Below are 57,671 nucleotides of genomic sequence, written 5' to 3' on the forward strand. Positions count from 1 at the left end.
CATCGGCTTTTTAATCAAACCCTTTGAAGGTGCTAACCTTGAAAAAGCCGCCTTAGATTTTACTGGCATTGATCCTTTTGAACCTGGCCGAGAAGACATTAGTGAGAACGAAGCCATTACTCAAATGTTCGCTAAGGTTCGCAAAGAACTGAAATCCGTTGGCTGTAAACGTGCGATTTTAGTGGGCCACAATGCAGCATTCGATCATGGTTTTTTAAATGCCGCAATCGAACGCGCGGACATAAAGCGCAACCCATTCCACCCCTTCTCTAGTTTTGACACCGCCAGCTTAGCCGGTTTAGTGTTTGGACAAACTGTGTTAGCAAAAGCCTGTGAAGTGGCGTCCATTCCCTTTAGCAATTCGGAAGCACACTCCGCCAAATACGATACGGAAAAAACCGCTGAGTTGTTTTGTGAAATGGTGAATCGTTGGAAACGTCTTGGTGGCTGGCCGTTAATTGCCAATGAAACCGAAGATGATATGTCGGCGATTTTCAATTCTGGTCAATAAGCACCATAATGAAACCCAATCGAAGCTTTTTACTGTCTTCGCTTCATTTTTAAGGGGGTTGCTATATGATGCCAGCAAAAAAATACCTTTTCCTGCTTCTTGGCTGGTTATCTTTGATAACAGGTATTATCGGCATCTACCTCCCTCTGCTTCCGACGACTCCTTTGGTGTTGCTCGCCGCCTGGTGTTTTTCTAAATCGTCTGAACGTTTCCATTCATGGCTGATGAACCACAAATTCTTCGGTCCCATTGTCCGTGATTGGCAATCAGAAGACGGTATTCCAAAACGCTCTCGCAACCGAGCCATTATCTTTATGTGGCTAGGAATGAGCATTTCCATGCTGATTGTTTATCGTTTCTGGGCCACTGTTGGCTTGATAAGCATCGGCGTTTGCGTGAGCATTTATTTACTCAGATTACCGCTCCGTGAAGATAAGCAAGACTAAAACCCTGCGTCGTTTGCAGATTGACAGAGATTTAATTTCCAAGACATCATAAGGTCATCCATGATAACCCGTCGCCAGTTTCGCCTATTCGTATTTTTCCCTGTTCTCGCTATCAGCTTAGTGATGATGTCCGTGTGGATGGCGTTGCCTTTTGTTGCCAAACACTACTTACAAGATTTTTTCCAACAGCATGGTCAACGTGCCACATTGGATGTGCCTAACATTGATTTCTTCCCACCCAGACTCGAGGTCAATAACCTCGTAGTCCAACAACAGAATGTTTCAACACTGGCAATAGAACATGCCGAGTTTGCCATTGAGTTTTGGCCTCTATTCAATCGTACGTTAGCGGTTTCCATCGCCGACCTTGAGGGTGTAAACCTTAACGTAAAACAACTGCCAAATAATTGGATTATCGCAGGACTGGATCTGGCCAAACTGACGGCAGACAGCACAGAAAAAAATGACGTGGCGGAATCAGACCATTCAAATGCAGAAGCTGATACCAGCGCAAGCGTATCCCCTTGGGGCATTTCTGTACCTCAGATCCATCTAAAAAACGTCTTTGTGGATCTTACCCGTGACACCAAACAGAACCAAGACGCGCAGACGGACCGACTCGGCTTGACCTCTTTAGAGATTCAAAACCTCATTGGACAAGGCTTAGATTGGCAAGCTGACATCGCTCTCGCAGCACAAGTAAACGATGGAACCTTGCGCCTTGATACTAACTTGATGTATCTGAATCAACAGGCCAAGGTTGTTATCAACACCTTGATTGCAAACCTTTCGGTTGACAGCGTTAGACACTTTTTACCGGCCGACTATCAAGCAGCAGAAGGCGAAGTAACGCTAAACGCGGCCTTGTCTTTAGAACACAATGCCACCAGCGGACAACTTCATCTCCATTCGACATCATTCAACCTAGACGCTCAAAATGTCTTCATGCCTGTCGACCAAGAGCAAAACATTCGTCTACAGCACGCCAACCTAGACTTAAAAGACACTCAACTGAACTATGCTGTTAGCACCGAAACGGCGAACAAGTCCCCCAGTTCGAATATCGGGTTAAATTCCGACACATCGACAATGACGGTATCTGGGCTGAAGCTCACCTCAGACAGCCTCATTCTAAAAGGTCAAACTCTTGACCTACAACTGGCCAATCTTGATTTCGCACTGGCCGACAACATCATTAAGGCTTCTCTCGACAGTCAATTTAACAGTCAGCAGATGGATATTAAACAAGCAGGCAACAGCCTGTCTTACCAATCACTGACTCTCACCAGCCAATTAGCCTTATCACAGGACGCACAACGCACCCATGCCGAAAGTCAACAACTGGTGGTTCAGCTTGATGGTTTCAAGGGTGATCTCATTAATGGGCAAAGCATCTCCTTACAAACCACAAAACTCATGGCCGGTCAGTTGGCTCTTAGCCAGAACAAAAAGCAACAGACAGAAACACAACAAGCACACCTTTCAGGTCAACAGATATCGCTAAACACTAAGGGCTTAGACAGCCATGTCAGCAAGGGTAAACGTCTTGCCGCATGGCAAAGCAGCCAACTCTCTGGGGCCAACTTTGAACAGCAAGGGGAGTTATTTTCGGTTCAAACTGAACATTTAGACATCAATCAAATCACCTTATCAGACGACCTTAACGCCCCAGACATGCCAGCGCTAGCTACATTAGGGCAAATTAACATCCGCCAACTGGAAGCGGATCAAGACGGCGCAAAAATAAACACCATCAATACCCAAGACGTGGTCATTAGTTTGCTGTTAGACGCCAAAAAAAATCTGGCTAACCTAGTCTCCATCAGCAACACGCCAGCGACCTTGCCGGAACCTAAACGGCAATCATCCACCCCAAGAGTGTCTGATATCCAGCAAACCAGCAAACCAGAAAACGCAGCAGAAGCGCAAACTGAAACTCCAAAGTCAGGCTTTAAAGCGCCTTATCAATTGGTGTTAAACCAATATGAAATGACGGGGAATGCCCAGATTTATGTCAAAGACCAGAGCATTTCACCGCCGTTACAACGCACTCTATACATAGACACATTGACACTTGCTAACCTGAATACCCAAGACGAAAAACAAGCAATGGATGTCACCCTAAAAGCACACAATGGTAAGTACACCAAGATCCAATCTGATGTAACCTTTTGGCCATTAGCTGACAGACTCACCTTGCAAAGTGAGTTCATCATAAAAGAAGCCGAATTGCCGCCTTACTCGGCCTATCTCGCCTCGTTATTAGGCTATCAAATTGATTCGGGGCAATTAGACCTTGACCTCAAATTGCATGCGAAACAAGGCCTATTGGATGGCAATGCGCATATTTTACTGAGAGAGCTTGACTTGGGCGGTCAACAAGAAAGTGACTCAGTTATGCAAGCCGGCGTTATCCCGCTTAACATTGCTGTGGGGATTTTAAAAGACAGTGACAATAATATTGACCTAGACATTCCATTATCTGGCGACATCGACAACCCAGAATTCGGCTGGCGTAACTTCCTCTTCCTACCAGTTCGAAAAGCCTTATACAGCGCATCCAGTAACTACTTGATGCAAACCTTTATCCCTTATGCGAACGTCATTAGCATTGCTCAATTGGCAGGCGATCAATTGTTAAAAATTCGCGTCGAACCGCTTATCTTTGCCCCAACAGCAACCCAAATCAGCGCAGATCAAAACGATTTTTTGGTGCAGCTGAGCCAACTTATGAAAGACAAAGAAGACAGTCAACTTAAAGCCTGTGGCGTCACCAGCTATGTGGATCTTGGCTTTGACGCCCCACCTGCAACATTGGATGAAGCTCAAAAGGCACAAGCGAGAGAATTAGCACAAACAAGAGCGGACCACTTAAAAGACTACCTAGTGGCATCAGGAATTCGCTCTTCCCGCATTCTGCTTTGCTCGCCAGAAATGGACTTGTCCAAAAACAGCCAACCACGAGTGGAATTAAACTTTTAATTCATCACGTTTTCAGCCTCACCTCTTTGAGATGTCTCTTTTGCCCGTTGAAACACAACGGGCAAGGGCTCTCGCAAAACCCGTCAAGTCGAAATACAAGTGTTTTACTTGCGAACGCCATCATTGAAAATACAAAATTATCGTCTAGGATTATTGCCATTCGTTAAGATAAGAAAGTTAAGGAAAGAAAAGCTGATAAGGGTCAAGAGTATTTTTCCTTACTAAGCTAATCTATCAATAAGCTTTTAAGGAAGGTACGAATCAATCTTCTGAACTTCAGTCTTACTGGAGAAACCGCCTATTTAAAGTAAGAGTGCGTAGGAATGTTAATACCTTGCAATTACTCTTAACAAAAAAACGCCATTTCTCTGGAAGACCTAAAGGACGTAGTCTAAGCTTTCTTTATTCTTTGTTAAGCTTCTTGCCAATATGTTCCATATTGGACAGTAAAACTTACCTCGGATAGAAGAGAGCAGTCTCATTCAGAAAAACACTCGCTGACCCCTAATGGATGTAGGAGGTTAGAGCAACGCAGGAGTAGTTGCCGAAGCCGTAACCCTAGCCAGTGTGGACTTGTTCGCTTCTTCCTAAATTTTGGTTAATGCAGATCGGAGGACACTATGCCAATTTCAGATCACAACTTAGTAAATGAATTTCCAGAATACAAAGACGATATCCATTGCTTAAAAATGGAAGATGCGCATTTCAAAAAGTTATTTGATGAATACAATCACCTGACCCATGAGATCGAAAAGATGGAACACGAATTGATCCCTTCCACGACGTATGCAGAAGAAACTCTTAAAAAACAACGCCTACAGCTCAAAGACACATTACAAGGTTATATCAGAGCCAGTAGAGCGGCAGCCGAAAAAGCCTTATCCTTACAAGCCTGCTAACATTGGAAAAGCGAGCCTCTCTGGCTCGCTGTTTTGTTCAGCGCTCTTTTATTTCCCCGCTTCTAACGCTAAGCCACTTATACTCTAGCGAATCGCAAAAGCCGACCCAATAACTCACAAACAAGACAACGCCCAATAGAATCCGCCAATAACGTGTCAGAATTCGCCTACAAAACTTATTGTAAATCATTCTCATAATCATTATCATGCCAAACTTTGTAACCCTGATCTAGAGACACCCTCACCATGTTTAAGAAAACCTTTTTGATGATGCAGGCATGTGGCGCTCTGACGTTCTCATGTATCGCATTTGCAGAAGCAACAACGGATGATGGCACAATTGAATTACAGGCATTAGAAGTGCAAGGCCGCGCTCTATCCTACTACAAAGAAGATGAAACCAATCTGGTCACTAAAACCGAGACCAGTATCGACAACACACCTCAATCGGTTCAGGTTGTCACGGAAACCTTAATGGAAGACCAAGCGGCTCGCCAGATTACCGACTTATATCGCTCGATTTCAGGTATGTCGCAAAACAATGTATCAACCGTAACTTTACGTGGCTTCTCGCAAGATGAGATCCTTTACGATGGTTTAAAAGGCGATCCATTTGGAAGCTTCTCCATCCCACAACTCTTCACCATAGAGCAAGTTCAAGTACTAAAAGGCCCTTCTGGTGCCGTGTATGGTGCTGGTGAGCCGGGTGGCGTGATCAACTATGTGACGAAAAAGCCAACCTATGAACAGCAAAATACCCTGCAAGTCACCGCCGGCAATAAAGACTTCCTAAGTGGCAGCATTGAGTCATCAGGCCCAGCTAACGAAGATGCGTCACAACGCTACCGTGTCGGCCTTTATTCCGATGGACAAGATTCTTACCGCAACAATGTGGAAGAAGAAAACCAAATCATTGATCTTGGGTACGCTTGGGACATTGATCAAGACAACAGCTTAACGGTGCAATACACAGACATTCACCAATACATTTCCGGTGCTCGTTTACGTGGCATTCCAACCGATGATGATGGCAACTTCTTAGCCGATACCTCATGGAACAACAACGAGAAATCCGATTACCAAGAGTTGGATGCCCAAGTCTTCCAAGCGCGTCTTGACCACAGCATCAATGACTGGTTAGAAAGCAATGTCGCTCTACGCTATTTTGAGAATACCGAAACCCAAAAATACCACGAAGTCGTCGGCTTATTAGACACGGACAGTGACGGTGTAATGGACACCACTCAGCGTCAATATCGTGACCAAGTGCGTACTCGTCAAGGCATCACATTAGCCGGTAATCTGATTGCCGAACTGGGCGATCACACAGTTCTGTTTGGCAGTGACTACCTCCATGAAGAAAATAGCTTTTTATACTACCGAGCCAGCAAAACAGCGGATGGTGTGTCCAATCTGAGTCTGACCGATCCTGTCTATGGTCAAGACGATGTCAGCGATTACACCATGCACCTTAAAACAGATGAGGCCACAACTTCAGATCGTCTTGGTGTATACGCCCAAGACCAGTGGCAGATAACCGATAAACTGAATTTACTCAGTGGCATCCGTATTGACCGCTTTGAAGAAAGCTACCAAGATCACACATCCAGTGATGGTGAAAAGCAATATAACGATACTGGTTACTCCACTCGCATTGGTGCCAGCTATCATGTCAATGAGACTTGGAAGCCCTACGCCTCCATTTCAACAGGCTTTGTACCACAAGACGCAGAGGATCAACAGGACAGTGTGGGTGGTCCATTCGACCCTGAAGAAAGCCGTCAGTTAGAAGTTGGGGTGCGCAGCTACTGGCTTAATAATAAGTTAAACATCAACTTGGCCGCTTACCGCATCATCCGTGAAAATATTTTACAGGAGGATCCCAACGACAGTGATCTGCTGGTCGCCATAGGAAAAGTCCGTAGTAAAGGCGTCGAATTGGACGTCATGGCAGACATTACACCACGTTGGGTAGCCAACGTCAGTTACGCCTATAACGATACCGTCGTTAAGGACGCAAACGACGGCATTCAATATGCCGATGGTGACCGTTTTGCCAACACACCTTATCATCAGTTAGGCGCCTGGACACGCTACGACTTCCCAGCTATTCAGTCTTCCATCGCCTTGGGCTCGGATTACGTGAGTGGTCAGATCAACCGTCAGGGTCAAAAAGTCAAACCTTATACGGTTTACGATTTGTCTTGGCAAACTCATTGGCAAGACTGGAAGTTCCAAGTCAATGTCAAAAACCTGTTTGACAAAGAATACGCGGTCAGTGGTTTTACCGAAAAAATTGGCTCCTTCGTGGGCGAGCGTCGCCGAGTTTATGTCAGTGCCGCTTATGACTTTTAAGGTGTAATCAAGCGACATAAGAGTGGGACAATAAAAACCAACATAAAGCGGGCTTATAAGCCCGCTTTTTTTGTTAGGTCACACCACATGCCGCAACAGACATTTGATCTAGGTCAAAATACTAACGAATAGTCTCATAAAGGTGGCGTAACGACTTGAGTTCGTCCTTAAGGAAGTTACACTCCGCGCGTTTTCTATTGCAGAGTTCCGTCACTATGTTTACACCAGAATTATTGTCGCCAGCCGGTTCGTTAAAAAATATGCGCTACGCTTTTGCTTACGGTGCCGATGCGGTATACGCGGGCCAACCAAGGTATTCCCTTCGAGTGCGCAATAATGAGTTTGATCTGGAAAAACTTGAAATCGGCATCAATGAAGCCCATGAGTTAGGGAAAAAACTCTATGTGGTGAGCAACATAGCGCCTCATAATGCCAAGCTGAAAACCTATATTGACGATTTAACCCCAGTTGTGAACCTCAAGCCCGACGCACTCATTATGTCGGATCCTGGCCTTATTATGATGGTTCGCGAGGCGTTTCCTGATCAAGCAATCCATCTGTCCGTTCAAGCCAATGCGGTGAACTGGGCCACTGTGAAATTCTGGCAACAACAAGGCATCTCACGTGTCATTTTGTCCCGGGAATTGTCCTTAGATGAAATCGAAGAGATCCGCATGAAAGTACCTGAAATGGAACTGGAAGTCTTCGTCCATGGGGCGTTATGTATGGCTTACTCGGGGCGTTGCTTACTGTCTGGCTATATGAACAAACGCGATCCAAACCAGGGTGCTTGTACCAACGCCTGTCGCTGGCAGTACAATGCTCACTCAGCCACACAAGACGACAGCGGACAAATCATCGCAACAGCCAACTCAGCAGTGCAAATTCAAGAGCCAACAGAGCAACTTTTCCTACTGCAAGAACAGGGTCGTCCAGACGAATACATGCCGGCTTTCGAAGACGAGCATGGCACCTACATCATGAATTCAAAAGATTTACGGGCGATTCAACACGTAGAGCGCCTAGTGAAAATGGGGGTTCATTCACTAAAAATCGAAGGCCGAACCAAGTCTTTCTATTACTGTGCCAGAACCGCACAAATCTACCGCCAAGCCATCGACGATGCAGTGGGCGGAAAAGGCTTTAACCCACAATTGATGGACAATTTAGAGAATCTTGCCAATCGCGGCTACACCGATGGCTTTTTGCAGCGCCATCGCCATGTGGATTTGCAAAACTACGAAACAGGCAATTCTGTCAGCCATCAACAGCAGTTCGTTGGCGAAGTCTTATCTTGCCAAAACAACAAACTGACACTGGAAGTCAAAAATCGCTTCTGTGTGGGCGATTCATTGGAATTAATGACACCGCAAGGCAACCTAACCTTCACCCTCACTCAGCTGTGGGATAAAAAAGACCAAGACATTGACGTCGCCAAAGGCAGCGGCCACATTGTCAGTCTCCCCTGCCCGGAAGGTATAGATGCTTCTATGGGCATACTGTTGCGCAATTTGCCAGACGGTCAAACCACCCGACAGCCTCACAAACAAGCCACAGCATAAAGGTAACAAGATGGCTTTGTTGATCAATGAACGCTGCATTAATTGCGACATGTGTGAACCAGAATGCCCTAATGACGCCATTAGCATGGGGCCAAAGATCTACCAAATTGCCCCTGAAAAATGCACAGAATGTGTGGGGCACTACGACCAGCCTACTTGTGTCGCGGTTTGCCCAATTGATTGCGTCAAGCCAGATCCGGCTAGACAAGAAACCGAAGCGCAGCTCTACGAAAAGTTCGTTGAACTGCACTTTGATGTCTAGAGGGTTATTTCTATCGGCCTAAGAGTCTGATGTAGGCCTAAGTATCAGGGAGCGTTACGTTGCGAAGGCTTAGTTTTAAAGACTTTCGCATGGGTAAAAGGGTCTTCCACGCCACGCTGTTGCTTGGTCGCTTCCGCCCACCAAACCAATTGATAAAAGCTGCGACCAAAATAGTCAAACCAAGCGCTTTCGTCTTCACCTGCTTGCAAGCTGCCGTCTTCGCATAAGACCTCTTGAGCTTTTGGAATATGAACCATAGCCGACACGGACAAACAGCCCAGTTCTGCCAAAAAGTTTCTCATGCCAAGCGCCGCTCGCATCCCTCCCCACTGACCAGCCGAATAAGTCACGATGGCGCTGGGTTTGTAGGAGAAAATCGAACTGCCAAAATGGTTCAACAAGTTTGCTAAGGCTGGACTCATCGAATGATTATATTCTGGGCTGACCATGATGTAGCCATCAGCAGCCGCGATTTTATCGGCCAATTCATCCAGTGCCGATGGCGCTTTGCCTTTTACATAAGCAAAATGTGGTTTGAATACTGGCTCCATTGGGTAATCCAATGCGTCGATGAGTTCTATTTCATGGTCTTCAAAACGACTCGCCAAACAGTCAAGGCAGGCTTTTGCAACACGCACTCCTAAACGAGCGGGTTTGGGTGGCGTACTGTTACGAACAGTGCCAAGAAATACAAGAAATTTCATCGGTTAAAGTCAGCCTCATATCGTCAAAAAAGAGAGCATTCAAACAACTTATTAATCATTATTTCAATGCTTGAGTATCATCACAGGTTTTCGCATAAACACGCAAGCCCGTTCTTTGACTTTATAATAATCAGGCAAGTTATAGTGGGCCTTTTGGCTAAGACATGTCAGGACACTCGTGGGTTTTCAAATAGGTTAAAACCAACGCTTTACTCGTGCAGAATAGGAACGAAATTCATCCGAAAACCTTTCCTCCATATGCCGCTCTTCTGGCTGAATCTGAAAACGTGTCATGTAAAGCCCAAAAGCGAGAACCCAAAACACCGCTAGCATATTCATTAAGTACCAAGCCGCGCCAATCAAGAGCAATACAAAACCAAGATAAATGGGGTTGCGACTCAGACCAAACACACCCCGAGTCACCAGCTGAGAAGATTGTTCTGGACAACGTGGGTCCAGCGTCGTTTTGGCTCGGCGAAATTCAACCGCTGCGAGAATGGGCAATAAGGCACCACAGCAGACAAACACCACTGCGAGCAAGTTCGACCAATGAAAAGGCAGGGTCAAAGCGGGACATAACACAGCAGTTACCCACATACCGATAAGACATATCAAGGCCAAAACAATGGGAGGAATACGCAATTCAAGGTTTGACATGTTAGACACCAATGGGCTTTTTCATCCCTTCTCTAATCCTAGGAAATAACAGGTTTCCATATTCATCATCCTTTAACGAATGAAGAAACATACTGTCATCGCAATTAAAGCCAATATAACACGCACAAAATCACCAGCGTGCACATGACCTTGGTTACTCCCCCTTACACCCCTCATTAAATCTTTTATGACCAAGTTTTCACTTTGGTTATTCGAGGCAAGTTTCGCCGTCCAATATAAGTATATTGGCAGCAAGCTTAACAAAGAATAAAGAGAGCCTAGCGCACGTCTTTCGGGCCTTTCAGAAGACTTCCCTAGGTTTATGTGCGATTAGGTCGGTGTCCAAGTAAATAAGCCGTCCAAGTTAAGATACTAATGAAGAAGCATGCAGTCATCGCAATTAAAGCCAATATGGCTCGCACAAAATCACTACCGTGCACATGACCTTGCTCGTTATCTTTTGCTAACGCACTTAAACAGTGTTTAGGACCATCCAATGGATAGAAGGTAAAATCGATTACTCGCTCCAAGAATGTCCAGTAATAATGGAACCTTTTATTGGTACTCCGGTTGGCAAAGTAGCCCACTCTCGCGGAGATGGTAATATCGGGATCCCCTCCCGCAATGGCATTGCCAAGCTGATCAATGGCTACCATGACATTCCACAACCATTTAGTGATAGCATCCATAACCTTCTCCCGACGTAATCGAGGCAGTTTGCTAGTAAACTAGGCGCTGACAATGAAGCCGATTTTAGTAATAGTCATCAGATGACATTATCGTATTTGCTTGTTCATCTTCGCCCTACACAAGCCTATTTGAACCATCATGCGACGAGACCATTCCTAACGTCTGTAAAAGATACCATTCTCATAAGAAGCTCAACAGGTACAATTAATGGCACAAGTATCGTTTTCAAACTTCAATTGAAGCTGATAATTGAACATGAGCCACAAGGTTTTCTTATAACAAACTGAACAGATTTATGTCCACCAATTGTTGCTGACGTTTCAGGTAGAGACGGTGAACGACAGCCACAAAGTCAAAATCCCCCCATTTCAATCAAGGATCAAATGACTGATCTTTAATCCGTGCTTTGATCATTCAATACCTCTTTTAAGGCCAAAGTACCATTGATCGCAGAAGGGAACCCCGAATAAACGCTCATCAATATCATGATTTCACGTATTTCGGCTTGGCTTAGGCCAATATTTAACCCCGCTTTTATATGGAATATGAGCTGTGAGGAAGCGGTGCCCAACGCTGTTAAAGCAGCAATGGTCGCCATTTCTCGATGCTTTGCATCTAATGCAGGCCTCGAAAACACATCGGCAAAACCGTATTCAATCACCAATCTGGCGAGGTCTGGTGAAATGTTTTGAAAGGTTTCCTCTAGAGCATTCACTTGATTGGGATTGAGTCTTGTTAGGTGCTTAGCGCCCCATTCATAACGAGTCAAACCTTGAGGAACAGAGGACGGTTGCGCCCAGCTGGCTTCGTTTTCTTTTCCTTCTGCGTTTATTCCTTCGACGTTTTTCCCTTCTAACCGTCGATCCGCCAACACCTCTTTCAACGCCAACATGGCATTAATGGCACTAGGAAAGCCGGAATACGCCGACATTTGTAAGATCACTTCTTGGATTTCTATCCAATTACAACCCACGTTCAATGCCCCATGAATATGGACTTTTAGCTGTGGTTCGGCATTCCCCAATGCCGTCAGAGCAGCCACTACCACTAACTCTTTCGACTTTAGAGCCAGTTCTGAACGGTTATAAACATCGCCAAAAGCATACTCAATAATGTAGTTTGCTAAATCTGGCGACACCTCTTGTAAACTGTCTAAGACTTTTTCACCGGCCTCTTGGTCGATTTCCTTTAAATGCTTCAATCCCGTTTCATAACGCTGATTCATCATGCTCTCATTCGCTTCTGCTTAATTAAGGAATAAGCAGCTTAATTCTTAGAGTAAACTCTAAGTCAAGCCTTCACTGCCTGATGAATGAGCTGATCGTAATAGAGAATCTTGTCTTTAATCTTTTCTAGATGCTCGGTTTCAAGGGCAATTTTCGCCTCTATAAGGGCAACATGTTCTTGTAAGAGTTGTTTGCGCAACTCAGCCGTCACATCTCCCTGCTCTCTTAAATCCGCGTAGTGTTTTATTTTATCCAGTGGCATTCCCATGTCTTTAAGGCGCTGGACAAAGGCCATCCAGTCGAGGTCCTTTGAAGTGAAAAAACGATGTCCACTGGCATTTCTTGCCACATGCCTAAGCACACCAATTTTTTCGTAATATCGAATGGTGTGGGCTGACACATTTAATAACCTAGAAAAGCGTTGAATATTGATACAGACTCCAAAATAAAGACACAACGAATGCGCTTATCAATCGAAATAGGTTCGTTATAAAAAAGGCGTTACGACAGATAGGCTATGGGCCACCGATGCTTCTTTCTCGCCCACCGGTGCCACATAATGTACAGCAGATTCTGCGGCTTCCAAACCCGCGAGTTTGGCCAGAACCCAAGCCGCTAAATATTGTGACGACATACAACCACCTGCCGTCGCCACATTCCCTTGTGCAAAAAAGGGCTGATTGAGAACCTTAATACCCGACTCAATCACCCAAGGTTTGGTGGTCAAATCGGTACAAGCCGGCAAACCTTTTAAAATGCCCAAGACGGAAAGCAATAAGGTGCCTGAGCACTGGGCTCCAATTAATTGCTGTTCAGGGTTTAACCTTAAACGCTCAAGAATGGTCGGATCATCAGCGATATCGCGCGTGTAAATGCCACTACCAAATAAGACAACGTCCGCCGTATTCGCAAACTCTAACGGCTGCTGAGCCGACACGGTCACGCCATTCATCGATGTCACCGTTTCTGCAGGACATGTTATCTGGACATGCCAACCCGCACTTTTCATCCGATTCAAAATCCCAGCGGCGATAAATGAATCCAATTCATTAAACCCCTCAAAGGTTAAAATAGCGACATTCATGATTTAATCCTTAAAATTAATGCTAACTGTCTACAAAACACAGCCTATTCAAGTGCCCAGTCACTCAGCCATGACTGACATTGACATTTCCACCTAGCCTTGCCGACGATTCATGTAGAAACGATACACGACCGCCATAATGAAACAACTTCCCGCCGGGAACAACAGCGCCATGAAATGATACAGCTGATACAACAATGCCCCTATGGTACCGCCAAAAACAAAACCAATGATGATGTATAGGAACAACTGAGCTTTACGCTTATCAAGCGCTTCGCCCCTGATACACTTGCCCAGCATAATGCCCAAATCGGTAAAAATCCCAGTTACGTGAGTGGTCCTAATGATGGCACCGCTGTAAGTGGTGGCCAAAGCATTTTGCAAACCACACGCAGCAGAAGCAAAAAAGTGCCCATAGAACGAACCACTGGATAATAAAAATAACGAGACCAATAACAAGATGGCTTCTAAAAACAATGCCGTATCGTAATGCCTTCCCAGCTTGAGGCTCGATCCATGCAATAACACACCAGATAAAATCGCCCCCAATAAGAAGGACAACAGGACGCCCATCAAATGCAGACTGGTTTGAAAAGAAGAATTGAAGAAGCCAGTACCAAGTAACGTCGCCGTACCCGATAAATGCGACACAGACTGATGGTCAAAACTCAGCAAACCAATGGCATTCACACAGCCTGCCACTAGGGCCAGAAAAAAGGCCCCTATCTCTACCCATCTTGGTAATTGTGATATCAAAGTTCAAAGACTCCTATACCGCTAACATCAAGCTAAGCGAATAAGACATAAACAATCACCAAATGCCTGCCTTGCACTCCGCCTATCATTTTTTCCATGATCGGTCCTAGTTTTGATCATCAGACCTTGGGTTACATAATCACCCTTAGCATAGCGAGTATTGAAACGAGTTACGACAGACGTTCACTGAATGCCAATTTAACCCCAAGTGCCGCAAAGCTTGTGGCAAACAACTTCTGCATGGCCAGACTCGCCTTTTCTGACTTAAGGAAGGTACGAATAAGTCTACTAAGCCTCAGCATGTGGAGGTAGGTTATTAGGGCAATGCAGGAGCAATTGCCGAGGCAAGAGGACTTGTTCGCACCTTCCCAAGGTGTTGGATTGGACGTACTTCAAGGTGACTTCAATAATCCTAAACGACGAGCCGTCTGTCGTACTAAATCGTTGAACTTTTGAGGTTCTTCGAACGGAGGCCCATGAGCTGAGTTCTCAAACCAGATCAACTCTTTTTCAGGTGCTTCCAGCACTTTAAAGTACTGCTTTCCCAACGTTGGAGAGATCACTTTATCGTGTCGGCCCATCACCATTACAATTGGGACATCAATGCTTGGGTGCCGTTGATAGGCGTTATAGTTTTTTTGTTCAGGCCACAACGCAGCCCCAGAGGAATCCGTACCCTGTACAAATGTAATTAAATCAGGCCATGAAAATTCATCCGTACGGATCATCGAGAAAGCCAACTCAAGATCACTAGAGCCATCCATGAACGTACCACCGAATTGGCTAACAGCTCGACGTTGCGTGATAAATTGCTCAATAGTATAGGGTGGATAGCCAATTGCTTCTAAGCGCTGAATTGCTTCTTCGTCTTCGCTTTCACGAGCACGAGCCAATGCCCACTCATAACCTTCTTTGTCACTATCAGCCTGATTGGTGGTTTGACTAATCGCAATGTAGGAGGCCACCGTTTCAGGATGCGCTGCAACGTGCTCAAGAGCCAGCACTGTGCCCCACGAGTGACCTATCAAAAGGACTTTTTCTTGCCCAAACTCCACGAGTAAAACATTGATCAACTCGCCCAAGTCCTTTGTTAGACGATCAATAGTAATCTTGCTAAGATCACTCTCAGGGTCATAGCTGTGAACGGCACCACGCTGCTCCCAATAAACAACCACAAAGTCCTCTTCAAGTGCCGCGTTGTGCGTCCGCAAAAAAGGTGTTTCCGATGCGCCTGGTCCACCATGAACAAACACCAGTAATGGTGCTTGTCGATTTTTACCACGCATAAGAACGTACTGCTCTACTCCCCCTAACATAACACTACGTTCTTCAGCGATAGCATTGGGTATTAGGTTACCTGAAGCATCAATAAACGGTCTGGTGTATGTACCCGCTGTAAAGTATGCCAAAACTCCAATAGCTACTACAAACAGAACCAAACATATAAGCAACATTCGCAATATACGAAATCGTGGCTTGGGTGATGGCTTTCTTGACATTATCTACCCTCCTTTATGATGATCTTAGCACTGTGACGTTAAAGCAACTTTATATGAAATGATCCCAGCCAACATATGCACAGTAAATCCAACGCCTGCATAACGGGCAATAACACCTAGGCTAAAATTGGAACAAAGCAACTGAGCCTGCGAGCGAGTTTATGCGACTGTTATACCCTTTCACTAAAAGCCAATTTAACCCCAAGTGCCGCAAAGCTTGTGGCAAACAACTTCTGCATGGCCAGACTCGCCTTTTCTGACCTAACAATAAAAGCACTGAACGTACCGGATAAAAACCCATAGACAAGAAAAACCGCAAACGTCATTAACATAAAGACGCTACCTAGGGTCAGCATATTGATGAACACACTTTGCGTTGTATTAGGAATAAACTGAGGCAAAAAGGCCAAAAAGAAAATGGACAACTTAGGGTTTAAAATATTCAACAAAAAGCCTTTCATGATAAGCCCAGTATAGCTTGTACCTGATGACGTCTTACTGACAGAAAGAGGCGAAGATGTCCGCCACATTTGCCACGCCAGATACAGCAAATACACAGCACCGGCATACTTAACGATCTGAAACGCGAGCGCACTTGTATGAAAGATCGCCGCCAAGCCAAACGAGCTGGCCAGCAGCGCTGGGAGAATCCCCAAGGTACAACCCAAAGCGGCAAAAAAACTGGCCCGTTTTCCCACAAAAAGCCCGATCGCCACAGTATACAAAACCCCCGTCCCTGGCATTAACACAACAACCAAGGAGGTCAGCAAAAACTCGATCGACATCATATTCTTCTTCCTTCTCATTGAAAGCTGATTGACTCTTTAATGGTGTTAAATGTTCTAAAAACACCAGAGCAAAGAAAGTCCACCGGTCACGTCAGTGGTTTCAGTAACCAAAGCACTCTTTTCAATCTCATCGCCATAGGCTTCAACGCCTACTTTGGCAACCAACTGCATATTTCTAAACAGATTTTGACGGAACAGCAATGCTACGCCAGAAGAACGATATCCACCGTCAAAATCGGTTTGGTTATAACCTGATGAGAGTGACTCGGCAGCAGAAATACCAAAGTAACGGTCAAACTGTTCCTCATCGCCAAAGGTAGTATAAGCCAATAAATCCAGACTGCGGCGGCTGGAGCTGACAAAGGTGTGACCAACCGAAATTTTTACCCGGTAACCAAAGTCACTTGGGCCTGCGGATAAGCGTCCTGTCAACCAGCTTCTGTTGTTATTGCCGAACAGATAGTTACCTTCGACAAAACCAAATACGGCCGAACCACGGTGAGGAATGCCTTCAATATTGCCAGCTTCAAGATCACCAGAGGGCAGAACAGTTTCATGTCTTACACCAGCCTGTACCAACCAGTTGGTATTGACCATACTGCGCCAACCAAGTTCGGCTCCATCAATGTTAAAGCCTTCCAAAAAAAAGAGGTTTTTGCCACTGCGATACTGCAATGCCCCTCCGCCTTGTACTTCAATTCCATATTCCTTAGAACCATCAAAGACTGGTGAGTATTTCAAGTTTGCCCCAAAAGACGGAACAAAACCGTCACCTTTAGTGTGGTCAGCAATGCTTGCCACCGAGATGGCATGGGTATATTGATCCTGAGCCAAAGAAGAAACAGGTAAAGCCAAAAAAATCGAGCCAAGTGTTATTGATGTGAAGAGGTTGCAGCGACAACTCAGCTCAATACTGCTTTTTTGCATTTTTGGTGATCCATTTAAATAAGTAACAATCGTTGTTTATTATAATTAAAAACAAGCGTTATTATTCAACTTTCACAGCTTAGTCGTCATTATTTCTCTCTTCTGGTAAATCGGTCAAATGGACTTCCCAAACTCTACTGACCCTATTTGTTTATTATCTTAGGCTTACTCAAGCAATTTGCTTTTGCAAATAAGACTTAAATGCTGCCCCAAAAAAATGGTCCCAACCTGAATGACAAATATCATAGCAATTTACTTCTGGAGTTAATCCTACATGCGTGAAATGGACATCCGTATGTTTACCTTTATCGATAATCTCGAACCGTAATGTCGTATTTTCCCACTCTGTCCTCATTTCCGGCGTTGTAACTGGATGAATATGGTCTGCTTGATAGCAAAATAGTTCTAAGGTTTTGTTTGCTTCTAGTGTAATAACTTCAAAAGACCACGTAGTACCATCTTCAAATTTAGCCGTTGTTTTATCCCCGATTTTATCTACCGAAGCTGTCATCTCAGTCCACCAATTCGACATCTCTTTTGTTAGGGCATTAAAAATACGCTTCGGGGTGACTTTAACGGTTATGGAGTGTTCGTAATTCTTCATTATTGACTCCTGTTTTGTGCTTAAAATAATAATATATTCATTAAAGTACAAAAATGTAAGTAGGCAATAATTTGGTATATAGTATGGTTTTTAATACTAATAGAGTAAAAAGAATTATAACCATGACGTCAAAAAAAGAATCAACGCAATCCACCGAAGAGAGGCTATGTCCAATGCCTCAAATAGCAAAATTAATTGGGGGAAAATGGAAATTAGTCGTACTGCAAATTTTGATTTTTCATGGAACCCACAGATTCAATGAGTTACGCCGAAAGATTGAGGGCATCACTCAAGCTATGCTTACAAACCAACTAAGGGCACTAGAGGAGGATGGATTAATATCGAGAAAAATATATGCTGAAGTTCCTCCACGCGTTGAGTACTCCGCTACGCAAAAAGCAATGGATCTAAACGAAATGTTTGAAGAAATGCATCGTTGGTGGGTCAAGTATGAAGGCTAACGTTTATAGCAGACGCAACATTTGTTAGGCAGACTCTACGCATCAGAGTTAAATTATTCAGGGACTCTAGTAACTAACTCCATCTCAACTTTTAGATCTAGAGCATCCACGCTTACTGTCGTGGTCAAGTAAAACTGCCACTACATCCTAGCCTTTCCCTTCAAGTATAATGGTCACTCTGTATGCAATGGTGAGAAGATTTAATGTTCCGATAACTGACTAACGCTTTGACCATGTGATTCTCTCCATTTCTTCACTTCAATAAATCCAGGCTTATTCCGAATTTTTTGCTCTGTAAATTGAAACAGCTCTTCGTCTGACAAACCAAAATCAACTTCGAATCTACAGGGTTGGCTCACATGCCATGGGGTATCCGTAAATAATTCAAATCTATTATTTTCAGGGTCCAGAAAATATATCGACCATGTGTTGCCGTGGGAAACAGTTTGAAAATTTGCCGAATAGCTCGCTAACGCCTCGTAAAATGATCTTAAATGTGTCAAAGAACTAACACGAAACGCAATATGATCCATCGGACTATTGATTTCCGAACTCGGCTTTCTAGGCGTTAAGACTAACTGGTGGTGTTCTTGAGGACTGTTACTTAGAAACACCATCCCATCCTGCCCTTCTCCTCTGTCAGTGACAACGAGACCGAGACATTGGGTATAAAAATTTTCCATTAGGGTTACGTTTTCTACGAAAATCTCAAAATGGCTCAATGCGATGTTTGGAAGTGTTCTTGAATTTGAATTATTCATGTTTCTCTTAATCTTCTTAACGCCAATGTAAACGGCACGAGGAGCGAGTGACCAGCGACTGATAGGGAGCGTATTTAATGTGACAGTTATGCTCTGTATCTTCCAAAGCTGTGCCGGTTTTTGGAATTTCCAAAATTTAAACTTGCCTCATGCGACGTAAGCATTTCCTCTACTGCCTTCTTTAGCAATTTGGCGATCCGTGTTGAAGGGGTTGTTATGTTTTATTGTTACATTCAGCTCTGTAATTTCGCAAAAGGATCCCAGTTAGGGTTTCGATGCCAATCATACTCAGCCCAAATAGCCACCTGCTCAGAAACATCTTCACCTAATATTCGACTGATTAAAGCCAGAGACATATCCATGCCAGCGGATACCCCGGACGAAGTGAAGATATTCCCATCCTCTACCCAGCGCGCTTCTCGTATCCAATCGACTTTATCACTCTGCGATACAACCCAATTAAAAGCCCTTTTATTCGTTGTTGCACGACGTCCGTCGAGTACACCAGCTTTAGCCAATAAGGCGCTTCCAGTACAGACTGACGTTACAAACTCTGATGTCTGCGCTCGCTCGCTAAGCCAACCGAGTAAGAACTGGTTATTTATTTCTGTACGTACCCCCATTCCACCGGGGACAAATAAAATGTCATATTCTCGGCTTTCTTTGAGACTATAATCGATTACGGATTTAGGCCCTTGGGCACTTTTAACGACACCTTCATTTTCAGCCAGAAGATTGATATCGAATTTTTCCGGCAATAGCCCAAACATTTCCAAGGGGCCAAATACATCCAATAATTCAAATCCATCAAATAAGACAACCCCTATCGTTTTCTGGACACCCATCTATGTTCTCCTTTTCTTAAAAACATATCGCCGCGTTACCGTGTGAAAGGCGTGCACTACAATTTAAACAAAACGTAATTAAAGGGGTCAAATTAAAGGGGTCAGAGTTAAACTTTATTTAATTTTACTCTGACCCCTTTAATTTGTGACCCCTTTAATTTGCAACTGTATTTTAGGAGTGACTTAGGTTACGCAAGCGCATTAGGAACAGGTTACATATAGTGATCCAATAGCAAACCTTGTCGCTGGGCAAATAGGACAGCTTGTGTTCGATTCTTTGCGTTCAAACGCTCCAAGACACTGGAAACATATTCTTTTGCGGTGAGTGGCGATATGCCTAAACGGCTAGCAATTTCTTTATTTGACAGACCTTCAGCCAGACATTTTAACGTGGCACGTTGCTTCACTGATAAATAGATCAGATCACTGCCTTCTTTTTCTGATATCACCACAATTTCACCATTTAAGATGTCGGAAATGGCTTGTTTCATCACGTTTTTTGACGTGGATTTGGCAATGAAACCATTGGCTCCAAGATCGATCATTTGACGAATACTAGCACCGAAGTCGAGGGTAGATATAACCACGATAATCAAAGTAGGATAGCGTTGGCGTATCGTCTTTAACCCATCAAGATTTCGGCTGCCCGGCATACAAATGTCCAATAACAATAGGCTAATATCTCGTATTTCAGATAAACATTGCAACGTACTCGGATAATCGGCCGTCGAGCATACATGAACATCGTCTAAAAGCTCTTTAATCAGGAGCGTTAATCCATCCCGATATAGTTCGTGATCTTCCGCTATAAGTACCTTTTCACCTTGTGGCATAGCACGCTCTCGTCAGTGGTAGGGTGGGGTGGAGAGAACAAAAAATACACTCAAAAACAGATTAACAAGGTTCAACAGTCACCTCTTTTAAACACGTAGTGAGGATAGCCACTAACTTAAGACTGAGTAAAACATCCTTCCAGTACTTAAGTTAATGGTATTAAACGACAACGCTTTACTCAGAAAGGGCTCTCGTCTCTATTTTAACCTCACCAGCCTGATAGTCATCCACTTCAAAAGTCACTTTTTGCTTTCCCTTAAGCTCCGACCCTTTCAAACGATAAATATAGTTAGCTTCCACCTTGTACTTTTTAAGGGTCAACTCAATACTGGCTTCACAACGGTGATTAGGGGGTAAAGTTATGGAGACGGATTGACCGTATTCAGCAGTTTCCGATGTTATTTCTTCTTCACCTACGGTAAACGTGTTTTCTAATTGACGGCTAATGGTTGTTGAAATGGTCCCTGATACTGCTACCCCCTCTACTGTCATTGATGCTGTCTCACTTACTTCTATCCCATTCATTGTTGAATCACTCCACGAGCGGCTAATAGAACTCGAGAGCGTTTTTTTCAGTTCAACCGTGTAAACTTGATCTACGGACGATTTCGATATACAAGACCCTGATATAGAAATGGGTCTACCAGCATAGATTTCCTCCTGCGAGGTATATTCAATACCTATTAATTCCAAATTGGCACGTCGTATTTTCATACTGGAAACGAGGTCGTTAAAACCATAATGCCCTAAGTAGTGCTCTCCCGCCCCTAGCTCTAAAGAACTACCACGAAAGTCAGTGTCCTTATAAAGGACAACACTACACCCTTCAGGCACCTTTAATGAAGTAAGTGAATCATTCATTAAAAATGGCGAAGGATATTCAGTCACCTCTTCCGTTCCTGCTAGATTTTGCTCAAACCCAGTAAAGTTTGCGTGTTCGTAAAATCGCACCAATGGATACACTTCAGGGTAATGTTTCCTGACCTTCATTGAGCTTATTTGATCATTCCAAATGCTTATTTGACCATTCGAAATTGTTGATGGGAGTATTCCGTATTCTCCTGTAAACAAAACGACCTTATCTCCCCTAAAACCGGTACCTGGATACAGTTCAACATACCAGCCCGCTCCCACTTTTAGCGAACTGACCTTATTATCAATGTCTCCTATAGAAGGATACTCCCCTTCTTCAAAATCACGTCTCGTGCCATTGAAATTAGCATCTTTATACAGCTCAACCATCATTCTATATCCCCTTGTTAAAAGTTACTTCCTGCCATTTAGAATTTATATGTAGTGATTAACGCTGCAGCACTAGGGAAGGTACAAATAAGCTTTATGAACCTAGATTTCATCAATGAGTGACACTCGCTGAAACCAGTGGACTTATCACACCCTTCCTAGCCATACAGTCGCTAAAGCCTACTGTTTAATAATATGAATAGGGAATAGATTGGGGTACCCGCCATATGGGGGGAATTTAACAGCATGATGAGTAAAAAAGTAAATTCTCTAATTTTTCGGGTAAATCTGTTTAGAAAACGCTTACACCTTATATCTTAAGAGCGCTCTCTAAATAGCGAATCAAAGAACGAAGCTGAGCGGGACGATAGTTTCGTGGTAAAACATGAACGTCTAATTCTGCTCGCTGAGAAAGGCGCTCTCGTGCTATTTCATCTAGAAATACCGCTAATATCGCTCCATCAAAACGTTTCTTTATTGCCTTGATCTGCTCCAATATGGCATCACCATCAGATGAATCACCTAGATCTGTCAATACCAATACACAGCGGTTATCCCTCTTTATCGTTTGAGTATTCACCTCCTTCTCCGTAACTGGATATCCCCAACGCTTTAGTTGTGTCAGCACTTGCTCAGCAAGTTGAGGACTGGAAAACTCATCGGTAAATTGCAAACTGAACCGTTGGTTGCTAGGCGTTTCAACCTCCTCTCTCAAGGTTGCGTCATTCACTATTGGCAGTCTAACCTGAAACATCGAGCCTTGGTTTTCGACAGATCTCAGACTAATCTCACCACCTAATAATTCAACAAGCTGTTTCACAATCGCTAATCCAATACCCATCCCGGTATGACGATCGGCAACCTTCTCTGAGCGGCTATAAATATCAAATATCATAAGCTGCTCGTCTTGCGTTATGCCACAGCCTGTATCCCATACCTGAATCAAGAGATGCTCTTTACGACCACGTAAGCAAACTAAAACACCTCCTTGCTGAGTATATTTAAGGGCATTAGAGATTAAGTTTCGGAGAATGCGTTCAAAGTGCTCTGAATCGCAAAATAAGGTTCGCTGAGATAGGTGAATACGTAATTTCAAGCCTTTATCACGTGCGTAAGGCTCAAATTCTGCACGCATTTTTTCGATAACGCGATCCAACGCGATATGCTCACGATGTACCTGAACGGCGCCCGCTTCAAGCCTGCTAAGATCCATCAGTTTTTTAAACGAGTCATTCATCGAGCTATGCAAACCATACGCTTTGGATAACAGAACTCTACCAGCCTGAGAAGTAATATGTTCCTCTAAATGAGCTAGAAATATGCTCATGCTATGCAAAGGCTGGCGCAAATCATGGCTTACAGAGGCTAAAAAACGTGACTTTGCTTCATTTTGCAATTCAGCCTGATACTTCTGCTTTTTCAAGTACATAATGCGTACTAACAAAGCAAAAAAATGAATCAACATATGTAAAATCTGTAAAAAAGGCTCTTGCAGAATGTTATACGACAACGTACTCACAAACGGCTCAGGTGCCACAGATAGAACGGCTCCCTTTCTGACAAATGAGTACAAAACAGGTAACCAACCCAGCATAAACAGCAGATAAAAACGACCATGCTCCTTTTGTTTAACTCGACCTGCGTACAACAAGAGAATCACCATCGCAACACCGTTAAGCATGTAGAGCATGGCATTTTCATTCCTACTCAGATAAAAGCTCAACACGAAAGAAAAACAAGAAAGGACAACGGCTGCAACGAAGAAACGATATAACTTCGATTGCGTGGCACCGACCAGCAAAAAGGAACGAGCAAATAACAGCAGACTTATCAAGGTTGCTGAGGCCCACCCCCACAGCCAAACAGGTAGTTCATGGGGTCCATTAAGAAGATAAATACCGAAGTCACTACGTATGATGAAAAAGAACAACAACAGTAGTGAAGACACACCAAACCAAAAAAATGTGGCATCCCTCAAAACCAAAGCACACAATAACGCTATCACCACTAAACCTATAATAACGCCGATAGAGATATTAAATACACGGCCAAGCTTATTGTGCCAGAGACGATATTGACGCTCGTTCATCAATGCAAAATAAGGCGGTGCTACCCATGCTTCGGTATTCAACTCAATAGCAAGTGTGTAGGTTCTCTCTGGCAATAATTGAACACTAAACCCTCGACCAATCACATTGATGTGCTCGTCTTCGAGGCCCTGACTTAAATCAGATTGATAACGCTCAACGTGCGTTTCATCTGCCACCAAGAGAGTGATGCTATTGATAAACAGATTACTAAAATGCAACACCCAATTACTATAATCCGTTTCATTACGTACCTGAAGATAGAAACAATAGCGTGGGTGTTTTTTAAAATTAGGGCGAGTTGTCGTATCTATTGGCAAGGCATCCACCTTCGCCATCGTAAGAATGTCGCTAACCTCCATATTAGCGGGGCAAATGAAAAGGCCAGATGCTTGCGGCGCGGAATTCAAATCATAACGAAGGGCAGAATCCTCCAAGTGCACAACGCCACCTTTCTCCAGTGAAGCGGCATTCATGGATGAAGAAAGTAAAAAAAGCGCGAGCAGAACAAACCATACTCCGCTACTCCTTATCCAAGGCCATTGCATACCATTCCTTCCATAGCACATTAAAGATCAATTATTCCTTTAAAGAAAAACAACAGCCAAGCAAAAAAGCGTCTTCGCTTTTATACATCCGTTAGAGTACATCAAGTTTCTATGTGTATCTCATTGGACTTCTATGACTATAATGCCCCCGGATATTTTCATTCCTCTCATGAATTTTTACATGGCATATCCAGTCTAAAGTCTAGCGTGTAAAAACAACTAGGTGGGTGTCCAGTAAGCTAATGGCATTACCAAGGGCAATTTCAAAACGAGCTAACGCGACATCGGCTTTTTTATACTCAAAAGTAAGTAGGATCGATACCAATTCTAATGGTATCAGATGTAAAAGCAGAATATTTTCGTCATTAGACCTGCTAATGCCCTAAGCTCGAGACCAAACAGGTACAAGTAATTTTCTTCATAATGACGAAATTTAATTAAAGGGGTCAAATTAAAGGAGTCAGAGTTAAATTATATTTAATTTTACTCTGACCCTAATTATTGCTAATTATTTAAATTTGGATAACCTAATACATAATGCTCTAAATTAGCTAACACGTTCAGTGTTCAGCTGAGATTTTTCAGGCATATTCTCTACAAACGTAATCTTAACTCTTTTTGAAAGAAGCATATAAGGAATCCAAATAATACAACTTATAAGTACCAGAATAAACTCTTTTGTTGTCTCTGGATCAAACACCGAAACATCAGGAAAAACTTTGTTCACAAGCCAAGAATCGAGAGGAATAAAAACTAAGGATGCGACAGAAATAGCTATATATACCTTTGGAAAAAGGTAGTTCTTTGAAAAAAACAAATAAAACAAATAAATTGATGCCAAGAAAAATATTATGTTACATGCTAATTCAGCGGCTAACAACGAACTAAAATATGGAATATATAACTCTGATCCTTTTGCAGTTAAGGCTTCCCACATTCCATTTTCAAATATAGATTTGAAAATTGGAAAAATCGTTAAAAGTAAAATAATAGGACGTATTAAAACGCCGAGTCCAACCAAAATCAACCACCCACCTAATCCTTTTAATCTATTATTATCTACCATTTTCAAATCCTCTACCTGTACTGTCTAATATCTTAATAGTGAGCATGAACGTAATTTTTATTGGCACATCGCTTACTCCTTCCTAAAAGGAGTAAGCGATAAATCCTTTTTCATTTACAATAAAGGAATTTCCGGATTTCTACCAGAAAAATAGAGCCTTTTGAAGGTATTAATTACAATATGAAGAAAGCCTTAGAAGATTGAGATACTGTATAAATACGGTTTTTTTAAAGGTTTATCCTCAAGAAGTATGAGTTGGCGTTTAAACAAAATTAAAGGGGTAGAATAAAATTCTATTATTCCACCCCTAATTATTATGTCAAAATTACACCTAATGCCGCGTTTTGCGGAGAACGGGCGTAGTGAGCGATTCCGACACGAGCGCTTTGTTATATTCTTTTAGTAATTAAAGCTACTTTAGCTCTATTTCTATAAAGACAAATTCATACTCGTTACTGTTTATGACGTTGTGTTTTACTCCCTTTGGTCGGGTATATGATTGGCCGACAGTAAGGTCCGAAATGTTTTTGCCAGATTCCGATTCTATTAATAGCTTTCCAGATGTTTGTGGGACTACGACGTAATCATATTCGTGGGTATGCCAAGTCGTTTCAGCACCAGGTGGAAATTTCCATTCGGTGACGATAACTCGATCATTTTCTATTTGTATTGTTGGAACGGCTGTTTGTCTTGTCTCTGTCATAACTTAGCTTCCGATGTGAATATAACGCCCAAAGCAGCGGCGCATTTACGCGTCCAACGGCCTTTGTTTGATAAGTGCGACTTCCTCAATAACATGCTCGATATTATGTGCCGCAGCCACTATTTCGTTCTGTCTTCTATTTCGTCGAATGGTTCAACCGAAATACGTTCAGCAATTTCACGCATTTTCTGCATTTTTTCTGGGTTACGATTTTCCCAAAACCGCTCCCAGTCTTCACGCGTGTTCCACTTAGCAATAGTCAGAACCTTTTCAGGCGGGTCATAGGAACGAAGCATAAAACTACCGAGCGCACCTTCCCTATCAACTAACACCGCCATAAAAGGCGAGCAACTTGTGGCGAGCCCAGCGCTGAAAGAGCGAGTTTTTAATGGCTTAGTTACTCGTTTAAGTTGGAAAGCCATCATATTTTTTTGACTTAATGCCAGCCTCATACCAAGAAGCATGTTCACTCCAAAATATATTATCTTGAGGAGAAATATTGGGGGCTGACTCTAAAATGCCTGCTGGTATCACAAGCGCTTTCCCAGAAATAGACAAATAAGGTACCGGCGAGCCACAACTTTTACAAAAGGCGCTAGTTATTGCTCTCCCAGGTAAATCATACCTTTTTACGCAATCTTCACCAGCTACCCATTCAATGTTCTCAGGCTGAGTGAATAAGTTTGAAGCATGCGCTGAACCTGTGGTTTTTTGACATTGAGAACAATGACATAGATGAAACTGCGAAAACGTATTTTCACATTTAAATTTCACCTCTCCACAAAGACAACTTCCGAATATTACTTCCATTCATTCACCTCTGAGATTTCAACCTGTAACGCCTGCCAGCAAGGGCGAGTGAAACGAGTCCAGCCAGCTTACTGGCGAATTGGCTGGCTTTGTGATGCTGGTTCAATCCAGATTATTTATTTTCTTTATTTGTTTTTCTAGAGCTTCGATATCTTTCTCATTAAATGGAGTGAAAAAATCACTTTTCTTATCCATTTCATCACAATAAATTTTAGTTATGAATTACTCTGCAAATTAAAGGGGTTAGAGTTAAATGATATTTTTACCTCCTTCCAGCGCAAACGCTCAAAACCGTGGTTATTTTTTAGGTAAAATGAGCCAATAATTAAAAAACTGATTAAAGGGCTCTGATCTCTTTATGCTCATTAAGCTCGATATTTCAAAGAGTTATAACGCCGTTTTAAGCGGCTTATAATAGTTTGCTAAAATGTAAAACGAAGTGGAACCGAGAAAACGGTTACGAGTCCGACTTGAAAATTCTTGTTAGGCGTCTACCTCTACTTTCCACCATTTAGGTCTTTTGGAAATATAGGAATGGCTTTTTGGAGCAATAGCTTTAACGTTAGGTCTATCAAATACACCCAATGCAATAGCAATTATTGGTTCATCGTCAAAAGCCCCAATCGTGCTGCCACAATTAGCACAAAAAGCTCTAGAAGAGTATTCAGAAGAGCGCCATTTTGAAGGCTCTCCATCAGCTCCTATCCAAGTTATATTTTCTTTAGGAAATTCGACCCACGCTTGGGTTAATGATCCAGAATGGCGCTGACATTGTCGACAAGAGCAAGTATGAGGTTTTAATGCAGGGCCTTTTGCAGAAAATCTAATATTTCCACAGAGACAGCCTCCTTCAAAAAATTGATTCTTCAAAATTTAAGTAACTCCTAAAGTTTGCAACAATGACGCCTAACGCCTTGCTCACCGGAAAATTTGGAGCGCAGCGAGTAGTTTTTCCGAGTACAGCAACTTGTTAGGCTTCTTTGCCCATGAAAATTGCTACACGCTCAAGCCCTGCATCGCGGTGGACTTCACCTTTGTGAAATTCTTCGCTTTCAATCATGGCTAGAAGGTTACGACGCTGAGGATAACGAACAAATATAAAATGATCCCAATGCTCTGCTAGCATACAATCCTTGTGACCGCCGAATAAACAAATTGGCTTTCCACCATAAACTGGGTATGCCCCTCTTCTCAGCAATTCAAAACCTGCAATTTTGGAATAGCGATCATAGGCTTCCTTTCCGCTGACATTTTTACTGTCTTCGTTGAAACCTCTGTACTCGGCGACCGGCTTATATTTATTTAGATTGTAAACAAAGAGTGTCTCGTCAAGATTTTGGGCTCTTGCTACTTCCATTTGCTTGTCATCTGGCCAAACAGCAATATTTTCAGCGCTCCAATTAGCGCTAGGTGTACCTTTATCGGTAGTCCCTTTGAACAACCGAATAAGCCATGATATCCATTTGACCATATGAAAAACAATCGATGGTTCCGGCTTAATTGCTAAGATGACATGCTCAACACAAAACCGTTCTAGAGCACCACCGAAGGCGGATAAGAAATTGAGTCCCTCTTGTAATGAGGAAAATTCGTCGATCAGAATTTCATCTACCAACATCCCTTCTCGAGCAACTGGGTCAGCCTTAACTCGATATAACCTTTTGCCACTAAAGCTATGCTCAGTTTCGTTCAGCCATTTATTGTAGTCATCAATATCTCTAACTTTCAGATGATAGACAAAAGACAAGCGACTTACCCCTTCCTTTTCTATGGCTTTACAGCATGATTCCTTATCTAGTGTAGTAAATATGTGCATTGATTTTCCCTGATGATGCCTAACGCCCGCCATCAACAACTAGGCTGTCCAAGGTACGCAGTGGCTCTGCTACATGGCCTTGTTATGCTTACACTACTCAGAATACAGGTATTTCGCAGCTGCTTTACCCATATTTTTATAGTCGTGTCCAACACCTTGAACTATATAGATGTTCCAATTGGATTTAACATTAAGGCTAGAAGCTAACTCTTTTGATTTTTTAAAAAAATGCTTTCCACGACTCAAACGATAAGTGCCTTGAATATCTATTTGTGGATTTCTTACAAGGTGACCGCGAGTTTCATGTTCATTGTCTAGCTCTCCAAGAAAAATAGTAAGCTTTGACTTGAAAGCAGGACGTATTTTCTCTTGTGTAGAGATACCTTTACCAAGTCCATAAGGGAAGTCTTCGTTGAAAGTAGGAACTGTATACCAACCAGAATTTGACGCTAAAATTCGATTAGCTTTGTTTTTAGTATCAAATAAAGCAAATCGATGCAATATTTGACCACCTGCAGAGTGTCCGAACATATCATATTGTTTTGCGGTTAAACTAAGTTCAGAAATTGAGTAATTAAAAATCCTATCAAAATCACTAAAAATCCATTCATTGGGATCAAATACAACTTTATAGCCTACTACAGCAGTTTTAGCTTTATTGATTTTTACATCAGAAAGCATTCTTCCAATGTTGTAATTCCAAAACCTCGGGTAAGACTTTTCAGAATAACTAGGAGATAAAATCAACACATTGTATTTTTCTGAGGCTTCAACCCATGAGTCACGATAGCTCCTTCCATTTCTTCCAGACCCAGGAATGACAATAAGTACTTTAGTGTTTTGATTATGGGAAATAGGTAGATGATAATAAATATCTATCTTTTTTTCAGTATGACCCGTACCACCTTCAATTGTGAATTTACCAGATCCTAAATTGATACTTTCATTCACCGCTAATCCATATGAAGAAAAGAAAATAATTATAATGGATATAAAATATTTCAAACCTACTCCTTGATTTTGATTGTAAGCATAACAATTAAGGGTTATACGGCGGCGCAGCCGCAATTATAACTGTCTGTTGAACTGCCGCGTCTTTATATAAGGGATTTGCTTTTTTCATGATGCGACCTCCCTGTGTCTTTGCGGTGTGTTTTCGAACGCTCTTGTCCCTAAATCAGGTTAAGAAGACTCTTTTTTTATCGTCCATCTCAGTAGTTTTACCTATATCGGCGGCGGTGGCAAGCCTACCCTCAGAACCTTTCACCTGATCATGGTTTCTCTGTTACTTGACTAATTACACTACCGAGCGCCGATTAGTCTGACCTGAGTCGCTTTCGTTTCCAACAATTTGATGCAACTTAAGGAAGGTACGAATAAGTCTACTAAACCTCAGTCTTTCAGAGAAATTGTCAAATAAGGCGCGACTCTGAAGGAATGTAGGTACCTTTCAAAGAGTCGCAACGCAGTAGGACGTTTTCTCTGGAAGACCCATAGGGCAAGGTCTAAAAGCCTGTATTACTCAAACACAGTTTACATATCCATCATATTTTTAGGCCAACTTCGGCCTTTTTTAAGCACCTTAATAATCAGATTAAACCTTATTACGAAATCAAAAAACATTTTAAAACTATAAATTGTATCTATGACTTTTGATTTGAATCAGTATGTTTCCGAAGGCTAAGTGCTAATCTCATTACGAGTATTAATCATTAAGGAAGGAAGGATATGTCTAACGTATCAATATTTCAGAGTAACGAGGAACGTTTGTTTTTGCCAATTATGAGTACTTTATATAATCAGTTTGCCCAACCATATGGATGGTTAATATTCCGTATTATCTTTGGGGGAATGTTGGTTATTGAAGGCTGGCCAAAAATTCTCGACCCTTTCGCTCAAGTCGGTTTTGTCGAACATCTTGGGTTTTATCCAGGTTGGTTGTGGTCGCCTTTATTGGCGGTTATGCAGTTTTTTGGAGGGATGTTTATTGTTGCAGGTTTGCTTACTCGACCTGTTGCAATCGCCAATGCCGTGATGTTGGCAATCACTTTGTGGTTTCACTTTGCGCACCCTTTTGGTCATGCGTTTTTAACACCAGCAGGCATAGAAGCTCTTCAAGCAGGTAGCGATTTTTTCACACCAGAAGGTATTTCAAGATTGAGTGATGGGGGCGTTAAATTTCTGCATTTAGTGCAACTAAAAGCCTATCTAGCCTCTCTATTTTGGACTGTGGGAACATTACTGATTGCGGCTTTTGGTGGTGGCTATTTCTCTATAGATCGTCTGATGAAGAAGCAATTTTAATTTATTATCACGACAATTATTTAGCCTGTTAACGGCCCTACCGTTTTCATAGAAAGACTCCCTATTGGATTGGGTCTTTCTATGAAAAACGTTAAATATTTTTATTTATAACAATTAAATATTCTCAGATTAATAATTTTCCTATATTTACTTTTATTGTAGGCCTTAGCTTTCTACTTTGAGAAAATAACATGTAAAAAACTAAAGATCTGGAATTTAATATTTTTTAGCCCCCTTAACCTTATTTAAAAAATCAAACATACTAACAGACACCCACTGCATAGAATCACGAAAATTTTTCAGCCCTACAATCAAATCTTTAAACGCTTTATTATGTGGTTGTCCCACGTAGACCGATTAAGTTTCCAAAGGGATCTTCGAGTTGGCACATAGAGAGTCCACTTTCGATCTCCATTAGACCACGATATAAAGATGCTCCAAGAGCTTCGAAACGAGATAATGCAACAGATAAGTCACTCACAGACCAATAGAGTACAGTTCCCTTTTTACCCTCAGAAACCTTGTCATCAGATTGAACGATTTCAAGAGAAAACCCGTTTACATCGAGTACCATGAAATCAAAGTCTGGAAGATGAGTTGGAACAGCTTCTGGAAACGCTTGCTGATACCACTGAAGCCCTGTCTCCACATCGGGGACATAAACAAGAACTGCTACTGGGATCATAGCTCCTCCCTGCCAAATAACGCCACATTAAGCGGCTGATAATAGTTGGCTAAAATTAGTGAGGCACGAGCAAAAACCAGCTGTTTTTTTGTCCTGCTGAAATGACTTGTTATGAGTTAACTTGCTCAATATGACGGCAAATATTCCAATATAATAATGACGACAAGACAAGAAATGGAATTACATCGATGTAATTTGTTGCTACTTCTTCATAACTATAAGCATATTCATAATAAATTATATATGAAACCAAAAGTGGAATTAAATAAATTAAAAATCGAATCAAAACAACAAAACTTATGGAAAAATATTTACCCAGAAAATCATTTCCGCTACTAGAACCATTAGCCTTATAAGCGAATACAGTTCCTACTAATACAATTAGAATATTTAAAAAACTATCAACATAGTCCCATAGGTTAGCATTTTCAATTGGCATATACATTACCAGTTCAAGACCAATAGCACTGAAAACAAAGTAAATTACAAAGTAAATAAACCGTTCTTTTTCACTAAAATTATCTGCGCGAATATCATTTTTTAATGCTTCAATGTTCCAAAAATACACTAGGCTATCCTTAACTCATAACGCCCGCCTCAACTGCCGGAGGCCAATGGCGCCTTTTTTGCAGAACCACCGCAAAAAAGCTGACAGTGGCCGGAGGTCAGATTGCAGGCGCTTGTTAAATTTTGGTCAGCTCCATGTGCAGTAGTGGGTATGGTTTGCCCTGACCATCTAGTGGTGACCGGCCAACTACACTAAACCCAACACGCTCATAAAAGCCTAAGGCTTGTTTATTTTGTTCGTTTACATCAACTTTCGTAGCGCCCTGATGATTAACTGCATAGTCAGTTAATTGAGAACCTACTCCGCTACCTCGAGTTTCTGGTGAAATAAACAGCATTTCAATATTGCCTTCATGAACGCCACAGAACCCTAGAATTTTATCATTTTTATCTTTGGCACATTTAAGATCAACGGCATCAAAATAATGCTCTAAAATCAAAGGCTTTAAGGTAACAATATCTTCTTCTTGCAAGAAATCATGAGTTGCTCGAACAGAAGCCTCCCAAATTTCTATGAGTGTTGCATAATCTGTTTTTTCTACGTTCTCAATATTCATAACTAAACTCGAATAGAAATTTAACGCCCTGTTAAGGGGCTGATAATGTTTGGCTAAAATGTGTAGCGAAGCGAAACCGAGCCAAACTTTAGCAGTCCTGCCTTAAACAGCTTGTTATGTTTTACTTATATACCGCTGTGAGTCACTATTAAAATGATAAATGCGGTAGCAAAAACACCACACATTACTAAAGTCTTAATGCCCGCCATTATATGATTTTTTGCACCTTTTAGCTTAAACGATCTCAACCAAGTTAAGACAATTGCCACTACAAAAACTGCCAAAGCCACATATACAAAATAACGGCCGTGAGAAAAATAAAAATTAGCAGTAACTGGATTAAATAAAAGCGCTGTAGTGATTGAGCAAAGAGCAAAACCTAATACTGCTAAAAATTTATCAACTCTATAATCCATCACGATATTCTCGTAAAACATAACGCTTACAGCAGAGGCGCGAGCTTGCGAGCGTCCTGCTGCCTGTTTTTGTTAGGCTTTGCCGGACGAGCCACAAACTGCACTATTTAAATAACTTTTTACCAAGCCTAAAATTTCCTTCTTTAACCAGGAAGGTCCATGATCTGACATATCATTGTGCTTCGACTCTGTTATTTTTACGACGCAACTGCTATAGAGCTCTCTTTCGCTATCAGTCGGCAAGACTCCCTTGTCAGCAGAAAAATCACCACCTCGGATAGATAGAATACCAATATTTTTAGATCGCGGTAGAGGTACTCGCCTATGATCTAAGGTGATGATTGATTTAATATAGGGCCTCCCTTCATTCCCAAGCCATGCAGAAATATCGCCACCGTTCGAGTGGCCAACTAACAGCAAGGCCCCAAAGTCATAGTTTAGAAAACGAGGTTGAAGTTCACCCCATAGAAACTCAAGTGTAGTAGCCCCCCTAGCCCAGTTCTCACTTCTTGTCTCATATAGGTTTCCTTCTATAGATAACGGCGGGTCTTGCGGAAGTTCATGAGCTACAGCAACTACAAGGTAACCTAGCTCATTAAGCTGTTTGGCCAAGAATGAGTACCTTGTATGAGAAACGCCGTATCCAGCGCTGAGAAATGCCACAGAACATTTTAGCTCCATGCTGCAACTCTTTTTATCAACTGGATAAGATATATTTATCGGAATATTTCTTTCTCTCGATTTGTCGTAGATAATTTCTGCCTGTACCGATTCTACCCAGAACATTACAACAGCTAAAATTACTTTCAAATACTTCATTATTTCCCTGAACGCCTAACGCCCAAAGCAGCGGCGCGCGTTAGCGCGTCCAGCCCGAAGGGCGATGCTGCCTTTGCTTGTTATATTTATTGCGATTTCTCTGCCTTTTTCTTTTCAGCAACGCCAACTATAGTTTGAAGCCTTTGCTGCCTTTCAAATCTCGCCACGTACCAATCTTGAATCAACGACTCAATTAACCCGATTAATAAACCAGCTTCATTGGAGTCAACATCAATAATTAAATTGATATCCTTCTCCATATGGGCACCGATATTACCAATGCTGCGCACTGCATCAATAGCATCCCAAGTTAGCGGATCCACTTTTTCTTTTATCGCGTTAATTTCGTGAAATAGTGTTTTTTCTTTCACGTTGAAGAAATCGCGAATCATGCCCTGCAAGCACCTCCGAGAGAGTGTTGCAGATGCTTTAGGGCTAAGATCTCTTATGAGACAGGCCTCTTCATAATCTGAGGTGATAGCTTGAGGTATGTAATCAGGAAATTGCTTTGATTCGGACTGCGGCTTCAATGACCACTTTAGTAGAGGTTCACCTTCTGGCCCCCAATCATTACCTAACCAGCGCCATAAAAATAGCTGTGCAGAAATTGTATATTCTTTACAGTCAGAATTTGGGCAAGTAATTAGTGATGTATGAAGAGCAATTTTTTCGTCCTTTGAGTTCTTATCGACGACATGGAATTTTCCTGAGAAATTCGACGAGGTAATCGTCGCACTTCTATCACAATATGGGCAGTGCCAACTAAAATCCTGCACGATTTCTCCTTAAATATAACGTCTCACTAAGAAGCAAAACAGTTTGTTTGGGCCGGTTGTTGCGTCGTTTGCAAGAACCGGTACAACTCTGTTTTGTCTGACTTCAGTGACTTGTTAGCTGGCAACCATCCGAGCGCACAATTTAATGCTACCTCTTAAAGTTACCGCCAAAACCGCACCAAAGCAGAATTCCACAGTGAAACAATTTTTAATTAATAATTCATGGTTCATTATTAACAGACGAACCTCGACTTTTCAAAACTAAATAATGGTAAGCCAACGATTTACTTTATTAGCCTACATTTGCAAAACGAACCGAGGATAAATTTCAAACTAGGGAATGATGGAAATAATGCTGATACTTGGTGCAGAATACATTCCATTGTTTGAACAAAAAACCTTAACCTATCTTTGCCACGCTAACGCCCGCAACAGCGGAATATTAGGAGCGCAGCGAGTAATTTTTCCGACTGCTTGCGCTTGTTAAAGCTAAGCCATCTTTCGCTCAATCATTCTTATTCTTTCAATCGCATGGCGAGTCAAATCACCTTCATCATCGATGAGACCATGCATCTCAAGATCCCTTATAGCTTCTCGGGGAAGATCATTTTTTAACTTTCTGAAAATATTTCTATAACTTGATAAAGGTGATTTCAACGAGATTTCCGGATCTCTTACATCAGAAAAACGCCTAACCAAATATTGAAGCACTTCAAAAGGACCCTCTCCATGTTTCATTTCGTTCATATGCATGATTTTTTGTAGGCGTCTTGCCTCTAATTTTGATTCTTCAAGGTCCCGGTTTAGCATTTCCATGTGCTCAAAAAGTGCTGTTTTCTCGCTTTCTACGAGATGTGCTTTTTGTGCAAGTTCTTCTAGAGTTTTACGCTGTTCAGCCTCTTTTTTCTTAATTTCTTCATTCTCTTTTTCGATTTCCTCCATGGCTTTAGCGGAGTCAAAAGGTAGTTTATCAAATCGATCTCGGATACCTGTGTACCCTTCATCTAAGTGCCTCAGTCTCTCTCCAAACCCTGCTTCCATTCGGCCTAATATTTCTGAGACATCCTTTGTAAATGCGTATGAATTATCATAGAAGCGATTACTAGTGTCTGTAGCCTTAAAGTAAAAAGCTACTGATAAAGCAATAGCAAAGAATGCGACTAACATTGAAAGCAAATCAGTAAACCCAAATTCTTTAATATTAAGTGACAAGTCAATGCTGAATAGTTTGTACGAAAGGACACCAAAAAATATTAATACGACTAAATCCCTTACATTCCTTAACGACAATATTGACGGTATATTCTCTTTAGCTTTATCAGTCACTTATTTTCTCCTTGGTATTGTTCGCTTTAACGCTTTGCTAAGCGGTAAATAATGGTTGGCTATAATCGCGAAGCGATGGCCAACTGTTATTTTTCCGTTTGAGCAACTTGCTATACAACTTATTTAATTTCGTAAATTGCTTGAGATGCACTCATGAACTTATGAATTTTATTACCTTTAATCTCAAACTCAGCTTGAGACGCACTCATATACTTATGAATACGATTACCTTTGATTTGATATACAGGTTGTGACGCTCTCATATATTCATGAATTTTATCACCACGAATTTCATAAATAGCTTGGCTTGCGCTCATGTACTTATAAATTCTTTTTCCATCATATTCAGTTGACATAAACACATATCCTTAGAGTTGTATAACATTTTAATAGTGCGCATGCGCGTTTAGACAACTCAAAGACTTTACCAATACCTTTATAAATAACTGATAAAAAAAGTTTTTATCAAGATATCAACAAAATCCAAAACTGGAAAAACGAGCATACGCGTTTACACATTTATCCACAGCTCGTTATTTTTGCTGCGGATATTCTTATCCATTGATACTAAAAGACTTTTTATTTTTCTACCAGCGCAAACGCGCAATACTGTGATTATTTTTTAGACAAAACGAGCCAATCATGGGAAAACATGAGGAAACGAACAAGAGACTTGGTTTGGTAAAAATGAACTTGTCTGATTACGCTACGTTGATCGCTCCATTCGCAACCTCAAACAATGTATGACTGAAAAAAGAGATAATGAGTTTCTTGAGATAATCCTCGACACGCTTTTTATGCAGTGAAGGATTGCGCGAAAGGATTGAAGCGATTTTTTGCGTTTTTCTATATATAGTTTTGCGGCGCTAGACAAAAGTTACCCGCCTAGCAGGGCGGAAAAATGCACCTCAAACAAAGCCAATCAGAGGAAACAAACTATCTAGCACAGTAAAAACCCATCCTAGCCCTCCCCTTGAAAAACTTTCCTTTCAAAGAGAATGGGAAGGAACACAAAATTTAGTTTGGTATAAAACACTTTTAAACGTAAAAAGAGGCTATTAGCTCCTCAGCAGAAATCAGTTCGACGCGATCCTGATTGCGCGACCTTATGGTCTCCCCAACTCAGTAACCGACAGTCCGTTTCCAAGAATAAAAGCCATTCAACACCTTACGATAGAGAACTCTGTGCAGATATAGAAAGTGTCAAAAAGAAACGAGCCCTTATGATTCTGAAAAAGATCTTTTGGTTACTTTTGCATCGTTTGGCAAAAGTTACCCGCCTAGCAGGGCGGAAAAATGCCCCCCCACCCAAAGCCAATCAGAAGCAACCAAACCACTCTCGGGAAAAACGAAACCCTCCTCTTAATAAGGGGAAGGAAGTTACAACTCAATGACTCTCGCCCCAGCCGACAATGGACTATCAATATGACTCACAAGTATCAGCATCTCTGGTTTGTAGTCATTATCCAAAGCATGACAAATGCGCTCAATCGTCGCCTTGTCTAAGCCATCAAAGGGTTCGTCCAACAACAATAAAGGTGCACTGCGTAATAACAGCCTAGCCAAAACCAAACGCTTACGCTGTCCACCAGAAAGGTCACGACCTTGTGAACTGAGTAAGGTACCGAGTCCGTTTTCTAAGCCACGTACCCAATCCGAAAGCGCTACCGCGTCGAGTACTGCCCACATGTCTTCGTCCGAGGCTTGTGGGTTCCCCAGCCGTAAGTTGGCCGCGATGCTTTGTTGAAAGACATAAGGCGATTGCGGCAAGTAGCTAATGTGTTGTTGAAACCCGGTATTGTCGTAGAGTTCACAAGCTTGCTGATTCACATAAGCCTTGCCACTGGCCATGCAATCGCCTGCAATGGAAGCCAACAGGGTTGATTTGCCTGTGCCGCTTGCTCCACGCAACCAAAGGCGATCCCCTGATTGCATCTGGAAATCAATGGGCTGATTGCCCAGTCCGCTCTCGATATGAAAACCACGCCACTCAGTTAACGACAATTGAGTAAGGGATGCCATTGCATGCGAGACTCTAGCGGATGCGGGTTGCTGTAGTTGATTTAATCGGCGTAACCCAACTTGTGACTGACCTTGCGCCACAAAAGACTGCACCAATGGCAAGACCAATTCATTGACCGCCAATAATGCCAATATTAAGCCAACCACCCAAGTACCCTGCACACCTTGCTTTAAATGCCAGACTCCGCTTTGCAGAGAAAAATCCCCTAGCAACCAGAATACACTGGCCAATAAGACGATGGTGACCAGATACCCCAGTAAACGCCCTAAACTAACCGCTTGCTGTATGGCAAATTCCATGCGACGTTGGCGTTCATCAAGCTGCTCTAAACGTGCCGCATAATCTTGCCAGTGCCCTCGAATAGTCAAGGTCACTAAAGCGGAGAATAAGCTGACAAATCGACTGCGACGATGCACACCCAATATCTGTCCAACATGCACCGCATGACTGGCCATACGACCACACAAATACGGCAGTAAGACTAAATGCCATATGGCGCAAACCGCCAACGGCCAAAGTAAGCTTGGGGAGATACAATACACCAACAGACTTACCCCAAGATAACCAAGCAAAGCGTACAACCAAGGTAGAAACACCACCAGCGGCCAGCGAATGATTTGATCAAGGTCGCTCACCAAGCGTTGCAATAAATCGCCACGGCTTTGTGTGTGTACGCTTGCTGTCTGCTTAGCCACTCGTTGGTCCCAAACCCACAGACGTAAGATCCGTAATAACCCCAGTAGATGATTGTGCGCTGTGACCTGTTCACCATAGCGGCCTGCCGTTCGTAAAATGGCAAGTCCACGTACGATGGCCCCCGGGGTCAGATAATTGAAGACCAATGCACTGCCCATGGCCGTTGCTAACCCTGCTGCCGAAATAAACCAACCCGACACCCCCAACAAGGCGACGCCGGCGACACTGGCCGCAACGCCTGTCAACACAGGAATAATAAAGCCCCAAGGGTTGGCTAATAGAAGCCCACGCAAGCTCAACTTAGACGACTTGTTCATGCAGACCTCCGTGCTCTAACACCCAATGCTTATCGGCCCAATGTATAGGATGAGTGTCATGACTGACCATCAATAATGTCTTACCTTGTGAGACTTTTTCTAAGGTTTCCAGCACCGCGTCGGCCGTCTCTGTGTCCAGACCAGAACAAGGCTCGTCTAACAACCACACCTCAGCCTTAGACAACATGGCGCGGGCAATGGATAGACGTTGCATTTGCCCACCTGACAAGCCGCTGCCCAGTTCTGTTAAAGGTGTGTCTAACCCCTTTGGCAACGCCTTGATAAAGGCCTCGCACTGACTGTCTCGCAAGGCTGCTTGTATGGCACTGTCACTCGGTGGTGTGATGCCTAGTAAGAGGTTACGACGAATGCTGCCGTTGACCCATTCTGGGGTTTGCGGTAACCAAGCTAGCTTGCTTCGCCAAATGCTTAGGTCCAGTTGATCGAATGGTTTTCCTTTGACAAACAACTGGCCTTGATAGCCTTCTTCAAAGCCCAGCAATAAGTGCAGTAAACTGGATTTACCCACACCAGAGACTCCGCTCAACCACACTCGTTCACCTTGCTGAATGTCCGCCGTAATCGGCGCAAGGCGCTGACGGCCCGTTTCATGCCAAGCCAGTTGATAAAACGACAAATAAGACAATTGCACGCTACTTGGTGTGTATTCTGTTGTCACAACCTGAGCCTTCTGAACCGACAAAGGCGTGTTCAAAATACTCATCAGGTCGGTCGCGGCGGCCTCGGCCTTTTGTTTGGCGTGGTAATCATTGCCCAGCTGACGCAATGGCAGATAAAACTCCGGCGCTAGTAATAATAGAAACATGGCTTGCGTTAAGGTCACTGGCGCAACACCAACCTGCCAAGGAAGGATTTCCAACAGCCCTAAACCTAAATACAAGGCAATCATGGCAATGGCGAGCGAGGCAAACAACTCTAAAGTCGCCGTTGATAGGAAGGCCAATAACAGCACACCCATGGTGGTTTTTTGATACACCTGAGCACTGTAGGACAAACGCTCTCGCGCTTCGCCGGTGCGATCCAAGCGTTTTAGCTCAGCCAATCCCTGACTAAGGTCCATAAACTGATTCGACAGCATGGCCAACACGTTAAATTGACGACGGTTGGCTTGAGCGGCTTTATGACCGACAAAAATCATAAACACAATCACCAAAGGGGCGGTGATCATAAACACCCAAAAGGCAACCCAAGACACAGGGATGACAGACAGTAAAATCACACATGGAATCAGCGTCACCATAAAAACTTGTGGCTTGTAACGACTGTAATAATCGTCCAACGCGTCCACTTGTTCGTACACTCGCGTGGATAAGGCCGCGTCTTCTTCAATGCGCAAACGCGCTGGGCCAAGTTGTGTGAGATGGGAAATCAATTTGTGCCGTAAGCCATAGCGAATGTGTCGACTGGCAGACGCACAAACGCGCTCTCGACCATAATTAGCCAGAGCGCGCAGTAGCAAAGCAAATAACGCCAACATCAGGAAGAAGATAGAAAACTCTTGGCTTAGTACCATGTCCGAAAAGACATTGGCAAAAGCCCAGGCTTGAAGCACCAACGCCACAGCAAACAGCGCTCCGAACCCTTGCGCAAGCCGATAACGTTTCGCTTGCTGGTTCGCCAAATCCCCCAGAAACATCGCTTCGGGGGGTTTCACTCGTGTCGCTTTTTTAGCGCGGGAGACTTCGTTACTTCCTGCCATAAACGTTAGTGTTGCTCCTCTTCACCTTCGTAACCATTAAACTCTAACCATACGGCATTAATAATACCGAAAGAGCAGGCCAATAAAATGCCTAGAATCCAAGCAAAATACCACATGATGCATTCTCCTGTGTGATGACTTGGTGAAGCGCTTAGCGCCTCACCTTATCAATCATAATTGTTGTTTATACTTTAGCCTTTTTGACTTTTGGTCTTATTGGCTAGTACAAAGAGTGTTTGTTGTTTTCAATGTGTTCTTTATTCAAACGACCATACATGACGATGTAGCTCCACAAGGTATAGCCCAGTACGATTGGCACAAAGATGCAAGCCACAACAAACATGATCATCATGGTGTTCTCACTAGAGGTCGCATCCCACATAGTCAAACTCATGCTTGGAAAGCTTGAAGATGGCATTAAGAATGGGAACATAGAACCGCCCGCCGTCACTATGATGCCCGCGATGCCCAATGATGAACTCAAGAAAGCCAATCCACCTTTACGTTTCAGACCCGCCAAGGCCGCCATTAACATACCGGCAACGCCGATCACTGGAGCCAAAATCAAAGCCGGTACTTTAGTGTAATTTGCCAACCAAGCGCCGGATTGCACTTCAGCGGTTTTCATTAATGGCGTCATGGCTTCATTACCATTCACCACACTGGTAATCACATAGCCATCAATACCATAGGCTAACCAAACGCCCGCCAAGATGAAGATGACTGCTGCAAGGAACCCAGTCACCGCTGTCGACATACCAGACTTACGCAATAGCTCACCTTCGGTCTTCATCAACAACCAAGCACCGCCTTGAGTCACTAGCATCATCAAGCTAACCAAACCACATAGAATCGCAAAAGGGTTTAGCAAGGCAAAGAAAGAACCGGTGTAAGTCACCCGTAGGTATTCATCAAACTGGAATGGCACCCCTTGAAACAGGTTACCGAACGCCACACCGAAAATGATTGGTGGTACCGCTGAACCAAATACAATGCCCCAGTCCCAGCTATTACGCCATTTAGAGCTCTCTAATTTTGAACGGTAGTCAAAGCCAATAGGACGAAAGAACAAGGCCGCTAACACCAACATCATGGCAAAGTAAAAACCTGAGAAGGACGTTGCGTATACTACAGGCCAAGCGGCAAATAAGGCACCACCTGCGGTAATGAACCACACTTGGTTACCGTCCCAATGAGGCGCGATGGAATTGATCATGATACGACGCTCAGCATCGTTACCACCGATCACTTTCAACAAGCTCCCCACGCCCATGTCAAAGCCATCTGTTACCGAGAAGCCAATCAGCAAAACACCGACCAACACCCACCAAATGATTTTTAATAATTCGTAATCCATCTTATACCCCTTGCTTCAACTGATCGGCTTCTTGTTCAAGAGCGTAACGTCCAGTATGTAGACTGGAAGGCCCTTGCTTCGAAAAACGAATCATCAAGTACATCTCTGCCACTAAGAAGGCGGTGTACAGAACGGTGAAACCAATGATAGTGAGCCAGATTTCTCCAGCAGTAAGATTGGACACTGCGACGTGAACTGGCAATACCTCACCAATCGCCCAGGGTTGACGACCATATTCGGCAATAAACCAACCTGTCTCGCAAGCAATCCAAGGCAATGGCAAGCTCATCACGAACAGCTTCAGCAAGGTACGGTTCTGACCAATACGGCGACGGGCATTCTGGTAGAAAGCCACCGCAAACATCAACAGCATTAGGAAGCCACACGCCACCATGATGCGGAATGAGAAGAACAAAGGCGCGACTTTTGGAATGGAATACTCGACTGCCATATCGATGTCTTCTGGCGTAACACGGTTAATGTCTTCATTAAACGCGGTCACCAAGAGACCATAGCCGAGGTCGTCTTTCACTTTATCAAAGTTTTCCAGCACCAATGGGTCTTCATTACCGTTACGCAGTTCTTCAAGTAACTGGTTGGCATAGATGCCATTAATAATGCGCTGACGGTTATGCTCTTTCAGATCTTTAATGCCCATCACTTCTTCGTCTAAAGAACGAGTGGCAATTAAGCCCATTAAGCCTGGTATGTGCAACGCAAACTCCGTCTCTTCAAGCTCTTGGTTAGGGAAGCCAATAACAGTGAAAGGCGCTGGCGCTTCGTGGGTTTCCCACTCGGCTTCAACCGCTGCCAATTTCACTTTTTGCACTTCACCCAACTCGTAACCTGACTCATCACCCAAGATGATAACGCTCAACACAGACGCCAAACCAAACGCTGAAGCAATGGCAAAAGAACGACGTGCAAACGCAAGATCACGCCCTTTCAGCAGATAGTAGCTGGAAATCGCTAGGACAAATACGGCACCCGTGGTGTAACCGGCGGATACAGTGTGAACAAACTTCACTTGCGCCACAGGATTCAATAATAGAGCACCGAAATCCACCAATTCCATTCGCATGGTTTCGTAGTTGAATGCAGAGCCCACTGGGTTTTGCATCCAACCGTTGGCAATCAAGATCCATAATGCCGATAAGTTAGAACCCAATGCCACCAGCCAAGTCACCATTAAGTGCTTAACCTTGCTCAAACGGTCCCAACCGAAGAAGAACAAGCCGACCAAAGTTGACTCTAAGAAGAAGGCCATCAAGCCTTCAATGGCAAGGGGTGCGCCGAAAATGTCACCCACATAATGAGAGTAGTATGACCAGTTAGTTCCGAACTGAAACTCCATTGTCAAACCTGTTGTGACCCCCAAGGCAAAGTTAATTCCGAACAACTTGCCCCAGAACTTCACCATGTCTTTGTAAATTTGCTTGCCCGTGATCACATAAACTGACTCCATGATCGCAAGCAAAAAGGACATCCCCAATGTCAAAGGGACAAACAAAAAGTGGTACAGCGCAGTAAGAGCAAACTGAAACCGCGATAAATCCACTACAGCTTCGTTAATCATATGACTTCAACCCATTCATTTGATTGAGAAAAAGGCGTTTGTCGACACATTCTGGCACAGTGTTCTTTTTATCTAACGCCCACCGAAGCCCCAAAAATGAGATCAGGGCTTACTATAAGAATGGATTATGATTGCTGTTGAATTTTGAAACATTGCTGTAGATCAATATAAAGAGATTGAAAGCAATAAGCAGGAAAGACGCCTCTATGAAAGTAAAGAACAATGCTTATTGTTAATGATGATGTACAATCTCTAACTTTATCGAACAAGTGGTCGCGGATGACCCTTACTTTTTGCTAATGCATTTTTGCAATACGGAAATCAATTCATGAAGGCCTTTTTAAACCTATTTGCTTTTTTACGTCTGATGACATTCGTATCATTAGCTGGCTTATTACTGGCTTGTGAACAAAGTACGGATGCGCCCAAAAATACCAACTTGACACAACAGGTCACGAACAATCCGGAAGGTGTGCAAAACCACCTACTCTATATGGAAGGCCCCAATGGCGACTTTAAACTCCACTATGCCAGCAGTGATCGCTCCCTAACCCCGAAAGATACGCTGGTGTTTATTCACGACTCTGGGGAAGATTCGTCAAGTTTTCGACGCTACTTTCAGGCTGACAACGTCAAACAAAAATACCGTTTAATCGCCTTGGACCGTCCTGGTTGGGGCAAGTCCACTTATGCAGGAGAATTTCCAAGTCGCTTGGAAATGCAGTCTCAAATGCTGGCCCCAGTGATCCAGAACATCTGGGAGCGTAATGGCAAAGATAAAATTCTGTTAGCTGGCAATGGTTATGGTGGTGCTTTGGCTTCTCTACTTGCGGCCGAGTACCCAGATTTTGTACGTGGGGTAATCTTGATCAATGCCACACTCACGAGCGAACAGATCCACGCCGCATGGTACGCACCGGCATTAAGATGGCTTCCTAGATTTCTCTTTTCTGAATCATGGCGACGTGAACAACTGGAGCAAGTCGACTTGGAACAGAGCTTGAGCCAAGCAAAGGATCAGCTTGCTAACCTAACCCAACCTGTTGGCTGGTTACAAACGGTTGTCGCTGAATCTGCTCATCCAGGAAGTTACATGCGTTTAGCCAAGAGTTTGTTTCAGCAGGCCGACATTCATTTGACCTTGATTGAAGAAACCGACAAAAAACTACATCAACACCACCCAGAACAAGTGATGAGAGCGGTGCAGGCCATCAATCTTCACAGCCGTTATTAACCGCGATGCCAGCGAATACGGGATCCCCTTTTACCGTCACTCGATGCAAACGTCTTGGTTCATCACCATAATCAGTGACGGCAAAGTGCTGAGTCACTCGATTATCCCAAATCGCCACCGAGCCTTGTTGCCAAGCAAAGCGCACCTGATATTTCTCTTGTCGAGCCTTAGCAAAGAGAGTCGCTAGCCGCTGCTGACTGGCTTGCTCTGTCATGCCTTCTATCGCGCGGGTAAATTGTTCATTGATAAACAACATCTCTTGCTGAGTTTCTGGGTGGGTTTGTCTGATAGGTCGAAGCTGAGGTGGAAATTCTTGTGCACGCTGGCGAATCACACTGTCGCCCTTCTCATCCTGATGATCATAACGACTGCCTGCAAACGCATGTAAAGCATGAATGCCGTTCAATGACCGCAATTCCGCTTGCTCCGCCGATGATAAATCAGACCATACCGCCGCCATATCACACCAAATTGTATCGCCACCCTGCTGTGGCACGTATTGCGCGTGCAAGATGGAACATGTTGGCGGCACACTTTGCCAAGTCATGTCCGTATGCCAATAACTTTTACCGGGCGGATTACCACGAGCCGTTTCAATCACCACAACACGATTATCTTCCTGCAAGTGCGGAAAAAACGGATGCGCGGCTTCCAGTTCACCAAAGCGCTCAGCCAGTGCCAAATGCTCATTTACCGTCAATGCTTGATCATGGAAGAACAGCACCTTGTGCTGCAAAAACGCCTGATATAAAACGCCAAATTCAGCCTCGGATAACGCCGACAAAACAACGCCTTCGACTAAGGCCCCAATGCTTGGGCTTAAGGGAACAATCTTCATAACCACCTTAGGGTATTCGCCATAGGATCAACAAGATGCCATTAGCAACACACCATCCCACAAAAACCTCTAACAAAGCCATCCAAGCCCTCCCCAAAGACATCAATATAAAGAGGCAATTCAGTGCGTAGTGAAAGGAAGTATGGAAACAGTCTGCTCTAACACTTATGGATTAGACGTACTAAAGAGAAAGTTATGACAGTAAATAAGACAAAGCGGCCGTTTTCATTAAAAGGCCGCCTTGTCTCATGCTTTACATTGGATTAGCTCACCGCTTCAAGAGCTTGACGCACATCGGCAATAATGTCATCAATGTTTTCGATGCCAACAGAAATACGCACTAGATCTTTGCTAACACCTGCTTTCGCCAGTTCTTCATCGTTCAACTGTCGGTGAGTTGTCGACGCCGGATGACACGCTAAAGATTTCGCATCACCAATGTTCACAAGACGCAGGATCATCTGTAGAGCATCAATGAATTGAGTACCAGCGGCCAAACCACCTTTGATGCCAAAACTCAGTACCCCAGACGCTTTGCCACTGGTAATGCGTTGACTGATTCCATGGTACTGATTGTCTGGTAAGCCTGCGTAGTTCACCCAGCTGACTTTCTCATGTGATTGCAGGTAGTCGGCCAATTTCTCAGCGTTAGAGCAATGGCGTTCCATACGTAATCCAAGGGTTTCAAGACCTTGCATAATCAAGAAAGCACTGTGAGGCGAAAGCGCTGCGCCAGTATTACGAAGTGGCACTACGCGACAGCGACCAATGTAAGCCGCCGCGCCTAATGCTTCGGTATAAACCACATCATGATAAGAAGGGTCTGGCTCATTCAACATAGGGAAACGGGCTTTATTGGCCACCCAGTCAAACTGACCAGAATCGACGATAATGCCACCGACCGTTGTACCGTGACCGCCAATGTATTTGGTTAGAGAATGCACCACAATATGTGCGCCCAATTCAAACGGACGACATAAAAATGGCGTGGCCACTGTGTTATCAACAATCAGCGGAATACCGTGTTTGTTGGCAATTTTTGCTAAAGCTTCAATATCAACAATGTTGCCAGCAGGGTTACCAATGGATTCACAAAAAATCGCGCGGGTATTGTCATCAATGGCGGCTTCAAAACCGTCAAAATCATCTGCTGACACCATACGAGCTTCAATGCCTTGACGCGGGAAACTGTGAGCAAACAAGTTATAAGTTCCGCCATACAGCTGGCTGGTGCTGACAAAGTTACTGCCCACATCGCAAATACACTGCAACGCATACGTGATGGCCGCCATACCAGAAGCGACCGCCAAGGACGCAATGCCACCTTCCATTGCCGCCACACGTTGCTCAAGCACGTCTGTGGTTGGGTTCATGATACGTGTGTAAATATTACCTTGAACTTTTAAGTCAAACAGATCCGCGCCGTGCTGAGTATCATCAAAGGTATAAGATGTGGTTTGATAAATAGGTACTGCGGCGGCTTTGGTAGTGTCTTCGGAGGTGTAACCATGGTGAAGAGCAAGTGATTCTAACTTCATATCTTATTGCCTGTTGTTATTAGGGTGAAATTAATAGTACGCATAACGGAAGATAGGATAAAGAGGAAAGCGTTCAACTTAGTGTGAATCCGTCTAATAACGGCATAGGCGTGCAAAGCAAGGCCGCTTGTTTAATCCTCGCTTTACTGGCCTATTGTTTTCTAACAAGTCATTATTAAAGGCCTCTCTATTAAAAGCGACTTCTACTAGATAACGCGAAAACCGACCTCTTTCACTTCTTGACCCATTTGTTGAATCGAGTAGCAAGCCAATACTTCGCCCTCGACCTTGGTACTGGTTTGTTTCCATACCAAAATGGCCACTTCGCCACGGCGTAAAATGGTGAGTAACTGCCATTCTGGATCCAAACTGGTCAAAAATTCGCTTTTCTGCCACTGAGCTTCGACATTCTTTCTGTTATCTGGATCGTATAATTCTTCGTCCGTTTGATATTTTGAGAATAGTGTCCAATCCTTAGCATTTGACCCCTTGATCACGTCATCAATCATCGGCTTGGCAATGCTAAAAATATCTTCGTCAGTTTTTTCCGTTATCTTCATAATATCTACCTTGATGTTTCCTTTTATCATCAATGATGGCTTTGTTAACGTCAAGCCCGACTGCGCTATTGTAAAACCGCTTTGGTAATATCGACCCCCAATGACGTCACATCACGGCCTTGGTTAGACAAAATCAGCACACTGATTTTGTGCTCAGGATCGATTGCCAGAAATGAGGCGTAGCCGGCAAGCAAACCGTTGTGCCACAGAGGTGAGTGTTTACCAAACATTTTTTGGGTAATGCTCGGCCCCACCCAACCTAGATTCACTCCATTTTGGCTAAACTGCATCAGCTGTAGTCTTGCCGCAATAGACTGGCTGTCTTCTAGCTTACTTGCTGATAATTTACTGTCTTGGAAATTGGCTCGGATAAAAGCCATCATGTCTTGCCCAGTGGAATAGAAAGCGCCAGCCCCCGCCAAAGCATTGAATGTCCAAGGCTCGGTTTTATTTCCTTGCGCATCATACCCAGTGATTAAATGAGGTCGAATCCTATCGTCGATTGTGATGCCAGTATTGGACATATTCAGGGGTTGCAATAGCCCTTCTTTAGCAAGCTCTTGCAGGGATTGCCCGGTCAGTCGCTCCATAATGTGAGCCAACAAGCCCATGCCATAATTCGAGTAATCAAACTGCCCTGCTGGCCGCATCCCTTCTGTGGTGGCCAGATAATCAAACACATCTCGCTCATCAATATGGTGGTAAGGATTATCCATTATGTGATGACGACCAACAGCGGCCTCTATTTTATCCAACAGTACTTGCGGAACGCGAGGCAGACCGGACGTATGGGTCGCTAATTGATACAGGGTAATACCTTTGGCTTGTGCTGATAAGGGAATCTGATCTCCGATCAATTCTTCAAGAGAACGAGACAAAGGAATGCCTGCTTGCTCACTCCACACAGCCAATATAGCAGTGGTGAGTAACTTACTGACGGAGGCAATTTGAAACACACTAGACGCGTCCGGTGGGGACTCTCCATAGCCTTTAAACGTGCTTTCCCCTTCTCGATAGACACCAACTAACAGGGAAGTCGAATCATAGTTTTTTAGGTACTTTTTTACCTTCAGGTCCAACGCTGAAGACAATACCAATCCATCCGTAGTTTGAGTCAAAACAGACGAAGAAGGCGGTAACGAAAGACCCAAAGAGCTTGCTATACGGCTAAGCCAAGACAAGGAATTCACCTTGCTATCTCTCCTTATTATTTAACGAATTCTCTGATAATAACCAATCTTGGTTTCGTTCATTATGAATCTTGCATGGCTTTCAGTATTTCCATTTTAATATCCAACAATAGTGCAAAAGCGCCTTCTGGTGACATACGATAAGGATCAAACTGATCATTTGGGCTGTATTTATAAAACAATTCAGACAGGGTTTGAGTGTTTTGCAAATAGCCCATATGCCACTCAGAAAATGATCGGATCGCTATGTGTTGATAATCAAGAATCTCAATTCGTTGATGCCGTGGATCACGAGCAATACGATGGTATATCTCGTTAACATGCTCACGAGAGCCCTCAAGGCACTGTAAAAAATACTGGCGGTTAAAAGACAGCATGCCTGTCACATACTGCTTCGCATTATTTCGTTCAGCAGATGACAATATCTGCTTAATGTCATTCGAAGAAAATGTCTCACTGATGGTACTAGCATAAAGCAAACGAACTAGGCTCATAACACTCCTTATGATAGGCAAATGATTAACATGGATCATGTAATAATCTAGACCACTTCTAAAAGAGTGCAAGAATTCCGGACTGATTCATACTCGAATACCTCACCAGACGATACCATTTACCCTCCTCAGAAGACATAACGACCCTTTATCAGCAGAAATTTGGCGCTTCGGTCTTAGCGCATCAAGCTGACATAAAAGAAGCGGCACATGCATCCATCCACTTAGCTAGGTCAGCGTCTTTGTCTGAAATGCCAGACACATCGTGCGTGGTCAGCTGGACTTTAACCTTACTGTATACATTGAACCATTCAGGGTGATGGTTCATTTTCTCCGCATGCAAGGCCACCATAGACATAAAGCCAAACGCCGAGACAAAATCCGTAAACACAAACTGCTTGGTGATTTTACCCTCTGCTAAATGCCAGCCTTCATAGTGTCGATTGAGTTCCTCAAGAAGTGCTTGGATTTGAGCTTGATCATACTTTGTCACTTGCATCCTACTCACCTTGTTGTTGATTCATTCATTATAAGTAACAACTTACGGCAATCTGGGCATACATTAATCTACTCTGCCAATGCCAACAAAGCCGACCATGCGAGAAATTAACTCGCCCTCATACTCAACAAAATATTGCCCGTATTGAACCTGTTGGTTCCCGTCAGGCCCGACACCACTAAAAGCCACCACAGCCCGCGTCATATTGCCTGTGATATCCGACGAGACTAGGTTAGCCGACCAACCTGGGGCATTCGCACTGAACATTCCGATATAATGATTTAACTCAATAGGACCTATGACGGCCTCTGGCGTACGTGGATCAAGGTATTCAACCTCGTTTGTCACCGCACTTTCCACCTGTACCAAACGCGCTTCGGCATCTGTCACTTGCCAAGCGTCAAAAAATTTCGCAATCACCTCTGTCATACTGACCTCCTTTCTCGATCACATGGAACCATAAGGGTTAGCAAAAAAAGCCAATAAAGTATAGACGGCTATTTGGTTTGAGAGAGTATGGTTTGCACTTCTGAAGAAATTAAACACTGAAAGCATTAGTCAGCTTGAATGTTTGCGTTTATGTGCTGCTTCTTACCTGAAAAAACCCCATTCAAAGCCTCAATCGCCCTTGGCTGGGTTTGTTAAGCATTCTGGTTTGACCACTTCTGGTAAATCAGACCGATTAACACTCCGTAAATACCAAACTGTAAAAATAGATAAAAACTTTCCATTAGCACGAAGCTTACAGGGTTATGAATAGAGTGTTTCGCCACAAATGCCAGTACATGCGATGTCCAAAAGAAAATCCCCATGAATAAAGAATAGGTGAAACCGCGAACAGGACCCTTAGCGGAAAATTTTACGAATGGGTACAGGAAAGATAAAAAAGCGCCTTGAATAAGGATAGTAGCAAAACCCAATAAAAAACTAGGCTCACCCTGGAAATAGCCAAAACTCTTATATTTTTCTTCGAACATTAGAACATGCCAAACAACGGCAAGCGGGAAAGTAATTAGTGTATAAGCTAATGTTCCAAACATAACAGGTTTAACATTCATAGCGATATACCTTTGGATGCATAATGCTTTGCTAAGAGGCAAATGTGAACCTCGCTGAGCAAAACCCTATGAAGATTTATCCTAACCGCGTTTTTGCGGTGACCTTTGGTGATTTGTTATGTTCGTAGCCATTTATGCATAACATAACTATCCACTAACCCTAGCTGAGCATGCTGATATGCCTTAGGGATTGTTCCTATAATATTGAACCCCAGTTTCTCCCAAAGCTTTACCGCTACTTCGTTTGTAGAAACCACGCTGTTAAATTGCATAGCGTCAAAACCGAGCTCTAACGCCGTTCGCTGTGAATGCTCGCACATAAGACGAGCAATGCCCTTACCTCTAGCCTCAGCTGAAACCATATACCCACAGTTGCATATATGCTTGCTTGGCCCCATAGCGTTTGGCTTAATGTAGTAAGTGCCCAAAATGATGTCATTTTCAACAAAAACATACGCTTTTAGTGGTGTTTCACACCAGAGATCATAGGCCTGATCTAACGTCATATTTGGCTCAAAGGCATAGGTTTCTTGAGCCTGAATAATCGCCGAAAACGTTGGCCAAAATGACTCAAAATCTGATTTAGTCAGTTCTCTAATCATCAATGATCTCCTAGCTGATAATGCCTGCAACCCACGTGAGCTTTGGTTGCAGTGCTTGCTTGTGTCAGGTTTCTATAAAATCACTTCTCTTGAGCCTGCTTTACCCCAAACCAAGACTTCATAACGTCTTAAACCAGGAACAAAGTATGGATCATTTCTTAAATTAAAGGGTCCTAAAGTGTCCTCTTTGAACTATATGAACAGGAACATTGAGCAAATAGGACCTTTGCTTTCTTGGCATCATTTCCTCCTTGAACTGAGCTTTTGTTAAATTGCGTCTTCTAAAAATGCCACTATGTCATTATTTATTTTTTCTAAAAAGGCTTTTCTATCAAACCCATCCGGATCCATGCCAACGGGAATAGACTCTTCTTTTAGCAGCCAATCTGGAAATGGTGAGATAAAAGCATAATGATGTGCATTTTCGTAAACCTTGTATGTATGTGTCTTTTCACCCAATGATTTATGCACATACTCTGCATGAAATGGAAATCGGGTAATTTGATCATTTGCCAATCTAAAAATACCCAATTCGCCTTCAATACCTTGAATTTGTGTTGGGGAAAAAGCCGCTGCGGTCGGCGCAACAAGTGCTATGGCCTTGAATTTTATAGGTGGTTCAACTTCACTCACCACCTCTTTATCAGTCAGCCCTGTTCCATAAGACCAGTGAACTAAATCTGTACTGGCAAGCCAAAACCAAATGCGCTGCCACCAAGGCACATCTAAACAAAAATCAGGATCTAAGGACTGGTTTTTTAGACAATGCTCCTCAACATAATCAAAATTGGGGAAGACGCCACTTGACCCTAACGCGGTAAGACCACCTAATGAATAACCAATAGCCCCAATACGTTGCTCGTCAATAATGCTCGCTATTTCAGGTTCAGCTTTGGAAAAAGCCGCCAGTGTTCGTGAAAATTCAGCAATACGATGTTCAATAACAGAAACGGTTTTATCGGTATCTATCCATTCGTCTTTAGTGAGCTGGGGAATCATCACCACGTAACCTTTTCGCGCTAATGCGGACGCCGTATCCCTATGATTTCGATAACGTCCTCCGACACCGTGGGAGAAGAGTATTACTGGAAAATGCCCAATAATAGCGGCTTTGCCATTCCACGCCCATGAGGGACGAAAAGGTCCCCATTTTTTAACGAATTCTTCATCTGTACTCGGATACCAAATTCCTCCGGAAATACCCTCTTCCTGGTTTGCTTCAATCGCACGGAACCCGACCGAATAACTCGGCTCGGCAATGGCATTCCCAGCCATTAAGCAACTGATCAAACATAAAAATAGATATCTTTGGGTTCTTTGCATCTGTATTAGCAGCAATTTAACCCTTGAATAGCACACAGATGATTTAGACATTTTCAAAACCTCCTTGATACGACGACAATCCAGTGACGCAATAGCATCAATGAAAACATCCGCGAAAACAAGAAAAAAGCGGTGCCTAAAAAATAGGAGCAAGCTAAGTCATGCCCTTGCATTAACGAGAAGCGCGTTAATGGCAGTCAGTGTGATGGTGCTTGAACAGCTGTTCGAAACCTCTGTTCAAGGTTTGAAGGAGTTAAGGCTTTATTAAAGGCGGCGGCATCATCATGACATGCTAATGCCGCCGCTCCTTAACCTTATGAAGGCCTCGCTTTAAAATGGATAGTGCTGTTTGGCATCTTCAATGGTGATCCAACGCACATCGGTAAACTCAGCAATTCCAGCTTTGCCGCCAAAACGACCATAGCCAGAATCCCCCACCCCACCAAATGGCATTTGTGGTTCATCTGCCAAAGTCGGTCCATTAATATGGCAAATACCGCTTTTTATGGCATTGGCACAAGCCAACGCCCGATTAATGTTTTGCGAGAATAATGCCGCCGACAAGCCATACTCGCTGTCGTTAGCCACTTTAATGGCTTCTGCATCACCATTGACACGAATAATCGACTTAACTGGACCAAAGCTTTCTTCGCGATAAATGCGCATTTGATCGTTTACACAATCCAATAAGGTCGCCGAGAAAATCGCGCCGTCGTTTTCACCGCCACAGACCAACTTAGCCCCTTTCGACACAGCATCATCGATCAGCTGACGCATTTTATCAGCAGCCTCAGGATTGACTAAAGAGCCAAGCACCACCTGTTCACGAGGATTCCCCCAAGGTAAAGTCGATGCTCTGGCAATTAGCTGATCGACAAACTCATCGGCAATACTGTCATCTACAATCATCCGCTCTGTGGACATACAGATTTGTCCTTGATTCATAAAGGCGCCAAAAATAGCCGCATTCACCGCCGCTTCAATATCCGCATCCGCTAATACCACCAAAGGGGCTTTGCCACCCAGTTCGAGTAAGGCGGGTTTCAGGTTCTCCCCCGCTAAACGACCAATAATACGTCCAACAGGGCTGGATCCCGTAAAGTTCACATGTCGTACTTCGGGTGCTTCGATCAGTGCTTTCACTATGTCCGGCGCATCGCTGGGATCATTTGATAACAGATTAATCACACCAGCAGGAAAACCAGCTTCAAGGAAGCAATCAATGATTAGCCTATGGGTCAGAGGACAGAACTCAGAGCTCTTTAAAATCACGGTATTACCACAGGCCAGTGGTGTTGCAATTGCACGCGCCCCTAAAATAACCGGTGCATTCCAAGGTGCTATCGCCAAACAGACACCTTTAGGTTTGTTAATCGACATGGCTAAGGTACCCGGCTTATTCGCAGGAATGACCTCACCTCCGACTTGAGTCGTTAAGGCGGCGGCTTCGCGAATATGGCCGGCTGCGAGCATGACATTAAAACCAGCCCAAGGACCTGTTGCACCAGTTTCTGCAATCATAGCGCTGATAAAGTCATCCACTTTTGCTTCCATAATATTAGCGGCTTCATTCAACAGCACACGACGCTCAGAAGGACCAACCGTCGACCAGTTAACAAACGCCTCATCAGCGGCTTTAGTGACACTGGCCACGTCTTCTAATGAGGCGGCAGCACAGACAGAAGCCACGTCTCTGGTCACCGGGTCTAAACGGGAATAGGTTTTTGCATGGCTTGCAGCCCTGTCTTTACCACCAATGCTTAATAAAACGGTTGTCATCACATGACTCCTTTCTAGGAATTATAGGTTTCTAAGAATTAAAGCTTATAAGTTGAATTGTTCAATGGTTAACGAGGCTTCTAAACCGCCGTCGGTGGCAAGGTTATTGCCATTAATCCAGCGCGCCGCGTCAGAGCATAAAAATAGAATCGCGGGCGCGATATCCCCAGCCTTGCCAGCACGACCCACACGCGCGACATCAGAATCCACTCGCTCGTCACCCAACACCTGACGAAATTGCGTCAATATGGGGGTCTCTACTGGGCCTGGAGACACGGCATTGACACGAATATGGCGAGATCTAAAGCATTCTTGATGGGAAGCCAACATGGTCCACACCAAAAGAATCTCTTTTGATATGGGGTAACCCGCTTCATTCGGAATATCGAAATCCTTCATCACCTGATAGGCATCAGGAAACCCAGTTAACTTAGCAATGGCACTGGCTCGTTGACTGTTCTCTTTCCAACCAAAACCGGCAATAGACGCCACATTCACCACACTGCCACCCGTGCGCAGTTTGCTAACCAGACCTTGGGTCAAGGCTCTCAAACCAAAGAAATTAATCGCCAGCGTGATGGCCGCCCCAGATTGACCCGACACACCGGCCACATTACACAGGGCATCAATATCGTCAGGGAGTTGGCTAATGAGTTTCTCCACACCCGCTTGAGACGAAATATCGGCCTTGATAAAACACCCAACAACCTGCTCTGGTTTCACCAAATCAATGCCTATCACTTCGGCTCCCATCTGTGTAGCAAGCTCTGCGGTACGACGCCCAATACCACTGGCGACACCGGTGACTACGACAGTTTTTCCGAATAACATCATCACTGTCTCCTATTTTTTTTGTCTTTGTTCAACATCAATGTTTCGTTTGTTACTTGATACCCAACCGGAATCAAACGAAGCCCCAAGCGAGATTCAATTGCCCCCCACAGTCCTTTAGGTAAAAACAACGAGCACAGCACAGCAACAGCGCCCAACCCCACCAGATACCAAACACCGGTGGCGGCAAACCATGTTTCTACGGCAAAAAATAACAAGGCGCCGAGAATCGCACCCTCAAAGCGTCCTATTCCTCCAACCAGCACCATGAAGATCATGTAGGCGGTCCATTGCACAGAGAAATAGGTTTTAGGCTGAAAGGAAGACGCTTGCGCTAACCACAGAGCCCCCGCTAACCCCGTGCCAAAGGCGGCAAAAATAAAGAACCACTTTTTCACGGTTTGCGCATCAACACCGATCGAATCAGCCGCTTCTTCGTTATCACGAATTGCTTGCATCGCAATGCCTGCTTTTGAGCGCAGTAGGTAAAAAAGTCCGATTAATAACCCCGACATGCTGATAAGCGCAGCAAGGTAAATCAGTACTCGGCGTGTTCCTATCGGGTAAACATTAAGGGAAATCAATGATGTGCCGGTCTCGCCTTGAATCAAGGGATCAAGATTCACCAACAAATGCCCAACCGATGCCAATACCCACATGCCAATGCCAAATTCCGCTGCTTTTAAGTGCAACATGAACTTAGAAATGGGCCAACTGAGTAAACCGACTAGCAAGGCCGCCAATGACACAGCGACAAAAGGGGAAATGCCAAGATGGGCCAAACGGATAGTGGCATAAGCTCCCAAACCAAAGAACAACTGCTGTCCAATAGACACCAAGCCGCCAAAGCCCGCTAAGGTATTCCACATGGCCGCCATAATGATGTAAATAAACAATACCGTAAGTCGTTCCAACACATTGTCAGATGCCGCAAATGGTGTCATGACCAACACCATCAATAACAGCACAAGGCTGATAACCGTCATATTGGAATAGGCATTTGACCGTTTAATGCTCATAGGGGTTCCCCTTTACTCTTTTTCCGAACCAATGCCTTAACGTGAAAAAGTCACGATTGAGGTAAATTCTGGCGAATAAAAATAGTAAGAAGACAAAGTGACCACCCAATAGAAAACCCTGCGGATGGATCAAAGCCCCAATACTTTGCGCTATTGCTAATATGATGCCGCCGAGAAGTACTCCCCACAAAGAACCCACGCCGCCAATGATGGTCGCTTCAAACGCAAACAAGAGTTGTGGTGCGCCGGCATATGCATCAAAGGTTCCTCGTAATCCCAATGCGGTACCTGAAATCGCCACCGTCATCATGGCAATCGCGGCCGCAACAGCCGCCATTTTTCGTGCATCGATTCCCACTAGGCCGGCCGTATCTGGATCAAAGGCGGTGGCTCGAATTTGTCGTCCTAGGGCCGTAAAGCGCAATACCAAATCCAATCCACC

The 57,671-nt window shown here is 43.6% G+C and carries 60 protein-coding genes (2 of these 60 only partly in view); 10 read left to right on the forward strand and 50 right to left on the reverse strand.

Translation table 11 applies throughout. The annotated features are described in order from the left end of the window. The 7 genes from rnt to MAR181_RS11515 form a co-directional block, all read left to right on the forward strand. On the forward strand, positions 1-511 hold the 3' portion of the coding sequence (rnt, locus tag MAR181_RS11485) for a ribonuclease T (protein ID WP_013796760.1). Its footprint begins 158 nt before the window's first position; 511 of the gene's 669 nt are visible here — the last part of the coding sequence; the start codon falls outside the window, past its left edge; the stop codon is at positions 509-511. A 65-nt stretch (positions 512-576) separates the two neighbouring features. Then, a complete protein-coding gene (locus tag MAR181_RS11490; protein WP_013796761.1) occupies positions 577-957 on the forward strand; it encodes a YbaN family protein in 381 nt (126 codons plus the stop codon). A 60-nt stretch (positions 958-1,017) separates the two neighbouring features. Continuing rightward, positions 1,018-3,939: a DUF748 domain-containing protein gene (locus tag MAR181_RS11495; RefSeq protein WP_013796762.1), complete on the forward strand. Its 2,922-nt coding sequence runs from the start codon at positions 1,018-1,020 to the stop codon at positions 3,937-3,939. Positions 3,940-4,559: 620 nt separating this feature from the next. After that, entirely contained in the window at positions 4,560-4,838 is a 279-nt protein-coding gene (locus MAR181_RS11500) for an HP1242/YdcH family protein (protein WP_013796763.1), read from the forward strand. Positions 4,839-5,084: 246 nt separating this feature from the next. Continuing rightward, entirely contained in the window at positions 5,085-7,193 is a 2,109-nt protein-coding gene (locus MAR181_RS11505; protein ID WP_013796764.1) for a TonB-dependent siderophore receptor, read from the forward strand. Between the two features lie 215 nt (positions 7,194-7,408). Then, a complete protein-coding gene (gene trhP, locus MAR181_RS11510) occupies positions 7,409-8,755 on the forward strand; it encodes a prephenate-dependent tRNA uridine(34) hydroxylase TrhP (RefSeq protein ID WP_041651314.1) in 1,347 nt (448 codons plus the stop codon). A 10-nt stretch (positions 8,756-8,765) separates the two neighbouring features. After that, positions 8,766-9,017: a YfhL family 4Fe-4S dicluster ferredoxin gene (locus MAR181_RS11515; protein ID WP_013796766.1), complete on the forward strand. Its 252-nt coding sequence runs from the start codon at positions 8,766-8,768 to the stop codon at positions 9,015-9,017. Between the two features lie 44 nt (positions 9,018-9,061). Here MAR181_RS11515 and MAR181_RS11520 read toward each other — a convergent pair whose 3' ends face one another. The 11 genes from MAR181_RS11520 to MAR181_RS18115 all read right to left on the reverse strand — a co-directional run bounded on the left by MAR181_RS11520 (position 9,062) and on the right by MAR181_RS18115 (position 17,952). After that, positions 9,062-9,721: an NADPH-dependent FMN reductase gene (locus tag MAR181_RS11520; RefSeq protein WP_013796767.1), complete on the reverse strand. Its 660-nt coding sequence runs from the start codon at positions 9,719-9,721 to the stop codon at positions 9,062-9,064. 195 nt (positions 9,722-9,916) lie between these two features. Then, entirely contained in the window at positions 9,917-10,378 is a 462-nt protein-coding gene (locus MAR181_RS11525; RefSeq protein ID WP_013796768.1) for a methyltransferase family protein, read from the reverse strand. A gap of 320 nt (positions 10,379-10,698) precedes the next feature. Next, on the reverse strand, positions 10,699-11,067 hold the full coding sequence (locus MAR181_RS11530; RefSeq protein ID WP_013796769.1) for a hypothetical protein: 369 nt from the start codon (positions 11,065-11,067) through the stop codon (positions 10,699-10,701). 395 nt (positions 11,068-11,462) lie between these two features. Then, positions 11,463-12,296 (reverse strand): carboxymuconolactone decarboxylase family protein, encoded by an 834-nt coding sequence (locus tag MAR181_RS11535; RefSeq protein WP_041651315.1) that lies wholly within the window; start codon positions 12,294-12,296, stop codon positions 11,463-11,465. 62 nt (positions 12,297-12,358) lie between these two features. Then, positions 12,359-12,751 carry a MerR family transcriptional regulator gene (locus tag MAR181_RS11540; protein WP_281001522.1) on the reverse strand — a complete coding sequence of 131 codons (393 nt, stop codon included), beginning with the start codon at positions 12,749-12,751 and terminating at the stop codon, positions 12,359-12,361. 30 nt (positions 12,752-12,781) lie between these two features. Then, entirely contained in the window at positions 12,782-13,378 is a 597-nt protein-coding gene (locus MAR181_RS11545; RefSeq protein ID WP_013796772.1) for a DJ-1/PfpI family protein, read from the reverse strand. 93 nt (positions 13,379-13,471) lie between these two features. Further along, entirely contained in the window at positions 13,472-14,134 is a 663-nt protein-coding gene (locus tag MAR181_RS11550; protein WP_013796773.1) for a YoaK family protein, read from the reverse strand. Between the two features lie 392 nt (positions 14,135-14,526). Then, the gene (locus MAR181_RS11555; protein WP_171810318.1) at positions 14,527-15,543 is read right to left on the reverse strand and encodes an alpha/beta fold hydrolase; all 1,017 of its coding nucleotides are present in this window, start codon (positions 15,541-15,543) and stop codon (positions 14,527-14,529) included. A 260-nt stretch (positions 15,544-15,803) separates the two neighbouring features. Then, on the reverse strand, positions 15,804-16,421 hold the full coding sequence (locus MAR181_RS11560; protein WP_013796775.1) for a LysE family translocator: 618 nt from the start codon (positions 16,419-16,421) through the stop codon (positions 15,804-15,806). A gap of 54 nt (positions 16,422-16,475) precedes the next feature. Further along, a complete protein-coding gene (locus tag MAR181_RS11565; protein ID WP_013796776.1) occupies positions 16,476-17,348 on the reverse strand; it encodes a MipA/OmpV family protein in 873 nt (290 codons plus the stop codon). Positions 17,349-17,517: 169 nt separating this feature from the next. Beyond that, the gene (locus MAR181_RS18115; protein WP_013796777.1) at positions 17,518-17,952 is read right to left on the reverse strand and encodes an SRPBCC family protein; all 435 of its coding nucleotides are present in this window, start codon (positions 17,950-17,952) and stop codon (positions 17,518-17,520) included. Positions 17,953-18,074: 122 nt separating this feature from the next. On the opposite strand from MAR181_RS18115, the gene MAR181_RS11575 reads away from it, so the two are divergent. Next, positions 18,075-18,413, forward strand: a complete 339-nt coding sequence (locus MAR181_RS11575; protein ID WP_041651317.1) for a winged helix-turn-helix transcriptional regulator — start codon at positions 18,075-18,077, stop codon at positions 18,411-18,413. Between the two features lie 200 nt (positions 18,414-18,613). Here the strand turns inward: MAR181_RS11575 and MAR181_RS11580 are convergent, their stop codons facing one another. The 12 genes from MAR181_RS11580 to MAR181_RS11630 all read right to left on the reverse strand — a co-directional run bounded on the left by MAR181_RS11580 (position 18,614) and on the right by MAR181_RS11630 (position 30,130). Beyond that, entirely contained in the window at positions 18,614-19,174 is a 561-nt protein-coding gene (locus tag MAR181_RS11580) for a VOC family protein (RefSeq protein WP_013796779.1), read from the reverse strand. A gap of 233 nt (positions 19,175-19,407) precedes the next feature. Then, a complete protein-coding gene (locus MAR181_RS11585; protein ID WP_013796780.1) occupies positions 19,408-20,019 on the reverse strand; it encodes a DJ-1/PfpI family protein in 612 nt (203 codons plus the stop codon). Between the two features lie 212 nt (positions 20,020-20,231). Beyond that, positions 20,232-20,852, reverse strand: a complete 621-nt coding sequence (locus tag MAR181_RS11590; protein WP_013796781.1) for a response regulator transcription factor — start codon at positions 20,850-20,852, stop codon at positions 20,232-20,234. 175 nt (positions 20,853-21,027) lie between these two features. Next, positions 21,028-22,098: a beta/gamma crystallin-related protein gene (locus MAR181_RS11595; RefSeq protein WP_041651319.1), complete on the reverse strand. Its 1,071-nt coding sequence runs from the start codon at positions 22,096-22,098 to the stop codon at positions 21,028-21,030. 307 nt (positions 22,099-22,405) lie between these two features. Next, positions 22,406-24,625 carry a sensor histidine kinase gene (locus tag MAR181_RS11600; RefSeq protein WP_171810319.1) on the reverse strand — a complete coding sequence of 740 codons (2,220 nt, stop codon included), beginning with the start codon at positions 24,623-24,625 and terminating at the stop codon, positions 22,406-22,408. Between the two features lie 652 nt (positions 24,626-25,277). Further along, the gene (locus MAR181_RS11605) at positions 25,278-25,796 is read right to left on the reverse strand and encodes a DUF2569 domain-containing protein (RefSeq protein WP_013796784.1); all 519 of its coding nucleotides are present in this window, start codon (positions 25,794-25,796) and stop codon (positions 25,278-25,280) included. A gap of 412 nt (positions 25,797-26,208) precedes the next feature. Then, positions 26,209-26,499, reverse strand: a complete 291-nt coding sequence (locus MAR181_RS18710; RefSeq protein WP_013796785.1) for a cupin domain-containing protein — start codon at positions 26,497-26,499, stop codon at positions 26,209-26,211. 119 nt (positions 26,500-26,618) lie between these two features. Next, positions 26,619-26,795 (reverse strand): hypothetical protein, encoded by a 177-nt coding sequence (locus tag MAR181_RS11615; protein WP_216086342.1) that lies wholly within the window; start codon positions 26,793-26,795, stop codon positions 26,619-26,621. Between the two features lie 109 nt (positions 26,796-26,904). Next, entirely contained in the window at positions 26,905-27,309 is a 405-nt protein-coding gene (locus tag MAR181_RS18250; protein ID WP_013796787.1) for a GFA family protein, read from the reverse strand. Positions 27,310-27,792: 483 nt separating this feature from the next. Next, positions 27,793-28,179 carry a GFA family protein gene (locus MAR181_RS11620; protein ID WP_013796788.1) on the reverse strand — a complete coding sequence of 129 codons (387 nt, stop codon included), beginning with the start codon at positions 28,177-28,179 and terminating at the stop codon, positions 27,793-27,795. A gap of 100 nt (positions 28,180-28,279) precedes the next feature. Continuing rightward, positions 28,280-29,125 (reverse strand): DUF1330 domain-containing protein, encoded by an 846-nt coding sequence (locus MAR181_RS11625; RefSeq protein ID WP_013796789.1) that lies wholly within the window; start codon positions 29,123-29,125, stop codon positions 28,280-28,282. Positions 29,126-29,218: 93 nt separating this feature from the next. Next, a complete protein-coding gene (locus MAR181_RS11630) occupies positions 29,219-30,130 on the reverse strand; it encodes a hypothetical protein (protein ID WP_013796790.1) in 912 nt (303 codons plus the stop codon). 723 nt (positions 30,131-30,853) lie between these two features. On the opposite strand from MAR181_RS11630, the gene MAR181_RS11635 reads away from it, so the two are divergent. Next, on the forward strand, positions 30,854-31,429 hold the full coding sequence (locus tag MAR181_RS11635) for a DoxX family protein (protein ID WP_013796791.1): 576 nt from the start codon (positions 30,854-30,856) through the stop codon (positions 31,427-31,429). Positions 31,430-31,760: 331 nt separating this feature from the next. Here MAR181_RS11635 and MAR181_RS11640 read toward each other — a convergent pair whose 3' ends face one another. The 13 genes from MAR181_RS11640 to MAR181_RS11700 form a co-directional block, all read right to left on the reverse strand. Next, on the reverse strand, positions 31,761-32,114 hold the full coding sequence (locus MAR181_RS11640) for a VOC family protein (RefSeq protein WP_013796792.1): 354 nt from the start codon (positions 32,112-32,114) through the stop codon (positions 31,761-31,763). Positions 32,115-32,223: 109 nt separating this feature from the next. Then, a complete protein-coding gene (locus tag MAR181_RS11645; RefSeq protein ID WP_013796793.1) occupies positions 32,224-32,682 on the reverse strand; it encodes a hypothetical protein in 459 nt (152 codons plus the stop codon). 115 nt (positions 32,683-32,797) lie between these two features. Next, complete coding sequence (locus MAR181_RS11650) at positions 32,798-33,238, reverse strand: acetyltransferase (protein WP_013796794.1); 441 nt, start codon at positions 33,236-33,238, stop codon at positions 32,798-32,800. A 125-nt stretch (positions 33,239-33,363) separates the two neighbouring features. Further along, positions 33,364-33,654, reverse strand: a complete 291-nt coding sequence (locus tag MAR181_RS11655; RefSeq protein ID WP_013796795.1) for a hypothetical protein — start codon at positions 33,652-33,654, stop codon at positions 33,364-33,366. Positions 33,655-33,726: 72 nt separating this feature from the next. Further along, the gene (locus MAR181_RS11660) at positions 33,727-34,473 is read right to left on the reverse strand and encodes an alpha/beta hydrolase (RefSeq protein ID WP_013796796.1); all 747 of its coding nucleotides are present in this window, start codon (positions 34,471-34,473) and stop codon (positions 33,727-33,729) included. A gap of 86 nt (positions 34,474-34,559) precedes the next feature. After that, positions 34,560-35,249 carry a DUF4145 domain-containing protein gene (locus tag MAR181_RS11665; RefSeq protein WP_013796797.1) on the reverse strand — a complete coding sequence of 230 codons (690 nt, stop codon included), beginning with the start codon at positions 35,247-35,249 and terminating at the stop codon, positions 34,560-34,562. 489 nt (positions 35,250-35,738) lie between these two features. Further along, entirely contained in the window at positions 35,739-36,575 is an 837-nt protein-coding gene (locus MAR181_RS11670) for a hypothetical protein (protein ID WP_013796799.1), read from the reverse strand. Between the two features lie 119 nt (positions 36,576-36,694). Further along, positions 36,695-36,931, reverse strand: coding sequence for a hypothetical protein (locus MAR181_RS11675; RefSeq protein WP_013796800.1), 237 nt, complete (start codon positions 36,929-36,931; stop codon positions 36,695-36,697). A 1,024-nt stretch (positions 36,932-37,955) separates the two neighbouring features. Next, positions 37,956-39,611: an amino acid ABC transporter ATP-binding/permease protein gene (locus tag MAR181_RS11680; protein WP_013796801.1), complete on the reverse strand. Its 1,656-nt coding sequence runs from the start codon at positions 39,609-39,611 to the stop codon at positions 37,956-37,958. Continuing rightward, positions 39,595-41,331, reverse strand: coding sequence for a thiol reductant ABC exporter subunit CydD (cydD, locus tag MAR181_RS11685; RefSeq protein WP_013796802.1), 1,737 nt, complete (start codon positions 41,329-41,331; stop codon positions 39,595-39,597). The genes MAR181_RS11680 and cydD overlap by 17 nt, the downstream gene beginning before the upstream one ends. 5 nt (positions 41,332-41,336) lie before the next feature. Next, the gene (cydX, locus tag MAR181_RS11690) at positions 41,337-41,447 is read right to left on the reverse strand and encodes a cytochrome bd-I oxidase subunit CydX (protein WP_013796803.1); all 111 of its coding nucleotides are present in this window, start codon (positions 41,445-41,447) and stop codon (positions 41,337-41,339) included. 104 nt (positions 41,448-41,551) lie between these two features. Beyond that, complete coding sequence (gene cydB, locus MAR181_RS11695) at positions 41,552-42,688, reverse strand: cytochrome d ubiquinol oxidase subunit II (protein ID WP_013796804.1); 1,137 nt, start codon at positions 42,686-42,688, stop codon at positions 41,552-41,554. A 1-nt stretch (position 42,689) separates the two neighbouring features. After that, positions 42,690-44,264: a cytochrome ubiquinol oxidase subunit I gene (locus MAR181_RS11700; RefSeq protein ID WP_013796805.1), complete on the reverse strand. Its 1,575-nt coding sequence runs from the start codon at positions 44,262-44,264 to the stop codon at positions 42,690-42,692. A 328-nt stretch (positions 44,265-44,592) separates the two neighbouring features. Here MAR181_RS11700 and MAR181_RS11705 point away from each other — a divergent pair, with 328 nt between their 5' ends. Beyond that, a complete protein-coding gene (locus MAR181_RS11705) occupies positions 44,593-45,498 on the forward strand; it encodes an alpha/beta fold hydrolase (protein ID WP_013796806.1) in 906 nt (301 codons plus the stop codon). Here the strand turns inward: MAR181_RS11705 and MAR181_RS11710 are convergent. The 14 genes from MAR181_RS11710 to MAR181_RS11775 all read right to left on the reverse strand — a co-directional run. Next, positions 45,476-46,336, reverse strand: a complete 861-nt coding sequence (locus MAR181_RS11710; RefSeq protein WP_013796807.1) for a TauD/TfdA dioxygenase family protein — start codon at positions 46,334-46,336, stop codon at positions 45,476-45,478. The genes MAR181_RS11705 and MAR181_RS11710 overlap by 23 nt on opposite strands. Positions 46,337-46,599: 263 nt before the next feature. Beyond that, positions 46,600-47,874, reverse strand: a complete 1,275-nt coding sequence (locus MAR181_RS11715) for an O-acetylhomoserine aminocarboxypropyltransferase/cysteine synthase family protein (RefSeq protein ID WP_013796808.1) — start codon at positions 47,872-47,874, stop codon at positions 46,600-46,602. 206 nt (positions 47,875-48,080) lie between these two features. After that, positions 48,081-48,434 carry a hypothetical protein gene (locus MAR181_RS11720; RefSeq protein WP_013796809.1) on the reverse strand — a complete coding sequence of 118 codons (354 nt, stop codon included), beginning with the start codon at positions 48,432-48,434 and terminating at the stop codon, positions 48,081-48,083. Positions 48,435-48,499: 65 nt separating this feature from the next. Then, positions 48,500-49,615, reverse strand: coding sequence for a serine hydrolase domain-containing protein (locus MAR181_RS11725; RefSeq protein ID WP_171810320.1), 1,116 nt, complete (start codon positions 49,613-49,615; stop codon positions 48,500-48,502). A 71-nt stretch (positions 49,616-49,686) separates the two neighbouring features. Then, the gene (locus tag MAR181_RS11730) at positions 49,687-50,118 is read right to left on the reverse strand and encodes a BLUF domain-containing protein (RefSeq protein ID WP_013796811.1); all 432 of its coding nucleotides are present in this window, start codon (positions 50,116-50,118) and stop codon (positions 49,687-49,689) included. A 184-nt stretch (positions 50,119-50,302) separates the two neighbouring features. Then, positions 50,303-50,617 carry a 4a-hydroxytetrahydrobiopterin dehydratase gene (locus tag MAR181_RS11735; RefSeq protein ID WP_013796812.1) on the reverse strand — a complete coding sequence of 105 codons (315 nt, stop codon included), beginning with the start codon at positions 50,615-50,617 and terminating at the stop codon, positions 50,303-50,305. A 63-nt stretch (positions 50,618-50,680) separates the two neighbouring features. Then, a complete protein-coding gene (locus MAR181_RS11740; RefSeq protein ID WP_013796813.1) occupies positions 50,681-51,046 on the reverse strand; it encodes a hypothetical protein in 366 nt (121 codons plus the stop codon). A 212-nt stretch (positions 51,047-51,258) separates the two neighbouring features. Continuing rightward, positions 51,259-51,675: a hypothetical protein gene (locus MAR181_RS11745; RefSeq protein ID WP_013796814.1), complete on the reverse strand. Its 417-nt coding sequence runs from the start codon at positions 51,673-51,675 to the stop codon at positions 51,259-51,261. Between the two features lie 116 nt (positions 51,676-51,791). Further along, a complete protein-coding gene (locus MAR181_RS11750) occupies positions 51,792-52,277 on the reverse strand; it encodes a GNAT family N-acetyltransferase (RefSeq protein WP_013796815.1) in 486 nt (161 codons plus the stop codon). 267 nt (positions 52,278-52,544) lie between these two features. Continuing rightward, a complete protein-coding gene (locus tag MAR181_RS11755) occupies positions 52,545-53,651 on the reverse strand; it encodes an alpha/beta hydrolase family protein (RefSeq protein WP_013796816.1) in 1,107 nt (368 codons plus the stop codon). A 279-nt stretch (positions 53,652-53,930) separates the two neighbouring features. Then, the gene (locus MAR181_RS11760) at positions 53,931-55,379 is read right to left on the reverse strand and encodes an aldehyde dehydrogenase (protein WP_013796817.1); all 1,449 of its coding nucleotides are present in this window, start codon (positions 55,377-55,379) and stop codon (positions 53,931-53,933) included. A gap of 45 nt (positions 55,380-55,424) precedes the next feature. Then, complete coding sequence (locus tag MAR181_RS11765) at positions 55,425-56,213, reverse strand: coniferyl-alcohol dehydrogenase (protein ID WP_013796818.1); 789 nt, start codon at positions 56,211-56,213, stop codon at positions 55,425-55,427. Then, a complete protein-coding gene (locus tag MAR181_RS11770; protein ID WP_013796819.1) occupies positions 56,213-57,229 on the reverse strand; it encodes a branched-chain amino acid ABC transporter permease in 1,017 nt (338 codons plus the stop codon). The genes MAR181_RS11765 and MAR181_RS11770 overlap by 1 nt, the downstream gene beginning before the upstream one ends. Continuing rightward, a protein-coding gene (locus MAR181_RS11775) for a branched-chain amino acid ABC transporter permease (RefSeq protein WP_013796820.1) crosses the window boundary here: on the reverse strand, positions 57,219-57,671 show its 3' end. The gene runs 456 nt beyond the window's last position; only the last 453 of its 909 coding nucleotides appear in the window; the start codon falls outside the window, past its right edge — the gene reads right to left on this strand; it ends in the stop codon at positions 57,219-57,221. The genes MAR181_RS11770 and MAR181_RS11775 overlap by 11 nt, the downstream gene beginning before the upstream one ends.

The organism is Marinomonas posidonica IVIA-Po-181 (assembly GCF_000214215.1).
Lineage (GTDB): Bacteria > Pseudomonadota > Gammaproteobacteria > Pseudomonadales > Marinomonadaceae > Marinomonas > Marinomonas posidonica.

What these genes read in the sequence shown, in the direction of transcription:
- MAR181_RS11490 (WP_013796761.1), top strand. Translation starts at nt 577, where the DNA reads ATGATGCCAGCAAAAAAATACCTTTTCCTGCTTCTTGGCTGGTTATCT.
- MAR181_RS11495 (WP_013796762.1), top strand. Translation starts at nt 1,018, where the DNA reads ATGATAACCCGTCGCCAGTTTCGCCTATTCGTATTTTTCCCTGTTCTC.
- MAR181_RS11500 (WP_013796763.1), top strand. Translation starts at nt 4,560, where the DNA reads ATGCCAATTTCAGATCACAACTTAGTAAATGAATTTCCAGAATACAAA.
- MAR181_RS11505 (WP_013796764.1), top strand. Translation starts at nt 5,085, where the DNA reads ATGTTTAAGAAAACCTTTTTGATGATGCAGGCATGTGGCGCTCTGACG.
- trhP (WP_041651314.1), top strand. Translation starts at nt 7,409, where the DNA reads ATGTTTACACCAGAATTATTGTCGCCAGCCGGTTCGTTAAAAAATATG.
- MAR181_RS11515 (WP_013796766.1), top strand. Translation starts at nt 8,766, where the DNA reads ATGGCTTTGTTGATCAATGAACGCTGCATTAATTGCGACATGTGTGAA.
- MAR181_RS11520 (WP_013796767.1), bottom strand. Translation starts at nt 9,721, where the DNA reads ATGAAATTTCTTGTATTTCTTGGCACTGTTCGTAACAGTACGCCACCC.
- MAR181_RS11525 (WP_013796768.1), bottom strand. Translation starts at nt 10,378, where the DNA reads ATGTCAAACCTTGAATTGCGTATTCCTCCCATTGTTTTGGCCTTGATA.
- MAR181_RS11530 (WP_013796769.1), bottom strand. Translation starts at nt 11,067, where the DNA reads ATGGATGCTATCACTAAATGGTTGTGGAATGTCATGGTAGCCATTGAT.
- MAR181_RS11535 (WP_041651315.1), bottom strand. Translation starts at nt 12,296, where the DNA reads ATGATGAATCAGCGTTATGAAACGGGATTGAAGCATTTAAAGGAAATC.
- MAR181_RS11545 (WP_013796772.1), bottom strand. Translation starts at nt 13,378, where the DNA reads ATGAATGTCGCTATTTTAACCTTTGAGGGGTTTAATGAATTGGATTCA.
- MAR181_RS11560 (WP_013796775.1), bottom strand. Translation starts at nt 16,421, where the DNA reads ATGATGTCGATCGAGTTTTTGCTGACCTCCTTGGTTGTTGTGTTAATG.
- MAR181_RS11565 (WP_013796776.1), bottom strand. Translation starts at nt 17,348, where the DNA reads ATGCAAAAAAGCAGTATTGAGCTGAGTTGTCGCTGCAACCTCTTCACA.
- MAR181_RS18115 (WP_013796777.1), bottom strand. Translation starts at nt 17,952, where the DNA reads ATGAAGAATTACGAACACTCCATAACCGTTAAAGTCACCCCGAAGCGT.
- MAR181_RS11575 (WP_041651317.1), top strand. Translation starts at nt 18,075, where the DNA reads ATGACGTCAAAAAAAGAATCAACGCAATCCACCGAAGAGAGGCTATGT.
- MAR181_RS11580 (WP_013796779.1), bottom strand. Translation starts at nt 19,174, where the DNA reads ATGAATAATTCAAATTCAAGAACACTTCCAAACATCGCATTGAGCCAT.
- MAR181_RS11585 (WP_013796780.1), bottom strand. Translation starts at nt 20,019, where the DNA reads ATGGGTGTCCAGAAAACGATAGGGGTTGTCTTATTTGATGGATTTGAA.
- MAR181_RS11590 (WP_013796781.1), bottom strand. Translation starts at nt 20,852, where the DNA reads ATGCCACAAGGTGAAAAGGTACTTATAGCGGAAGATCACGAACTATAT.
- MAR181_RS11595 (WP_041651319.1), bottom strand. Translation starts at nt 22,098, where the DNA reads ATGATGGTTGAGCTGTATAAAGATGCTAATTTCAATGGCACGAGACGT.
- MAR181_RS11605 (WP_013796784.1), bottom strand. Translation starts at nt 25,796, where the DNA reads ATGGTAGATAATAATAGATTAAAAGGATTAGGTGGGTGGTTGATTTTG.
- MAR181_RS18710 (WP_013796785.1), bottom strand. Translation starts at nt 26,499, where the DNA reads ATGACAGAGACAAGACAAACAGCCGTTCCAACAATACAAATAGAAAAT.
- MAR181_RS11615 (WP_216086342.1), bottom strand. Translation starts at nt 26,795, where the DNA reads ATGCTTCGTTCCTATGACCCGCCTGAAAAGGTTCTGACTATTGCTAAG.
- MAR181_RS18250 (WP_013796787.1), bottom strand. Translation starts at nt 27,309, where the DNA reads ATGGAAGTAATATTCGGAAGTTGTCTTTGTGGAGAGGTGAAATTTAAA.
- MAR181_RS11625 (WP_013796789.1), bottom strand. Translation starts at nt 29,125, where the DNA reads ATGCACATATTTACTACACTAGATAAGGAATCATGCTGTAAAGCCATA.
- MAR181_RS11635 (WP_013796791.1), top strand. Translation starts at nt 30,854, where the DNA reads ATGTCTAACGTATCAATATTTCAGAGTAACGAGGAACGTTTGTTTTTG.
- MAR181_RS11640 (WP_013796792.1), bottom strand. Translation starts at nt 32,114, where the DNA reads ATGATCCCAGTAGCAGTTCTTGTTTATGTCCCCGATGTGGAGACAGGG.
- MAR181_RS11650 (WP_013796794.1), bottom strand. Translation starts at nt 33,238, where the DNA reads ATGAATATTGAGAACGTAGAAAAAACAGATTATGCAACACTCATAGAA.
- MAR181_RS11655 (WP_013796795.1), bottom strand. Translation starts at nt 33,654, where the DNA reads ATGGATTATAGAGTTGATAAATTTTTAGCAGTATTAGGTTTTGCTCTT.
- MAR181_RS11660 (WP_013796796.1), bottom strand. Translation starts at nt 34,473, where the DNA reads ATGAAGTATTTGAAAGTAATTTTAGCTGTTGTAATGTTCTGGGTAGAA.
- MAR181_RS11675 (WP_013796800.1), bottom strand. Translation starts at nt 36,931, where the DNA reads ATGTCAACTGAATATGATGGAAAAAGAATTTATAAGTACATGAGCGCA.
- MAR181_RS11680 (WP_013796801.1), bottom strand. Translation starts at nt 39,611, where the DNA reads ATGAACAAGTCGTCTAAGTTGAGCTTGCGTGGGCTTCTATTAGCCAAC.
- cydD (WP_013796802.1), bottom strand. Translation starts at nt 41,331, where the DNA reads ATGGCAGGAAGTAACGAAGTCTCCCGCGCTAAAAAAGCGACACGAGTG.
- cydX (WP_013796803.1), bottom strand. Translation starts at nt 41,447, where the DNA reads ATGTGGTATTTTGCTTGGATTCTAGGCATTTTATTGGCCTGCTCTTTC.
- cydB (WP_013796804.1), bottom strand. Translation starts at nt 42,688, where the DNA reads ATGGATTACGAATTATTAAAAATCATTTGGTGGGTGTTGGTCGGTGTT.
- MAR181_RS11700 (WP_013796805.1), bottom strand. Translation starts at nt 44,264, where the DNA reads ATGATTAACGAAGCTGTAGTGGATTTATCGCGGTTTCAGTTTGCTCTT.
- MAR181_RS11705 (WP_013796806.1), top strand. Translation starts at nt 44,593, where the DNA reads ATGAAGGCCTTTTTAAACCTATTTGCTTTTTTACGTCTGATGACATTC.
- MAR181_RS11710 (WP_013796807.1), bottom strand. Translation starts at nt 46,336, where the DNA reads ATGAAGATTGTTCCCTTAAGCCCAAGCATTGGGGCCTTAGTCGAAGGC.
- MAR181_RS11715 (WP_013796808.1), bottom strand. Translation starts at nt 47,874, where the DNA reads ATGAAGTTAGAATCACTTGCTCTTCACCATGGTTACACCTCCGAAGAC.
- MAR181_RS11720 (WP_013796809.1), bottom strand. Translation starts at nt 48,434, where the DNA reads ATGAAGATAACGGAAAAAACTGACGAAGATATTTTTAGCATTGCCAAG.
- MAR181_RS11730 (WP_013796811.1), bottom strand. Translation starts at nt 50,118, where the DNA reads ATGAGCCTAGTTCGTTTGCTTTATGCTAGTACCATCAGTGAGACATTT.
- MAR181_RS11735 (WP_013796812.1), bottom strand. Translation starts at nt 50,617, where the DNA reads ATGCAAGTGACAAAGTATGATCAAGCTCAAATCCAAGCACTTCTTGAG.
- MAR181_RS11740 (WP_013796813.1), bottom strand. Translation starts at nt 51,046, where the DNA reads ATGACAGAGGTGATTGCGAAATTTTTTGACGCTTGGCAAGTGACAGAT.
- MAR181_RS11745 (WP_013796814.1), bottom strand. Translation starts at nt 51,675, where the DNA reads ATGAATGTTAAACCTGTTATGTTTGGAACATTAGCTTATACACTAATT.
- MAR181_RS11750 (WP_013796815.1), bottom strand. Translation starts at nt 52,277, where the DNA reads ATGATTAGAGAACTGACTAAATCAGATTTTGAGTCATTTTGGCCAACG.
- MAR181_RS11755 (WP_013796816.1), bottom strand. Translation starts at nt 53,651, where the DNA reads ATGTCTAAATCATCTGTGTGCTATTCAAGGGTTAAATTGCTGCTAATA.
- MAR181_RS11760 (WP_013796817.1), bottom strand. Translation starts at nt 55,379, where the DNA reads ATGACAACCGTTTTATTAAGCATTGGTGGTAAAGACAGGGCTGCAAGC.
- MAR181_RS11765 (WP_013796818.1), bottom strand. Translation starts at nt 56,213, where the DNA reads ATGATGTTATTCGGAAAAACTGTCGTAGTCACCGGTGTCGCCAGTGGT.
- MAR181_RS11770 (WP_013796819.1), bottom strand. Translation starts at nt 57,229, where the DNA reads ATGAGCATTAAACGGTCAAATGCCTATTCCAATATGACGGTTATCAGC.